Raw genomic sequence first — 57671 nt, 5'->3', positions numbered from 1 at the left:
GGCAACTCGTCCAATGCGAGCCTCTTCTACACGAAGGGGCCGATCGAGCTGCGTCTGGCGTACAACTGGCGCCAGGCCTACCTGAGCTCGATCGCCGGTGCGCAAGGACAGCCGACCACGGTCAAGGCGTATGGCCAGCTCGACTTCAGCGGCAACTATCATTTGAACAAGAATGTCTCGTTCTACCTGCAGGCGACCAACCTCAACAACGAGAAGATCTATCAGTATCAGGTGTATCTGGATCGCGAGAGCTACGCCGAAGCCGATGGCCGGACGATCTCCGCCGGCGTGCACATCGACTGGAACTGAGGCGAAGCAACCCCGGCTCGTTGCGCATGCACGGATGCGCGCAGCGAGCCGTTTCAAGCGGCTGCGTCCATCCGGGCGCGGCCGCCAGCATGATTGAGGCATGGGCATGATGGAGTTGAGCAGCGCGGCGTTGGCGGCGGGGATCTGTCCGTCGTTCGGCGGTGGCATGGCGTATCTCGACGCGTGGCGCGAGGGCGCCAGGGTTCCGCTGATGCGTCCGCTGCGTCCGCCGGCGATGTCGGCGGAGTCATTCGAGCCGAACCGGTTGGCTTGCTATCCGCTGGTGCCGTGGAGCAATCGCATTGCCGAAGGCGGCTTCGAGATGGACGGTGCGCAGGTGGTGTTATCGCCCAACCGCGACGACGATCCGTATCCGATCCACGGCACCGGCTGGCAGCGCGCCTGGCGGGTCGAGCAGCAAGGTCCGGACGAAATCGCGCTCGCGCTGGATGACGCGACACCGGGTGCCTACACCTATCAGGCACGGCAGCGCTACGCGTTGCGGGACGACACCCTGCATGTGTCGCTATCGGTACGCAATGATGGCGAGGCGGCACTGCCGTTCGGGCTCGGGCTGCATCCGTTTTTTCTGCATCACGACGGCGCGCGCCTGCGTGCTGCGGCGACGCAGGTGTGGCTCAACGATGGTCGTTCGCCGATCCCGGTCGAGCGTGCCGCGGTGCCGGCGGCCTGGGATTTTCGCGAAGGCCGCGCCTTGCCCGGCGAGGAACTCAACCACTGTTTCATCGGCTGGGACGGCCAGGCCACGATCGAGTGGCCGGGGCTGGGGTTGGCGCTCGATATCGTCGCCGACATGGATGCCTTCATCCTCTACACGCCGGTCGGCTCCGAGTTTTTCTGTTTCGAACCGGTGGACCACTGCATCGATGCCGTGCATCGTCCAGGTGGTGCGTTGGCGAACGGCATGACGCGGCTGGCGCCGGGCGAGCGACTGGCGCGGCATGTTGCGTTTCGCCTGCGCCCGTTGGTTACTGAAGTCTCGCCAATCTCCCCGTTGATTCCCTGATGCCCGCGAGGTCGACTCCATGACTGCAAGCAACTACGACTTCTCTGCGACGGGCCGGCCGCGTTTGCAGGGCAAGCGCGCGCTGATTACTGGCGCGGGCAGCGGCATCGGCAGCGCCATTGCCGAGCTGTTCGCACGCGAAGGCGCCGACCTTGTGCTGCTCGACCTCACCGCGACACCCGCCAAGGCAGTCGCCGGACAGCTGGCTGCAGCGACCGGGCGACGCATGGTTGCGGTGGGCGCGGACGTATCCTCCTCAGCGCAGGTGGACGTGGCTTTTGCCGAGGCCCTGGATGCTTTGGGCGGGCTCGACATCCTGATCAACTGCGCCGGCGTCAATGTGTTCGGCGATCCGCTGCAGACCACCGAGCAGGATTGGCGCCGCTGCCTGGACACCAACCTCACGGGCGCATGGCACTGCATTCGCGCGGCGCTACCGTCGATGCTCGCGGCGAGCTACGGCCACATCGTCAACATCGCGTCGGTGCATGGGCACAAGATCATTCCCGGCGCGTTCCCGTATCCGGTCGCCAAACACGGACTGATCGGACTGACCCGCTCGCTGGGCATCGAATACGCCGCGCGCGGCATCCGCGTGAACTCGATCTCGCCGGGCCTGATCATGACGCCGGCAGCCGAGCGCTATTTCCAGTCCTGCCCCGACCCGGAAGCGGAACGCCGCCGCCAGGCCGAGTTGCTGCCGTGCAAGCGCATCGGTCGAGCGGAGGAGGTTGCCTACGCGGCGCTGTTCCTCGCCAGCGACGAGGCGCGCTTCATCAACGCCACCGACCTGCTGATCGATGGCGGGCGTAGCCAGATCTATCACGACTGAGGGGCCTCGCTGGCCACTAGCCTGCTTTTGTGGGATCCATCCCGGTGGGCGGTGAGCGCTTGGCTAGGAGCGGTCGCCCACAGGGTGGGCTCCTACAAGGGAATTGCGCCGGTGTGGTCGCTCAATCCGCGCGACCGGTCAGCCGCGCTTCCATCGACTCAAGCGGTACGCCCGCCGTTTCCGGCACGCGTCGCAGGATGAACAGGAAGCCGCCCGCGCAGATCAGTCCGTAGATCCAGAAACTGCCTGCCGGCCCCAGGCGCGCGTTGAGCCAGGGGAAGCTGTAGGTAAGGACGAAGCAGGCAGTCCACAGCGAGAACACACCCAACGCCACCGCTTGTGCGCGGATACGGTCAGGGAAGATCTCCGCCAGCAGCACCCAGGTCACCGGCGCCAGCGTGGTGGCGTAGACGGCGATCGCTGCCAGCACCAGCACCAACACCGGCAAGCCCATCACGTGCAGCGCATAAGCGCCGCCGATCAACGCATAAATCACTGCCAGCGCGCTCGCGCCGACCAGCATCAGTCGGCGGCGCCCCCAGCTGTCGACCAGCCGCAGTGCGAGCACAGTGAACACCAGATTCACCGTGCCAGTGGCGACGATGGACTTGAGCGCGTCGTTCACGTCGAAGCCCGCCGAGGCAAAGATGTCCTGTGCGTAGTTGAAGATCACGTTGATGCCGCACCACTGCTGGAAGACCGCGAGCACCACGCCAATCACCAGGATGGGCCGCACTTCCGGCGCCCACAGCGACATGCGCCGTGCATCGCCGGCGGGATGATCGTGGTGCGAGGCGCGTATCGCGGCCAGCACGTCGCGCGCGTAGTCGGCGCCGCCAATGCGCTCGAGCACCGTCGCGGCCTGCGCGTCGCGACCGCGGCGGCTCAGCCAGCGCGGCGATTCGGGTATGGTCAGTGACAGCAGCAGGAAGAACACCGCGGGCACGCCGCCGGAAAGAAACATCCAGCGCCAGCCGTGCTGCACGTTCCACGACTGCAGGAGCGCTGCGGCATCCATGCCCGCCGGCACCGGCCGCGCGATCCACAGGTTGACCAACTGCGCGAGCAGCACGCCGATCACGATGGTGAGCTGGTTGATCGCGACCAGACGTCCGCGCACGGCGGCCGGGCTGACCTCGGCGATGTACATCGGCGACAGACCCGAAGCGAGGCCGATGCCGATGCCGCCGACGATGCGGAACACCGCGAACACCGCTGCGTCGTTCGCCGCGGCGGCGCCGAGCGCGCTGGCCACGAACAACACCGAGGCGATGATCAATGAGGGGCGACGACCGAGGCGGTCGGCCAGCATGCCTGCGCACATCGCGCCGACGATGCAGCCAATCAAGGCCGAGCTCATCAGCCAGCCCGACATGGCCGGATTGTGCACGCCGAAGTAGGCCTCGTAGAACGCCTTGGCGCCGCCGATCACCACCCAGTCATAACCGAACAGCAGACCGCCGAGCGCCGCCACCAGACAGATCAGCCAGAGGTAGGCAGTGGGCGCGGCGGCGACGTGGTCGGGCATCGCGCCCGGCATCGAGAGATCGTTGTGCATGGGAACATCGGCTCCGCGGGCTGGCGCGCGACCGGGGTGGCCGCGTCACTCGTGCGTGGTTCTTAAATTGTCATACAAGTAGGCAGGATACAAACCTATAGAGCGCTTTTCATGCTGCGGCACGTCTTGTCAGTTGTACTACAATATGTTTGCATCCTTGCCTCGGTCCGTTCGGCGCGCAGCGTCGGCGGACGTCCATGCCACTGCCCGCGCGCGACAGCGGGTCTGCTGCAGCAACTTCGAGGAACGTGCCAGGTGATGCGACATTCCAGGGGCAAGACGTGCGCCGCCGTGCTGGCGCTGGGTTTCCTGTTCGGCGCCGCCGCGCCGCTGCCACTCATGGCCGCGCCCGTCGCAGCAAAGACGGCAAGCGCCGCGCCGGCGATCCGCTATGACGCCGCTCGCAAAATGTTCCGCATCGATGCGGGACAAGTCACCTACGCGTTCGGCGTCGATTCCGATGGCATGTTGCAGACCGTCTACTGGGGCGCGCGGTTGGCGACGGACGACCCGCTCGGTCCGGCTCGCGTATCGCCGGGTCACTCTTCGTTCGATTCGCCGGGCAGCACGTCGCCGCAGGAATATGCAGGCTGGGGCGGGCGCATCACCGTCGAACCCGATCTCAAGGCGCATTTCGCCGATGGCAACCGCGACCTGGTGCTGCACTACGCCAGCCACCGCCTCGACGGCGACGCGTTGGAAGTGGAACTGCGCGATATCCGCCTCGACGTGTCGGTGTGGTTGCGCTACACGGCTGATCCGGCGACGGGCATCATCGGCCGCTCCGCCCGCATCGAGAACCACACCGCGCAGGCCATGACCGTCGATCAGGCCTCGGCGGCGAGCTGGAACCTGCCGACGGGCGACCACTACTCGCTGCGCTACCTCACCGGCAGCTGGGCGCGCGAATGGCATCTGCAGACGCGCGCGATCACGCCGGGCGCCACCGAGATCGGTAGCCGCCGCGGCACCACCGGCGATCAGAACAATCCGTGGTTCGCCATCGAACGTGGCGGCGAATGGAACGAAGCGCATGGCGAGGTGTGGTTCGGCGCGCTGGCCTGGAGTGGCTCCTGGCATATCCGCGTCGACCAGGACGTGCTGCATCAGGTGCGCGTGACGGGCGGCTTCAATCCGTTCGACTTTGCTTACCGGCTGGCGCCGGGGCAATCGCTGCAGACGCCGGTGTTCTACGCGGGCTATACGTCCGATGGCATTGGCGAGGCGTCGCGGCTGATGCATCGCTTCGAAATGAATACCGTGCTGCCCGAGCGCGCCGAAACCAAATTGCGGCCGGTGTTGTACAACTCGTGGGAAGCCACGGAATTCAAGGTCGATGAAACCGGCCAGGAGAAGTTGGCTGAGGCGGCGGCCAAGCTCGGCGTTGAGCGCTTCGTGGTCGACGATGGCTGGTTCGGCGCGCGCAACAGCGACCACGCGGGACTGGGCGACTGGACGGTCAATCGCGACAAGTTCCCGCACGGCCTCAAGCCGCTGATCGACAAGGTGCAGGGCCTGGGCATGAGCTTCGGCCTGTGGGTCGAGCCGGAGATGATCAATCCGGACAGCGATCTGTACCGCGCGCACCCGGATTGGGCGCTGCACTTCAACGACCGCCCGCGCAGCGAAGGTCGCAACCAGCTCGTGCTCAATCTCGCCCGCAAGGACGTGGCCGACTACGTGTATGGCGTGCTCGATCGCCTGCTGTCGGAGAACAAGATCCAGTTCCTCAAGTGGGACTACAACCGCAACTGGACCGAGCCGGGCTGGCCGGAAGTCGCGCCGGAGGAACAGCAGAAGGTCTACGTCGCTTTCACCAACAACCTGTACGACATCATTCGTCGATTGCGCGCGAAGCATCCGGGCGTGGAGATCGAATCGTGTTCCGGCGGCGGTGCACGCGTGGACCTGGGCATCATGGGTCTGACCGATGAGGTGTGGCCCTCGGACAACACCGATCCGTCCGACCGCCTGTCGATCCAGGATGGCTTTACCTACGCCTATGCACCCGGCGTGATGATGGCCTGGGTCACCGGGTCGCCCAACTGGGTGAACGACCGCAAGAGCTCGCTGGATTTCCGCTTCCTCTCTTCGATGCAGGGCGGCCTGGGCATCGGCGCGAACATCCTCGACTGGACGCCGGAAGAGAACGCGACCGCGCAGCACTACGTGGCCGAGTACAAGCGCATCCGCGCCACCGTGCAGCGTGGCCTGCTGTATCGCCTGTTGTCGCCGCGCGAGGAGTCGCCGCAGTCGGCCACCGAAACGGTGGCGTCCGACGGCAGCCAGGCGGTGCTGTTCGCCTTCCAGCGACAGGGCCACGAAGCGGAGCCATACCCCACGCTGCGCCTGCGCGGACTCGATCCGAAGGCACGCTACCGTTATCGCCTGATCCACGGCGAAGCCGTGGAAGGCACACCGGTCGAAGCCAGCGGCGCGTACTGGATGAATCAGGGTATCGACCTGAAAATCCGCGGCGACCTGCAGGCGGCAGGCGTGGTGTTCGAACGAGTGAAGGCATGATCGTTTGATGGCACGGGGCGCCATCGCGTGCGCCCCTGGCCTGGCCGGTTTGATCGTTGCTGGCGCACGTGGCACCCTCGCACTTCATCCCCTCGGACGGCTGGCCGTCCGAATCCCATGGAGTGCCTATGTCACGCAGCTTCCTAGCCTTCGCGCTCGCCGCATCGTTTACCACCACCGCGCTGGCCGCGGTTCCCGCTGCCGAGCAGCCCGGCCTTGCGCAGATCCGCCAGGGCGACTTGCGTGCGGACATCAGCTTTCTGGCATCGGATGCCTTGCAGGGACGCCTCTCGCTGCAGCCGGGCGATGATGCGTCGGTGCAGTGGATCGCCTCGGAATTCGCCAAGGCCGGGTTGAAGCCAGCGGCGACCGATGCGCAGGGGCAGCCGAGCTTTCTTCAGGCGGTGCCGTTGATCGAATATCGGCCTGATGGGAAAGCCACGCGCCTGGCGCTCAAGCGTGGCGGCAAGGAGACCGAGTGGAAGGATCCGGAAGTCTCTGGCGCCTTTCCCACCGATCAGGACGTGTCCGCGCCCGTGGTATTTGCAGGCTACGGCATCACCGCACCGGAACTGGGTTATGACGATTACGCCGGCCTCGACGTGAAGGGCAAGGTGGTCGTGGTGTTCGATCACGAGCCGCAGGAGACCGATCCGAAGTCGATCTTCAATGGCACCGGCAACACGCGCTACGCGACCGGCTACGTGAAGGTGTTGAATGCGCAGGAGCATGGCGCGGTAGCGGTGCTGCTGGCGCCCGAGCCTTCGCACAACCATCCGTCGCAGCTGGAAGTGCGCAAGCGCATCGGCCACCAGGCTGAGCACGCCGCGAACCCGATTCCCGCCCAGGCGTTGGCGGACAGCCCCGTGCACATCCCAAGCATGGTGATCTCCACCGAGGTGGAAGATGCGCTGCTGAGCACCAGCGGCAGCACGGCCAAGGCGTTGCAGTCAGGCATCGATGGCGACCTCAAGCCGCGCTCGCAGGCGCTGCCCGATACCACCATCAGCCTGCATCTGAAGAACAGCTCGCGCCGTGAAGCGACCACCTGGAATGCGGTGGGCCTGATCGAAGGCAGTGATCCGAAGCTGGCGCCCGAGACCATCATCATCAGCGCGCATCACGATCACGACGGCCAGGCCGGTGACAAGATCTGGCACGGCGCCGATGACAACGCGTCGGGAACCGTGGGTGTGGTGACGCTCGCACGCGCCTTCGGCGCCAACCCGACCAAGCCCAAGCGTTCGATCCTGTTTGCCGTGTTTGCCGCCGAAGAGCGTGGCTTGCTCGGCGCGTACTATCTCGCCGCCCACCCGCTGCGTCCGCTCGACACCACGCGCGCGATGATCAACTTCGACATGATCGGCCGCGACGAGAAGCCCAGCCCGCAGACGGATGGCCTGATCGAGATTCCCGCCGATACCAGCAATCGCCTCAACCTGATCGGTGCCGCATACAGCCCGGACTACCAGCACACGGTGGCCAAGGTCAATGGCGACGTGGGCCTGGTGCTGGATGATCGCTTCGACCACGAATACGCCTTGAACGTATTCTTCCGCTCCGACCAGTTCCCGTTCGTGCTGCACAACGTGCCGGCGTTCTGGTGGTTCACTGGCTTCCATCCGGACTATCACCATCCCAGCGATACGGCCGAGAAGATCGACTATCCGAAGATGGCCAAGATCCTCAAGCTGGCTTACTTGAGCACCTGGCAGTTTGCGAACGAGGCCACGCCGCCGCGTTTCGTGTCGCATCCGGGCAGCGAGAAGTCGCCCTAAGCGATCGGCACATCTGTGATCAAAGCACCCCGGCACGCCGGGGTGTTTTTGTTTAGGGGCTGAACGACACGCGTTGCTGCGCGCGAGCGATCAAGTCCTTTTCGATCGCCGGCCAACGGTCGTGCGCCGTGCCATGTTCGCCCAGTTGCGCCGCGGTGAAACCGGTGGGGGCGAGATCCTCGCCATAGATCACCATCAGTTCCTTGCGCTTCTCGGCATCGGGAAGATGCACCAGGCGCACGTACATGGCGTTAGCCGGCCGTTGATAGCCCTTGGCCGCGAGCAGGCGACGCTGATGGTCGCCATCGGAATCCTTCTCAGCCGGCTGCTCGGCATTCTGCACCCAGGTATCGAGATAGAAATCCAAGCCGTTGATGGTGATGTGGCGTGAGCCGGAGTAGTCGTGGTGCACATCCGGGCGTTCGGGTACGTAAGCCTCAAACTGCACCCAGTACAAACGCTGGATGCGCCTGTCGGGTCCGGCGTCCACGAAGACGTGCATCTCGCAATCGTCGAAGCCCAGCAGCATCCAGCGATCCGAGCCCACGTAGGTCGCGGTCGCCGGCAGATCGATGCGTATCTTCGGATCGTGCGTAGACGTGACAGTAGTGCCACTCACCGTACGCTCCGGTTCCGCTGCGAGCGCGGGCAGTGCACAGGCCAGTGCGAGCGACAGCGTTGCCATCGTTTTCCACATGACTCACCTCTTCGTTCCGTGTCGGGATCAGGCAGGACATCGTCCCGCTGCCAAGCGGTGTCGCAACAAGCGTGCCACGGCTAATGCGGCTCGCACATGGCCTGGCACGGTCATCGCCACGAAGGGGGCGCCGAAAGAGCGCTGTCCGCGGACGCTGGGCGGACGTCCGCCCCTGCGCATGATCAGCTTTTTTTCGCGCTTGCCTGCTTGGCCAGATATTCGCAATTGTTGCCGTACGTGCGCAGGTCGTTGCGCACCGGATCGAGCGACATCCAGAAGCCATAGCGCACCGCGCCGCCGCGATCGGCCAGCCATGCGGCCATCAGGTGTGCGGACAGCAACTGGTTGAGCTGCGCGAGGGCCAAGGGCTGGCTGACCACCACCGATTGGTCGACGGCCGATGCGCTGACGCGGTCGCTGCTGTTGACGGGTTGGTCGTTGATCTCGAAGTACGAACGGGAGGCGCGCGCCACCATCTGGCGGGCGCGGTCGGCGCCGATGGCGTAATACGCGGTGATGGTGAGTCCATCGGGACGACACTGCAGGGTGATGCGATGCTCGCCTTCGCGCGTCACCTGCGTGAGCGAGATCGAGGCGACATTGCCCACGGGACTGTTGACCGCCGTGGGCAACAAGCGCCCATTGTTAGAGAGACCGTTGGCCAGCATCTGATCGGCGTTGAGCCACGTCACTTCACCGCCCGGCGTGCTGCCGAATACCTGCGGATTCACGCCCATGTCCTTGAGATACGCCGCGGCATCGATGCCAGGCGCGACGGTGCCCGGCAGCGGCTGCGCGCCAAAGCGATCGCTGCCCGTGGGCGCCCAACGAAACAGTCCGCCCGCATAGGCATACGCGCAGGCGTTCACGCATTGCGACGATTTCGGCACGATCGGCTGGCGCGCCGTCTTGCGCGGCGAACCCAGGTGCGTGGTCATGTTGCCGGCACGAAACAGCCGACCCAGCGCCATGCCCGCAGCCACGTCGCCGCCGGGCGAGTTGAGATAGATATCGCTGTTCGGCGGAATCTTGCGCGACTGGATCATGGACTGCACGCGTTGCGCTGCGCCCGCATCGATCGGTCCATACAAATAAATCTGCGGCACCTTGGCCACCGAGATCGTCATGCGATCGTCGTTGACCTGCACGGCAAGCTGTTCGCTACCCGAAGTTTGCGATCCGTTGCGTGACGGAGACTCGCCATGCGCCTGCACTGCGAAAAGGCTCCCGAGCAGAGTGCTGATCAGATAGAGCGAACGGCGACGGTGCGCGCCGGCAGGGCGTTGAACTTGAACGACTGGCACGCGGCTGATCCTGCGACAGAGGCGGGCAAGTGTGTGTCAAAGTGGATGTCTCGCGAGTGAAGAGGAAGTAAGACGGCACTGGCATCGTGTTGGTATGGGGCGGACACGGCCGGACGTCCGCGCGTTTGTCCGCGGACGCTGCAGCGAGCTGGTGTGGCGCGCGCAAGTCACTGATCCGTGGCGCTTCGTGGCTTGGCATGCCGCTTGCTGAGATGACTGTGACGGCAGCTTCAGGCCGACCGTATCCGTCCGGGCGAGGGGCTCGGGGGAAAACCAAACACACCAGCCAGGAGAGCTGACTTGAATATCTTGCGTGCATCCCTGTTCGCCACGTTGTTGCTCGCGATCGGCGCGCCCGTCGATCGCGTCCGCGCCGACGATGCACCGGCCAAGCCCGCGGCCTCCGCGACCAAGGCGGATCCATCGATGATTTCGCGCGACGAAGTGCGCCGCATCCTCGACAGCAATCGCATGATCCTGACGCCGCAAGGCATCGACGAAAAGATCAAGCTGCACATCAACGGCATCGACCAGTGGATCTCGGTGCGCGGCAAGGATCGCCGCAACCCCATCTTGTTATTCCTGCACGGTGGCCCGGCCTCGCCGGCCATGCCCGAGGGCTACACCTTCCAGACGCCGTGGGAGGATTACTTCACCGTCGTGCAATGGGATCAACGCGGCTCCGGCAAGACGTATCGCGCGAACACCGAAGCGGCGATGGCGCCCGGGATGACGGTGGACGGCATGACCGACGATGCCGCGCAGGTGGCCCAATACCTGCGCGAGCACTACAACAAGAAGAAGATCTTCCTGCTCGGCCACTCATGGGGCACGGTGCTCGGCGTGCATCTCGCGCAGCTGCATCCGGATTGGTTCTACGCGTATATCTCGGTAGGACAGGTAGTGAACGGCCGTCGCAACGAAGCGATCGGCTACAACTACGCGCTGGGCCGGGCCAAGGCCGAGAACAACAGCAAGGCCATCGCGGAACTGGAATCCATCGGACCGTATCCGGGCGACACCAAGCTCACCATCGATCGCATCGGTGTGCGCGGCAAATGGGAGATGTACTACGGCGGCCTGGCCTGGGGCCGCAAGGACTTCCAGTTCGACGTGGACGCGGAAGAACTCTCACCCGATTACAACCGCCAGGACCTCGATGCGATCGACAAGGGCAGCCTGTTCTCGCTCAACCACCTGCTCGATCCGCTGCTGGACGTGAACTTCGATCAGGTCACGGACTTCAAGCTGCCGGTGATCGTGTATGCCGGTGCGCACGACTACACCACGCCGCACGAAACCGCCGAAAAATGGTTTGGCGATCTCAAGGCGCCGTCCAAGCACCTGGTGATCTTTGCCGACTCGGCGCACATGATGATGCAGGAGCAGCCCGGTCGTTTCCTGGTGCATCTGGTGAGCGATGCACTGCCGTTGGCGCAGAAGGTGGGCGATGCGGCGCCGGCGGAAGTCACGCGCGATCGCTGAGCGCTGAAAACGAAGAGGCGTCGTGCGCAGACCGCACGACGCCTCGTGATGCAAATGCCGTCTCAGGTACCCGAGTGCTTGGCGGCATCCTCAATCAACGCCGCCACCTCCTTCGGGTGCGACTGGTAGACCGAGTGGCTGGCGCCCTTCACCTCGATGGTATGGCTGCCGGCGCGCTTGGCGTACATGCGCTCCAGATCCGGATTGATGATGCGATCGGCCGTGGCCACGGCATACCAGCTCGGCTTGTCCTTCCAGGCGGGATGGCCCGCTGGTGCGGCGAAGACCGAAGCGGCGGTCAGTTCCTGTGCGTTCGCTTCGAACTGCGCCTGCTGCGGCGGCAGATCCGCTGCGAAGTCGGCGGGGTAATGGGCCGGATCAAGATAGAGGAAGCCGTCGGCCGTCTTCTTGATGTCGGTGGTTTGGCTGGTAGCGCTGGGGAACTTCTTGCCATTGCTTACTTCCGTTTCGCCCTGATCGAGCGCATGGGCCGCGATATAGACCAGGCCGACCACTTTCGCGTCGTTGCCGACATCGGTGACCAGTGCACCGCCGTAACTGTGACCGACCAGGATGGTGGGGCCGTCCTGCATGTCCACGATGCGTTTCACGGCTGTCACATCGTCGCTGAATGATGTGAGCGGATGTTCGGCGACGGAGACGTGGTAGCCATCTTTCACGAGGATGTCGTAGACGGGTTTCCAGCCGCTGCCGTTGACCCATGCGCCATGCACGAGGACGATGTTGTGCACGGGCTCGGCGGCCAGTACGGGACCGGCGGCGACGGTGCCGAGCAGCAGTGCTGCGGCCAGGATGCTGGGGCGGAAAAAGTGCTTGTTCACGGGGATAACCTCTCGACAGGGAAGTGGGGTGATGGCGTCGATGCACCATCGAAAGCGTTGCGGTCATGGCCGGGTAGGGGCGGCATGTTTCCCGGATGGACACAGCCTAGCCCAGCCGAAGGCGTTGATTTATGAAGAATCCAGCGACGATTGAGAGGTTTTTGCGATGAGACCGTTACCCACCGAACTCCTTCGCAGCTTTGTCGTCGTGGCGCAGACCGCCAGCTTCACCGCGGCGTCCGAGCAGCTGTGCCTGTCACAATCCACGGTGAGTCAGCACATTCGGCGGCTCGAGGACCTGGTTGGCGTGCCCTTGTTCGAACGCGATACGCGCAATGTGCGGGTGTCGCGTCATGGCGAATCGTTGCATCGCTATGCCGTGCGCATTCTCGATTTGATGGACGAGGCAATGACCACCGTGTGCGGCCCGCCGTTGAACGGCACGGTGCGCCTGGGTCTCCCGGAAGACTTCGCCTCATCGCGCCTGACCGGCGCGCTGGGAAGTTTCGTGCGGCGCAATCCGGAGGTGGAACTGGTGATACGCACCGGGCTTAGCGGCGATCTGTTCCGCGAGCTCGACGAGAACAAGCACGATCTGGTGTTTGCCAAGCGGCTCAGCGGCAGCCAGCGCGGTTATGTGGTGAAGAGCGAGCCCTTGCATTGGTGCACCGGCGCGTCATCGCCGGTGCGTGGCGATGAAGCCGTGCTGCCTTTGGCCGTCCATCCCGAACCCAGCATCTCGCGGACGCGCATGTTCGAGGCCTTGAAGTCGGCAGATCGTGCGTACCGCATCGCGGTGGTGAGTAGCAGCATCATGGTGATCCAGGCCGCCGTGATGGCCGGGCTGGGTGTGGCGGCATTCACCGGCTATGCGATGCCCGAGGGCATCGTGCGGCTGTCCGAGGAGCTTCCGCCGCTTGGCGTGCTCGACTACGTGATCGACCGGCAGTCATCGATTTCGCAGGCTGCGCAGGCCCTGGAACATATGCTCGCGGACGCAGCGAAGGAGCTTTGATCGCTCCCTCGCGCGCCTGGATTCAAGCGAGATGTTGGCGCAGGAACTCGTAGGTGCGTCCGTTCGCCAGCTTGGCGGCGTTGGCGTCGTAATGCGTACCGGTATGCCGGGCAAACGCGTGGCTGCAACCGGGATAGCTGTAGATCGTCACGTTGCCCTTGTTCGCAAACGCCGCCTTGATCCTGGCCTGCGCGTCCTTGGAAATGAATTCGTCTTCCTCGCCCAGGTGCATCATCAGCGGTGCCTTGATCGCCGGTGCCTCGGCCAGGTATTTCTCCGTCCCACCGCCGTAGTACTCCACGCCCGCGTCGATGCTTGATCGCGCGGCGGTGAGGTAGGTCATCAGGCCGCCGAGGCAGTAGCCCATCACGCCGACTTTGCCGTTGGCGCCTTCCAGTTTGCGTGCAGCTGCAACCACCGCCTCGACGTCGCGCTCACCGGCGTCGAAGTCGTACGCTTCATACAGCGCGAGGCCTTTTTTCCAGTCCTGTTCCGACCATTCGTTCAAGTCCAGGCCCGGCTCCTGTCGCCAGAACAGATCCGGGCAGATGGCGATGAAACCCTGTTCCGCCAGTTCGCGGCAGGACTGGCGCAAATCGTTGTTGATGCCGAAGATTTCCTGCAACACCACCACCGCTGGCGCGGGGGTGTGGTCGGGATAGTCGATATAGAGCCGAAAGCTTCCGTCGGCCGTTGAAAGAGTGTGGTACTCGCCCATGGCTTACTCCGGAAATGTCGCCCCTGTGCGAGCGGGCGACGTGGCAGACCTGCAAGATGGCGCGGCCTCAGGCGACCGCGCGCACCCTGAAGGATTTGGTGGCGCGCACGGCGACCACGATGAAGACAATCAACACCACCAGTTCGGTGGCGCCAAACAGCTTCTGCTTCAGGTCCGGCGCCAGTGCGGCCAGCGCCGGCCACTTCGCGAAAATCTGCGCGACCAGCACGAACATCAGGAAGTACTCGCTGATCACGATGCCGATGGGGAATTGCGCCGTCCAGAAGCCCGAGCGGCCAATCGAACGTCGCGCCACCACCGTCCAGGCCAGCACGAGCAACGCGATCACTCCCACCACGATGGCCGGCGTGACGCCATGAAAGGGAAAGAAGAACCCGGTGACGCTGGTAATGACTGCCGTCCAGAGGAAGCTCGTGATGGCGCCCGAGCGATAGCGGCCGACCATCAGGTCGCGAATGGCCCAGAGGCCAACGATGGTGGCGACGAGACTGATCAGCGTGTGGAATGCGGTAAGCCAACCCAGTGGTGTATTCATCAAGGCGCTCCGTAGTGGTGTCGCGGAAACTAACGTGGGCACGGCTCGCGCAGGGGCGATGCATCGCGATGCCGCCATCGGCTGTTGTGTTGCGCTTGGTTACTCGGGCGGTCCCCTGGCCACCCGCTGCCCACTATGCGCCCGTGGCCGGCCTGGCCTCAATCCGTCTGTGGGTATAACCGAAGGGGCGCGGCGCATGGGGGTGTGTTGTGAAACGCAGGTGACAGCGCCCGCCTGGCACGCCAGTTCTTGTAAACCGCCGGGCGCAAGGGGCATATTGGTCGGGCAGCAGCAGTTCGCCGTTGGGAGAAGTCATGCGGGTCCGCCTCGAAGATGTAGCACGCGCCACAGGTGTCTCGCCAAAAACGGTTTCCCGCGTACTCAACGAAGAATCCTCGGTGAAGGAATCCACCCGCCAGAAGGTGTTGGCGGCGATGGAGTCCATGAACTACCGCCCCAGCCCGGCGGCGCGTGGCCTGGCGGGCAGCCGTTCGTTCCTGGTGGCGATGCTTTATGACAACAACGACAACCCGGCCTCGACCTATCTGGCCGAGGTGCAGGATGGCGTGCTCGACGCCTGCGATGCCCACCGCTACAGCATGATGGCCTGCCCGTTGCGCATGCGCGGGCAGGATTTCATCCGTCGCGTCGATGCGCTGGTGTTCGATCACCATATCGAAGGCGTGATCATGACGCCGCCGCTCACCGACTACGCGCCATTGCTGCAGCGCCTGAAAGAGCACGGCGTGCCGCATTCGAGCATCTCGCCAGTGCACCGCGAAGCGTCCATCGGCGTATGCATGGACGAGCAGCAGGCGGCGAAGGCCCTGGTGATGCACCTGGTGGAACTGGGTCACCGGCGCATTGCGCATATCGTGGGCATCGCCAATCACGGCGCCAGTCGCTGGCGCATGGCCGGCTACAAGGAAGCGCTCGCGACCGCGGGCTTGCCGTTCGATGCGCAATACGTGGTGCAGGGCGAGTTTTCATTTGGCTCGGGCGTGCTGGCCGCGCGCGAGCTGTTTGCCTTGCCCGAGCAGCCCACGGCGATCTTTGCCGCGAACGACGATATGGCCGCCGGCGTGATGTGGGCGGCGAACGAACGCGGACTGAAAGTGCCGCGCGACCTCTCGGTCTGTGGCTTTGACGACACGCCGCTTGCTACCCAGCTGTGGCCGCCGCTGACCACGGTGCGTCAGCCCAGCCGCGACATGGGCAAGCTGGCAGCGCTGCAACTGATGGAAGTGCTGCGGGGTCGCGGTGATGGCCTGCTGGTGCAGGTGCCGTACACGCTCCAGCTGCGCGAATCGACGTCGAAGGCGCCTTAAGTACTTCGGACTCGCCTACCGCCGCTCCGGCTTTGGTCCGAGGCTAGTCTGAGTCGCGCACAGGGTGCGCTCCCACAAGGGAGTCCGCCGATTCCTTGTGGGAGCGCACCCTGTGCGCGACTGGCCTCCCTCAGCGGATCTTTCGCGCGGCAAACGTCCCGTCTTCCCGTAACAGATTGGTTTAAAAGAGAAAAGGCAGCCATGGGGCATCCTCGCGGCGCTCGACCCCGCTTGCTGCATCGCAAATTGACAGCGCTGTCATTTCTGTCAGTCTCCGGACCGACTGGCTCCGAGGGGGAGCCTTCCCCTGTCTGCTGGAGAGAGCCGTGCGGGCTTCCGTTCGTCGTTTGCGTAGTGTTCCGACCGTTCTTGCCGTGGCCCTGGCCTGCGCCACGGGTGCCGCATCCGCCGACGACGCGTCCACCGTGCACCCCGACAGTTGGCCGCGTGCCAGCTGGCCGTTCCCCAAGGATGCGGCGCTCGAACAGCGCGTGGCCACGTTGCTGGCCAAGATGACGGTGGAGGAAAAAGTTGGCCAGCTGATCCAGGCCGATATCCTCAGCGTGACGCCGGACGATGTGCGCAAGTACCACCTTGGCGCGATCCTCGCCGGCGGCAATTCCAAGCCCAATGGACAGCTCACCGCCACGGTGGCGCAATGGCAGGCCTTGTCCGAAGCGTTCTATCGCGCGTCGATGCAGCCCAACGGCAGCGCGCATGTGCCGATCCCGCTGCTGTTCGGCATCGATGCTGTGCACGGGCACAACAACGTCGTAGGTGCGACGCTGTTTCCTCAAAACTCCGCACTGGGCAACGCGCACGATCCGGAGCTGCTTCGTCAGATCGGCGAGGCTACGGCTGCCGAAGTGCGCGCCACCGGCATCAACTGGAGTTTCGCGCCGACCCTCGCCGTGCCGCAGGATGTGCGCTGGGGCCGTGCGTACGAAGGCTATTCGCAGGACCCCAAGCTGGTCGCGCAGTACGCCACGGCGATGGTGGAAGGTCTGCAGGGCAAGGTCGGCACGCCGCAGTTTCTCGATGGCACCCATGTGCTCGCCTCGGCCAAGCATTTCGTCGGCGACGGCGGCACCAGGAACGGCAAGGATCAGGGCGACGCGCAAATCAGCGAGGCCACGCTGCGCGATCTTCATGCGGCAGGCTATCCGCCCGCCATCGACGCCGGCGTGCAGACAGTGATGGCCTCGTTCTCTAGCTGGAACGGCACCAAGATGTCCGGCAACAAGGCGCTGATCACCGACGTGCTCAAGCAGCGCATGGATTTCCAGGGCCTGGTGGTGGGCGACTGGAATTCGCATGGCCAAGTGCCCGGATGCGCGAACGATGATTGCCCGGCCTCGTTCAACGCAGGCCTGGACATGCTGATGGCGCCGGACAGCTGGCGCGGCCTGGTCGAACACACGCTGGCCGAGGTGAAGTCCGGGGTGATCCCGCAGGCGCGACTGGACGACGCGGTGGCGCGGATCCTGCGCGTGAAGTTCCGCGCCGGTCTGTTCGAGGCAGGTGCGCCGTCGACGCAGCCGGTGGTACACAAAGCCGCGGAAATCGTGGGTAGTCCCGCCCATCGCGCCATCGCGCGCCGCGCCGTGCGCGAGTCGCTGGTGCTACTGAAGAACAACGATGGCGTCCTGCCGCTCGATCCGCGCAAGCACCTCCTCATCGCCGGTGATGGCGCCGACAACATTTCGCGCCAGAGCGGCGGCTGGACGCTCAACTGGCAGGGCACGGGGCTGAAGAATGAAAACTTCCCCGGTGCGCAGTCGATCGGTGCGGGCTTCGCGGAACAGGTGACAGCGGCGGGCGGCTCGGTGGAGATCGAAACGGACGGCCATTTCAAGACCAAGCCGGACGTGGCCGTGGTGATATTTGGCGAGGATCCCTATGCCGAATTCCAGGGTGATATCCCCAACCTGATGTTCCATCCCGGCGACGATCACGAGCTTGAATTGATCCGTCAGCTGCGTGCGCAACACATTCCGGTGGTGGCGGTGTTCTTGAGTGGTCGTCCGCTATGGGTGAATCGCGAAATCAACGCGGCCGATGCCTTCGTGGCGGCGTGGTTGCCGGGCAGCGAAGGCGGCGGCATCGCCGATGTGCTGCTGCGCAAGCGCGACGGCAGCATCGCCAACGACTTCCACGGCAAGCTGGCCTATACGTGGCCGAGCACGGCGGTGGTGGGGCAGGGCAAGCCGCAATTCGCACTCGGCTACGGACTTACCTATGCCGACCACGCGGCGGTGCCCAAGCTTTCCGAAGCGTCGGGTATCAGCGGCGAGCAGATTCCGATCGGCAATTATCTCGATCGCGGCAAGGCGGTGCATGGTTACAGCTTTACGCTGGTGGATACGCATGGCGCATCGATGACTGGCGATGTGTCGCCGGCAACGACGCCGGATGGCGCGCTGCACATGGCCGCGCTCGACTACAAAGCCCAGGAGGATGCGCGCCGCTTCAGCTGGAGCAGCGACAACGCCCAGCTGTCGATCCACGCGCGCACGCCGCTGGATCTCGATCGCGAAACCAATGGCGACGTGCTGCTGGTGACGACGCTGCGTGTCGATGCCATGCCGACGCAGAACGTGTGGATCGGCATGGGCCAAGGCCACGTGCCGCTTGCCAAGACCCTGGCGAAGTTGCCGCCGGGTCAGTGGATCCGCGTTGGCGTGCCGTTGAAGTGTTTCCGTGCAGCTGGCGCCGACATGCATCACATCGACCAGCCGTTTGCGTGGGGCGCCGGCAAAGGCACCGACGTGGCGATTTCACGCGTGGCGCTGGGTACGGATGTCGATCAGGTGGTCGATTGCGTCAAGTAAGGAAGGCGGGGTGAACGGCCGGTTCGCAGAGGTTTGCGGAGTCAGACCAGGCCACCTCAAGAAGGGTTCGAGGGAAGGGATGTGTCAGTGATTACGGGCCACGGATGGCTGAACGACGATTTGCTCTTGCATCAAAACCGGCGTCAAGGCGGTTCGCTTGATGGGTAAAAACGAGCTACAGCAAGGCTTTCGGGGGGATTTCCAACTTGCTGCCGCGCGTCAAGCTTCTGCCGGTGAACCGGTCTATGATCCACATGACAGCGCTGTCATTCACCTAAATGACAGCGCTGTCATCGGGGATGACATCAAACCAGTCGCCGTCGAGGGCGGTGACGAACAACAATCCGAATGAATTGAGGGGAAGCCAAATGAAGTTGCGCTATTCGGCGTTGTACATCGCCATGTCCCTGGTACTTGCGCCTGGCGCAGTGCTGGCGGCGGATCAGGATGCAGCGCCGCAGAGCGCGTCTTCGCAAAATGCCACGCCGCCGGGCGAGCGCAAGGTGAAGCAGCTCGATGCGATTTCGGTGAGCGCGACCAAGAGCGAGACGCTGCTCCAGAAAACGCCCGTTGCAGTCAGCGCCATCACGCCCGACACGCTCGACAAAGAGCGCGTCATGACCGTGCAGGATCTCACCAAGCTCGTGCCGGGCCTGCAGGGCACCAGCCAGGGCGACCACGGCGTGGTCACGCTGACCTTGCGCGGTATCGGCAACGACAGCGCCAAAACCGAATACGCCGATCCGGAAGTCGCCACCTTCGTCGACGGCGTGTACGCGCCGCGCGCCGAAGCGGCCTCCGGCCTGCTGCTGGACATGGATGGCGTGGAAGTGCTGCGCGGTCCGCAGGGCACGCTGTGGGGTCGCAACTCCACGGCCGGCGCGATCAGCTTCCAGACGGCCAAACCCGATATCGCTGCGGGCTTCTACGGCAATGCGCAGGCCGAAGTAGGCAACTACAACGAGATGGGCGCGCGCGCCGCGTTCAATCTGCCGATCAGCAGCACCTTCGCGATGCGCGTAGCCGTGGTGCATGAGCAGCACGACGGTTACGTCGACTACCAGAATCCGTCCACTGAGCTGCCCAGCGTGGCGCAGCAGCAGCAGGCGTATCTTGCCTCGCCCGCTTCAGGCGGTACGCTGGCCAACTTCAAGCCGATCGATCCCAGCCAGTACGTGCAGGGCGGCAAGAAGTACAACTCGCAGGATCAGTCCGCCGCGCGCGTGAGCGCCCTGTGGCAGCCCAGCGATTCGTTCAAGTGGAACCTCTCCTACGAGTACTTCCTCGATCGCGGCACGCCGGACATGAGCCTGATGCAGACGCCGCGCCAGGGTCAGGAATTCTGGTCCGCGCTGATCGACACCGCGCCGTACCTGGACCGCACGTCCAAGACGCTGCGCAGCCGCATGGACTGGAACATCAACGATGGCATGGAGCTGAGCTATATCGCCGGCTACAACCGCTACTCGGGCAAGAGTGATTTCGACCAGGACGTCGGCGTCAGCGTGCCCACCAGCTTCACCACCAACGGCGTGTACCAGGACGACCGCACCAACTACTCCAACTACGAAAGCTGGAGCCAGGAAGTGGACCTGAAGTCGACCGGCCCGCAGACCGTGGACTGGATCGTGGGCGCGTACTACGGCTACGAAGACAACAACATCCGCTTTGACATCCCCATCATGAACGGCACCAAGTACGGTTCCGTGAACTGGCAGGGCTCCTTCATCCAGCCCAAGGAAACGGTGGAGTCGTACGCGCTGTTCGGCCAGGCCACCTGGCACATGACCGATCATTGGCGCCTCACCGGCGGTGCGCGCTGGTCGCATGACGACAAGGAAAACAAGGGCGGCATCAACTGGGGCTGGAACTACGATCCCAACGTGCCGCAGCTGCCGATCTCGCCGGGCGTGTATCCAGATCCGTCCAACGGCTTCAGCATTTCGCAGCGGAACACGGCCAAGTACAGCAAGAGCAAGCCGACCTGGCTGGTGCGCGTGGATACCGATGTCGGCGCCAACGGCCTGCTGTACGCCAGCGTGTCCACCGGCTACAAGTCCGGCGGCACGCAGGACGCGGGCACGCTGTACAAGCCCGAGACGCTGACCAACTATGAAATCGGCAGCAAGTTCAGCTTCCTCGATGGCCGCATGACCTGGAACTCGGCCGTCTATTACGAAGACTTCAAGAACTTCCAGTTGTCCGCGCCGATCGTCTATCCCGACGGCAACCATGGCCTGGGCTTCTCCAACGTGGGCGGCAGCACCAAGGTGTTCGGCATCGAATCGGAGCTGGCGTACCAGACCAAGGACGATCGCGCCAACCTGATCTTCTCGGCCATTCCGAAGAAGGAGCTCGGCACGCTGGTCTACGCAGGCAGCAACGATTACCAGGGCCTGCCCGCCTGTCCGCCGGCGTCCAACCTGGCCAACTGCGCGAACGTCACCGGCAACGATCTGCCGCACGCACCCAACGTCTCGCTCACCGCAATCTATGAGCACGACTTCCATCTGGGCAACGGCGGCCGACTCACGCCGCGTGTCAGCGCGCAATACCAAAGTTCGCAGTGGCTGAGCTATTTCAACCTCGGCGCCGGCGACCAGCAGAAGGCGTATACGCGCGGCGACCTCTCGCTGCGCTACACCGAGCCGGGCGACAAGTGGTGGGTCAACGCGTACGTGCAGAACATCTCCGACGGAAAGATCCGCACCAGTGCCGGTCGCTTCCTGATGTCTGATGGTTCGCTGCAGTACGTATCGCAGTACCTGGCGCCGCGCACCTACGGTGTGCAGCTGGGCGTGTGGTTCTGATGAAGTTCGGGGCGGCCCCATGACAACAGCGCCGCCGATGGTTTGCCGTTCTATAGGCGATGCTCCGGGGAGCATCGCCGCCTCTCCCCCTGAATGGCGTTTTTGCCGGGCCCGCGTGGGGCGGCCCGGCAATTCTTTCTTACAATCGTCTGCGGATTCACTGCCGCAGCGCGCTGGCGATCCCGCCGGCCGGGAGATCCCATGGCTAGGCTGAAGAAAGTGTTGATCGTGGGCGGTGGCACCGCCGGCTGGCTGGCCGCGTGCTATCTCGCCAAGGCGGTGAATGCGGTCGACCCGAATGGCGTGCAGGTGCATCTGGTGGAATCGCCGGACATCGGCCTGCTCGGCGTCGGCGAGGCCACGTTTCCTTCGATTCGCGGCACGCTTGCTGCCATCGGTCTGGACGAGCGTCGCTTCCTGGTTGGCGCGACGGCAACGTACAAGCAAGGCATCCATTATCGCCACTGGGTGCGCCCGCCGGGCACGCCCGGTGCGGATCATTTCTTCCATCCCTTCAATGCACCGAGCCAGCGTCCGGGTGGTCCGGAGCTGTTGCCGTATTGGCTGCTTGGTGCCGCGCCTGAAGACATGGCGTTAGCTGATGCCGTGTCGATGCAGAGCACGCTGGTCGATCACGGCAAGGGCCCCAAGCGTTTCAAGGATCCCGATTACCAGGGACCGATGAACCACGCGTTCCATTTCGATGCGGCGTGTTTCGCGCGTGTGCTGGCCGAGCATGGCCAGGAAGCGTTGGGCGTGCAGCGCCACGTGGCCACGGTGGAACGCGCGGAACTGGATGAACACGGCGCCATCGCACGCGTGGTGACCAAGGAGCTGGGCGAACTCACGGCTGATCTCTACGTGGACTGCACCGGCCTCAAGGGCATGTTGATCGGCAACGTCATGCAGTCGCCGTTCCGCAGTCGCGCCGACGTGCTGTTCGCCGACCGCGCGGTGGCGATCCAAGTGCCTTATGCGCAGCCTGATTCGCCGATTCCGTCGTATACGATTTCCACCGCACAAGAAGCGGGCTGGATCTGGGATATCGGTCTGCAGAAGCGACGCGGCGCGGGCTATGTGTATTCCTCGCGGCACACCGACGTGGAGCGCGCTGAGGCGGTGTTCCGCAACTATCTGGGTCCGGTCGCCGACGGCCTCAAGGCCTTCCATATCAAATTCGAAACCGGCTATCGGCCGGAACACTGGCGCAAGAACTGCGTGGCGGTCGGCCTTGCCGGCGGCTTTGTGGAGCCGCTGGAATCCACCGGCATCGCGCTGATCGAGCTGGCGACTTATCTGCTTACGCATCTGTTGCCGAGCGATACCGGCACGATGGAACAGGCCGCGCGCCACTTCAACGAGATGATGGTTGCGCGCTATGACCGCATCATCGATTTCATCAAGATGCACTACTGCCTAAGCCAGCGCCGAGACTCGAAGTTCTGGATCGACAATGCCGATCCGGTGAGCATTCCCGACTCGCTGCAGGACAAGCTGGCGCAGTGGAAGCATCGGCCGCCGCATCGGCTGGACTTTGTCAGCGACCTGGAAATGTTCCTCGTCTCCAGCTGGCAATACGTGCTGTATGGCATGGAGTTCAAGACGGATCTGTCGCCGGTGCGCCATATGTATCCGCGTGTCGACGAGGCACGGCAGGAATTTCGCAACATCCAGGTGGCCGCATCACAGGCCTTGCACGATCTGCCCGATCACCGAGCGCTGGTGGAGCAGATGTGCCGGGAGTATCGCGAGCGCGCGGGTCCAGAACAGGTAGTTGCTTAGATCCCATACAAGATCTCGCACAATTTCCCATGCCTCATGGTCATTCCGGCGCAGGCCGGAATCCAGCGGCCCCAGGGCATTGCTTATCGCGAAGCATGCCCGGAACGTAGCCGACTTTCGCGACAACTCAGCCTTTCGCTACTGCATTCCGGCCTGCGCCGGAATGACAATGAGGAAACCGGGCGTTTCAACAAGATTTTGAATCGGCTTCTAGACGTACCGGTCTGCCAGCGCGTCCGTTGCACCAATCAGCACATCCACAATCGCCGGGTCGGCCGCGCTATGGCCTGCGAGCACGATATGGAAGGCTGCCTCCGGCCACGCCTTGGCCAGATCGCAGGCGCTCTTCACCGGACAGATGATGTCGTAGCGGCCATGCACGATGGTGGCGGGAATGTGGCGCACGCGATCCACATCGCGCAGCAGCTGGTCCGGCTCGAGAAACACGCGGTGGCGGAAGTAGTGCGCTTCCGCGCGTGCCACGCTCACCGCAGCATGCGCATCCTCGAAATTGCCGGGCTCGTCCGGATCGTGGACCAGCGTGGTGCTGCCGCCTTCCCAGTTGCCCCACGCGATCGCCGCTGCGATGCGCTCGGCCTCGTCACCGCTGTCCAGGCGGCGCCAGTACGCCTCCACCAGGTCATGGCGTTCGTCTTCGGGGATATGCGCGAGATAGCGTTCCCAGCGCTCGGGGAAAATCCAGCGCGCGCCGCCATCGAGTTCGTTGAACCAGCGCAGCTCTCCGGGTCGGCCGAGGAAGATGCCGCGCAGCACCAGGCCAAGCGCGCGCTCGGGATGTTTCTGCGCATAAGCGAGCGCCAGCGTTGAACCCCAGGAACCACCGAACACTACCCAACGCTCGATCCCGAAGTATTCGCGAATGGCTTCGATATCGCTGACCAGGTGCCACGTCGTGTTATCGCGCAGCTCCGCATGCGGCGTCGACTTGCCGGCGCCGCGCTGATCGAACAGCACGATGCGGTAGCGCGTCGGATCGAAGAAACGGCGGTGATATGGCGACACGCCTGCGCCCGGGCCGCCGTGCAGGAACACCACGGGCAGGCCATCGGGATTGCCGCATTCCTCGATGTGCAGTTCGTGGAGGTCGTCTACGCGCAGCCGATGGATGCGATAGGGCTCGATCTCGGGGTATAGCTCGCGCACGGGTGGTCTCCGTTGTAGTGCTCGTTCCAGCATAGTCGTCCCCGGTCTCGTGTGGGGCAGTCGCGCACAGGGTGCGCTCCCACAGTCTGTGCGAGCTAGGGCGACTTTGCAGGCGAACAATGCGAGGCGCAGGCAAACCATGCCTTGGCCTTGGGGTAATCGAGCGTCATGACGAAGTGCCCGAAGACATTGCCGCCCACGGCGCCATGGACAGGTGCGTCCGTGTACATGGACATGCCGCCTTGGTCGCCAAAGGCAACGTCTGGACGTTCGGTGAACCACACCGGGCCGACAGACCAGCCTGCGATGTCGATGCGGGGCACTTCGATGAGTCGAGCGACGTAGTGTCCAACCTTCAGGTCATCGCCGCGTTCGATGATGCGCCAGTCTGGATGTTGTCGATGCCACTGGTCGAGCAGGCTGCTCACGATATACGAGGCTGCCCCGATGCCATGCGCCGACACGTCGGCGTGCGTAGCCTTGCCCGCGTCGGTGGGATGTGCGGTGGCGCCGGTATCCAGCAGCATGTCAATCGATGTTCCGTCGATGTTGACGGTGATGCGCGCCATGCCAGTGGCCAACCCGCCTTGATCATTGCGCATGAAGTCCATGGTGATCGCATGCGCATCACGGGCCGGCTTCCAGTTCGCCGGCTCCAGCCATAGCGCGTGGCGCGGGTAATCGAAGGTCCAAACATGGCCCGGCAGATAGCCTGCGCCCAGCATCCCGTGCTCGCCATCGCCTGTGTTGTTACCGACGGACGCAGGCGCATGGCAGGGCGTGTCGTTGGTGGCAAGCAGTCCCGCGCCAGCGCGGTATGGGATGGCCGCCACGGTGTCGATCGCTTGGCCATCAAGCATGCACGTCGTTGTCTTCAACCCGAGCGCCGTCACGGCGGACCGGTAAAGTAGGTACCAGCCCGAACCGCCGCCGCCGCCCGTGTCGACCAGCAGTTTCAAGGTGCGTCCATCCGCCAGTGTGGGCGTGGCGTAGAAATGCCCACCTTCAAATACGGTGGGCATTTCACGGCGTTCTTGCGCATTGGCCGTCGTGCTGGCGATGGCCAGGATCCATCCGATCGAACCACCCAGCTTTTTCATGCCGCTTCCCTGTGACGTGAAGACGTGGCGGATCGTAACCCGGTCAGAGCTTGTAGTTGATGCCGAACATCACCGTGCGACCCCAGGTGTTGTAGTCGAGCGGACGTCCGATCGACACGCCGTTGGGCAGCGCGGAAATTTGCGCGGTCTTGTACGCCGAGTTGGTGAGGTTGTAGACCTGCAGCAGCACCGACAGGCCGTTCCATGAGCCCTTGGTGAAGTTGTAGCCGGCCTGGAAATCGGTCTGCTTGTCGGCCAGCACTTGCTGGTAGCCCAGCTGGTCGAACAGGGCGATTGCTTCGCCGGTGAAGGAGGAGCGATAGCGTTCGGAGATGCGCACCGACCAGCCGTATTTCTCATAGTAGAACGCCAGGTTCGCCACTTTGCGCGAGAGGCCGGGCAGGGTCGACGGCGCGCCCGGAATCGAGGACACCGAACTCACCGGCACGGTGCTGTTGGTCAGCGAGAAATTGGCCTGCATGCCGAAGCCGTCGAGCGGACGGGCGACCAGCCCGCCTTCGAGCGCACCGGACAACTCCAGGCCTTCCATGCGGCCGCCCGTGCCGTTTTCCGGCGTGGTGAAGGAGCCGATGTTGCTGGTCGGTACCAGGGTGGGATCGTTGTTGACGTACTTGGAGAAGTCGTAGTTGAGCACCGTCTGGTTGTAGATGTAGTTCAACAGGTTTTTGTTGAACACCGCGACGGCGACGTAGCTGGACTTGCCGAAATACTTCTCCCACGACAGGTCGGTGCCCACCGCCACATAAGGCTTGAGGTTGGGATTGCCGCCACTGCCCGTCCACAACACCTGGCCGGCCGCGGGGCCATCGGTGACCTGATAGACGCCGGCCGAGGTGGCGACCTTCTCATCGTCGATGCGTCCGCGCGTCATGGTCTTGGCGAAGCCAAAGCGCAGGTACTGCTGGTCGGCAATCTCTGCCGCCAGATTCAGGCTGGGCAATACGTTGTTGTAGGTGGTGCCGCCGCTGATGTTGCCCACCAGCGTGTTGCCGTTCGTCTGCAGCGCTGTGGACGACTGGTCCGTGTGCACGAACTGCACGCCCATATTGCCGCGCAGCGGCACGCTGCCCAGCATGGTGTCGATATTGAATTTCACGTACGCGACCGGCACTTTTTCCTCGACGCTGTAGTTGCGCGCCCAGTCGCCCTGGCCATTGCCGTCGGTGAGATAGAACTGGTTGTTCAGTGCGGCGAGCACGTTGTAGTTGAGGATCGGCCCGATGCCGCCGTAATTGATCGAGGTGGGTCCGTACAGGAAGGCCGGATTGACCGGCACCGAGTACCCCGGCTGGTAGGTGCTTCCAGTGGAGCCGTTGCCATTGAGCCACGCGAATTGGACGTCCGCCGACTTGGTCTTCTTGCGGTCGGAGTAATTCACGCCCACGTCCACGGTGCTGAAGATCCAGCCCACCGGATGGGAAACCTGCAGGCGGATCGCCTTGATCACATCGTTCTGGTGGTCGAACTCCTGGCGGCCGTTGTAGCCGTAGCCATCGGGGTCGGTGAACTGGATGCCCGACGGATCGGCCAGGTTCACGCCCGCGTTGAAGTTCGGAAAACCATAGTTGAGCGGCGTGGCGAACTGCACGCTGGTAGTGCCCTGGCCGGGAATGCCGGCGAACAGATAGGCGTCGTGCAAGTCTTTCTTGGCGCTCGAATAGGACAGGTCCGCGACGCCCTGCCAACCGCCGCCGAATTCGAACTGGTTGTTCCAGCCCATCGAGAACAGCTTGTCGTGTTCCTTGGTGTACTCGTTCTGCAGGATCGGACGGATGCCATCCATCGTGCCAGTGGTCACCACCGGATAGGGTTGCGACGGCACGATGCCCACATTGCTGTACACGGCGGGGCCGGCGTTGTCATACGGACCGCTGGCCCACTGCACGCCGTTGGTGGTCTTCTTTTCGTTGAAGGTGGAGTAGTAGGTGTCCAGCGTCGAGTGGTACCAGTCGTTCGGTGCCCATTCGAGCACGGCCATCAGGCCATTGCGCAGCTGGTTCTCCGATTGTGCGCGCAACTGCATGCCTTCCTGCGAGAGCACGCCGTCGGGCAGGCCTGGCGAATGCGGGCCGCCCCATGCGCCTTCAATGCTGCCCGGGCCGTTGTTGAGGCTCCACCACCACGCCTGGTATTGCTTCTCCTGGATCGGCGAATCGAGTTGGGCGAAGCCGATGGCCAGGCCCAGCGTGTGATCCAGGAACTGGTCGACATAGGAGAAGCTGGCGCGATGGCCAAGGTCGCCCACACCCGAACCCGGATTGTTCTTGCCGTTGGTGGTGTACTCGCCACGCAGGTTGGCCACGATGGTGCGGGTGGACAAGTCCAGCGGCTTGAGCGTGTGTAGATCTACCGTGCCCGACAGGCCCTGGCCGATCAGGCTCGCATCGGGCGTCTTGTATACGGCGGCGCCACTGATGAGTTCGGCCGGGTACTGATCGTATTCCACGCCGCGGTTTTCACCGATGGTGGCCTGCTCGCGCCCGTTCAACGTGGTGCCGGCAAAGTCGGGCGCCAGGCCGCGGATGGAGATCTGGTTCGCACGGCCGTCCACGCGTTGGGTGGCGAGGCCAGGCAGGCGCGCCAGGCTTTCGGCGATGCTTGCATCAGGCAGCTTGCCGATGTCCTCGGCGGAGATGGCCTCGATGATGTTGTCCGAATTCATCTTGGCCTTGATCGAATTCTCGATGCTGCCCGCGATGCCGGTGACGGTGATCGCATCCAGCGTGGCGGCGCGGTCTTCCGATTTGGGCAGCGCGTTCGGATCGGTCTTTGCGGGCTTCGGTGGCGGCGTCGGCTGGGTGGTCTGCGGTGTGCTTGATGAATCCTGTGCCTGTTGCGCGAAGACCGGCTGCACGCCTGCGAAGGCAAGCAGGGCAGCGGCACATGCGACGGTGAGTGGGCGCTTGGCCCCGATGGATCCTGCGACGAAAACCTGCGAGCGGCGACCGTTCATTCCCTTCCCCATGACGTGATTCGATGACTGCACCCCCCCGGCGCAGCACGCACAAACGCACTTGGACATGGCCGGCAATTTCTTGCGGCCAGACTTTGGGCGGTAGGTTTGTGCGTGGACGGGGAGCATGAGCGAGAGAATTTGCTGCTGTCATCATGCGACGCAGCAACTTCGTTCATGGTGCTGAAGGAGAAGCGCTTCCCGGTTCAGCGAGATGAGGGAACCGTCGTCTACTTGCCGGGTGACGATGTGCAGCCGGCGATGATGGGCGCGGCGTTCGGGCCGGCCGTCATGTCATACAGGTCGCCGTTATTACCCTTGGTCCACCACGTGTAGGGACCGGCCACGTATTTCACGCCGGAGCCGGCCATGGTGTCGACGAACAGCATGGCCTTGTCCTTCACCAACAGCAGCGCAAAGCTCTGGCCGCCATGGCTGTTGTAGTACGTCACCTTGAGCGACTTGCCAGCCTGGCACTGGTAGTTGCGCAGCACGGTGGCATCCACCGGGATCTCCGGCACATTCAACGTGTCGGCCAGCGCCGTCGCGGCGGCCGCTGAAGCCAAGGCGCCCAACACCAGGCGCAGGCCGTTGCGATGCATAGCGTTCATGGCTTACTTCACCTCGTCGTAGACGTATTCGTGCTGGTCGTCGCGCAAGATCAGCTTTCGACTATCCGCCGTACCGGAGACGACGAACTCGAAACCATCGGAGCCCGGTGAAATGGTCACGAACGACAGCGAACCGTCGTCGTTCTTGCGCGAGGCCACATCGCTATGCCACGCGCCGAAGTTGAAGACGAGGTTCTTGCCGCTGCGATCCACCTGGATGCTGCCCACGGCCGGGTTGCGATAGCGGTCCGCGAGTTTGGCTGCCTGGGCGGGATCGGCAGGCACGGTCAGGCGCTTGCGCTGGGCGGCGATCTCCGCTTTCAGGCGCTTCACACCGGCGTCGATATCGCCCTGCGCCAGCGGCTTGCCATCGAACAGCACTTCGAGAAGGCGGCGCTGGAACGGCCCGCGGATAAACACGCCGGCATCGGCATTGGTGAGGATCACCGCGCCCACGCCCTGCTCAGGCAGCCACAGCATGTCCGAGTGGAAACCGGCAAGATCGCCACCGTGATGCACCACCGGCACGCCCCAGGTGTGATCCACCATCAGGCCCATGCCGTAGGTGGCCGTGGTGCCGAGCGCTACATTCGGCTTGCGGCGTTCAAGCAAGGCTTCTTTCGATACGTAGCGCTTGCCGTCCGGCAGCACGCCGTTGGCCAGCTCCATCTGCACATAGCGCAACATGTCGCTCACCGCGCTCCACGCCGCACCGGCGGGACGTGCCGCACGGATGGAATCGTTGATCCCCATGCCGGCCACCGCCGTATGGCCGTCCACATCCATGCCGTGTGGGGTGGCGTGGTCGCCGAGCAGGGCGCGGTCGTAGTCGAAGGTGGTGATCTTCATGCCGAGCGGATCGAACACCTGCTTCTGCATCGCCAGGTCATAAGCCGCGCCCAGTTCCAGGTCCGGATACAGCACGTGGCCGCCGATATAACCCGCCGCTGCCGCCATCAGATTGGAATACTGGAACAGTTCGCCGAACTTGCTGGTGGGCTGCATCCCCGACAACGCCTTCAAGACCGTCTCCGGCGTGGCGTCGCGGCTATTGAGCAGCCATTCCATGTCCTGCCTCGGCATGCCGGTGCAGGCGCAGATCAGGTGGCGGATCAGCACCTGCTTCGTGGTCGCCGCATCACCCAGTCGAAACGTCGGCATCACTTGAACCACCGGTGTGTTCCAACTGAATTTCTTCTGATCGACTTCGCGCGCCAGCATCAGCGTGGTCAGCGCCTTGGTGTTGGAGGCGATCATGAACAGCGTCTCGGCGTCGATCGGCTCGGGCTTGTTGATCTCGCGTACACCCAGGCCGCCGGCGAACACCACCTTGCCGTGATCGATCAGGCCGATGGCGACGCCCGGCACGTCGTACGCCTTGCGCGCGTCGTCCACAAAGGTCTTGAGCGATGCGATGCGCGCGGCATCGAGCGGGTGCGCGGTCTTGCCGGCGAAACTCTCGCGCTGGTAGCCCTTGGGCAACAGCCGGTCGGAGATGGCGCGCAGTTGCGAGGCGCGTTTCTCACCCACCGCGTTGGCGACGTCGTAGATCAGCACGGTGTACTGGTCGCCATGACGATAGGCGATGGCGGTGACGCCGCGCTTGTCGTTGGCGGACGTCTCGTAGTTGTAGATGCGGATCTGGTCCCAGTTGTCGCGCGGGGACACATCAGTCGCCACCTGCAGCGGCCAGGTCTTGGCGGGCGCATAGGCTTTCCAGGCCTGAGCAACAGCGTCATCGGGCGTGCCGGCCTTCACATCGACCAGTACGGCCTGCGATCCGGCCTCGGGTGGACTGAGGGTCAGCTTGTTGCCGCTGGCGCGCAGCGTCCAGTCGGAGGGCAGCATGAATTGCGTGCCGGCAGAGGTCGTCTTGGGCGTATCGGCCTTTACCGCGGCCCCCGCAGCCGGTGAAGGCGCGGTGCCGGCCAGCGATGAAGCGGCCAGTGCAAACAGCCCGACAAACGCAACGCAACGCATCAACATGGAGGTACCTCGCAGCGAGGGGAACGCTCTGTTGTCACGCGCCGGAACGGCAGCCCGGCGCGACATGGTCGGTGACACGGGTGGTCCGGGGAGTCTACACAGGTTGCGAAGTGATGCCAGTGCGCGAGGCGTCCGTGCGCGACATGCTATACAGGCGCCGCGACGCGGTCGGAGCCAGACCGGACGGCTGAGCGGAAATCTTCCGCGTCCGCGACGGCAAGATCGTCGAACATTGGGACGTGATCCAGCATGCGCCCGAGAAACCGATGAACCCTCGTTCGATGTCCTGAGCGCAAGCGCATGACGCCATCGCGCTGAGTCGCCCTCAATTCAATACGGTGGCGCGCATGCCTTCGCCGCGCACGCGGCCAGGGCACCGGCCGCTCACCCGCTTGAACAGACGGCGAAACGCCGCTTCGCTGCTATAGCCCAATTGCTGGGCGATGCCCGCCACCGATTGCTGGCGATCGCGCAACAACTGCTCGGCCACGCTCACGCGCCACTGCGTAACGTATTGGATCGGCGGCTGACGCATCAGTTGAGTGAAGCGTTCGGCAAACGCGGAGCGCGACATGCAAGCCAGCGCAGCCATCGATTGCATCGTCCACGCCTTGCCCGGATGGTCGTGCACTGCCTGCAGCACGCGGGCAATACGCGGGTCGGCCAGCGAGGCAAACAGCCCATGGCGTTCTTCCGTTGTGCGCGAGTAGTCGCAGATCGCCAGCGTGAACAGCGCATCGGCCAGCTTATTTAGCAGCACGTGGCGGCCGGCGCAGTCGGCGTGCACGACCTGCGCCATGGTCGAGGCCAGCTGCCGGAAGGGTGCACTGGCGTCGGCAGCATGGATCACCATGCGGGCAGGCAAGGCGAGCTTGAGCGGATGCTGCGAGCTGCCGGTGAAGCGGAATTCGCCGCAGATCAGGCTGGTCTGTTGCATGTCGCTGCCCGCAGTCCCGCTCAGCCGGTGCGGCGCACCGTGCGGAAAGATCACCAGGTCGCCGGTTTCCAGGGTCGCCGCCTCGCCCGATTCCTCGCTTTCCACCTGGCAGCGTCCGGTGCCCACCAGATGGAACAGGCCACACTCGTAACGCGGTGCATCCGCAAACCACGAGCCGCACCGATGCAGTTCGGCGACCACCTGCACCTGCAGCATCGACCGGCTGAGCAGGGATTCCAACGCCGGTTCCACCAGTCGCGGGCGCGGGCCGGCGGGTAGCGACGGATTCGGTTCGATGTACATGGGCTTCCTTCCGGCGGGTCTCCTCAAGAACTTCGCCGCTGGCGGGTTGCCGGTTACATCGCTGGTTGGAAGGCCGGTTAGATGGTTGCTTCTCCCGGCAGGGTCAGTCGGCCGACCAGCCCCTCACCCAGCCATTGCGCCAGCAGGGCGGCCATGCGGGGCAGGGCCGCATGGCCATGACGCTGGGCGAGGCGTTCGCACAGCTGCGCAAAGGTGTCGCCATTCAGGGCCCCCAGCAGCGCCGGCAGTTCGCCCGTTTCGACCTGCCGGTAGCGTACGTCCAGCACCGGCCGCCAGACCAGCAGATGGCGTGCCCGGCGCCAACGGCGCAAGGCCGGACGAGGCTCGCCCCGGTCGGCCGCGCGCCGGAACGCATCGACATTGCAGCTACTGCGCAGCAGATGCGCATGCGACAGCGGATGCAGCCGCAGCGCTGCCCATCCTTCGGGCGCGATGCCCGCCAGTTCGGCGGCGCTGACGGTGCCATGGTCGGCGGCGTCGAACGCAGTGGAAATGGCCCAATCCAGCCGCGCCATCTCGGCCAGCTCGGGTCGGTCTCGCCATGCGGCTGTGCGTGTGAGAAAGTCGGCGAGCCCTGCGCCATGCCAGCGAATATTGAAGTGCGTGGACGGATGCGCGGCGACGTAGTCGTCCAGCAGCCGGACGAAGTGCCGCCCGGCCAGCAGGGCCAGTCCCGGAAACTCCGTCGCCAGCGCTTCGCGCAGACGCATGCGATAGCCGTGCTGGTAGATGGCGAGCCGGTTCGATTCGTCGGCCTTGTCGTCACCGCGCAGCGAACCGGGCAGGGGCGCGCTGCCCGCCAGCAGGGCGTCGGCCAACTGCAGCTGCATGGCGCGCAGATCGTTCACGCGGCTTCCTGCATCAGCGCGTCGGCCAGCGAGCGGGCATGATCGAGTTCCGCCAACAGCTCGGCGAGCGGAGGAATGTGGTCGTCGCGCTCGATCATGGTCGACACGCGACCGAAGCGGCGCACGGCTTCCACGTAGAGATCCCAAACGGCATCGACCACGGGCGCATCGTGCGTGTCGATCAGCAGCTCGCCGCCGTGCTCGTGGCCGGCCAGATGGAATTGCTGCACGCGTCCCGGCGGCAGGCCATCGAGATAGTCGAGCGCGGCAAAGCCATGATTGTGCGCGCTCACGTGTACGTTGTTGATGTCGAGCAGGATGAGGCAATCCGCACGTTCGGCCACGGCGGCGAGAAACTCCCACTCGGTCAGCTGCGACCGCGCGAAGCTGATGTAGCTCGACACGTTCTCCAGCAGGATGCGCCGTCCGAGCTTGTCCTGCACGCGGCGCACGCGATCCACCACGTGACTGAGCGCCTCCTCGGTGTATGGCAGCGGCATCAGGTCGTGCAGGTTGACGCCTTGCACGCCGGTCCAGCACAGATGATCAGAAATCCACGCGGGCTCCACCTGGCGCGCCAAGGCGGCGAGCTGGCCGAGATAAGCCATGTCGAGCGGATCCGTGCCGCCGATGGACATCGACACGCCGTGCATCACCAGCGCAAAGCGCTCGCGAAAACGCTCCAGCCAGCGCAGGGGCCGGCCTCCGGGAACCAGATAGTTTTCCGAAACGATCTCGAGCCACTGCACGTTGCCCGGTTCGTCGATCAGCGTTTCGTAGTGATCGACGCGCAGGCCGAGACCGAAGCCGAGATAAGGCAGCTGGCGGGAGGTAGGCATGGCGTTTCTCGCGGCAAAGGTGCGGGGCTTTCGCATCGTGCCGAAAGCCCCGCGATCAAGCTCAGGAGGCCTTGGCGGCTGTCTGGGCGGCGTCACATTCCTGCTGGCTCTTCTGCATGGTGAAGCCCTGGCCCTTACAGGCGTTCTGGCCCTTGCAGGCATTGCTGGCCTGCTTGCAGGCGCCGTGTCCCTTGCAGGACGACGAGTTCATGCACTTGACGCTGGCGGTATCGGCCGACTTGCCGGCGTCGGTCTTCTCGGCCGCCGAAGCGGACATCGTGGTGACGGCGAACAGGCCGGCAACCATCATCGCCATGGCGGCACCGTTGAGCTTGTTGGTCTTCATGGGAACACTCCTGTCAGGTAGACGGCCGCTTGCTGGCGGCGTGGGTGGACAACGTCGGGCCCGGACACCATGGCCAAGCACTGCCGACCTCAGCATTCTCGGCAGACGGCTAGCCGCGGGCTGTCCCCGGGCGTCTCCCTTTTGTGCCCGATCGTCCGGCGATGGAGGTGCCGCGCAGGACCGGACGTCGGGCAAGAAAGCATGGACGACCAGCCATGGCGGCCGGCGAGGGCGGTTTGCATGATGCCCGCACCCCGTATTCATGGAACCCGCCGTCATGCGCCAGCTCATCGCCGACAAGGCAACACATTTGCTCGAATGGCTACATCGCATCGAGTGGATCGGACCGCTCACGGTGCGCGTGGTGTTCGGCTACTTCTGGCTGGAAACCGGCATCGCCAAGGTGCACAACTTGGATGGCTTTACACAGCGTTTCGTCGGCTGGGGCATTCCCTTCCCGGCGTTCAGCGCTGGCTTGTCGGCGTGGACAGAGTTGCTCGGCGGCCTGCTGATCATGCTCGGCTTGTTCACCCGCCTGGTGTGCGTCCCCATGCTCATCAACATGGCGGTGGCCGTGGTGCTGGTCGTATCGGCCAACCTCACGGGCCTGGACGACTACGTGGAAGCGGACGAGATCGTCTACAGCCTGATCTTTTTCTGGCTGCTGATCAGCGGCCCGGGCAAGGCGAGCCTCGACACGCTGGTGGCGAGGGCGCTGGGCATTCGCACCGCAGCTGCCGTCACACCGCCATCGCTGGCGTCAGTGCCACTTCACCGATCCGAGCAAGTCGGCTAGCCCCACCCACAGCAGCTGCATGCCGATGCAGAACGTGACCAGCGCAAACAGGCGCATCACGATCTTGGTGCCGCCGGAGCCCAGCCATCGCTCCAGCGTGTCGGCAAAGCGCATGCAGACGTAGATGCTGGCGCATAGCACCACCAGCGCGGCGGCAACGCCGAGAAAATGGACGGCCGACAAGCCATCCTTCGGCGAGCTGGTGCCCAGCGCGATAGCCACCGAGATCGAGCCGGGGCCCACCATCAAGGGCAGCGTCAATGGGTAGAAGGTCTTGGCGGCCAATGACCCGCTACGCGAGCTGGGGTTCACCTCTTGCGCCTTCTCGTTGGCAGAGTCGTCGTCGTCGGGCTTTTGCAGCAGGTTCCAGCCCGCCACCGCGATGATCATGCCGCCCGCCACGCGCAGCACCGGAATGGAAATGCCGAAGAAGGTGAGCACATAGGCGCCCATCAACAACGACACCAGCAAGATGGCGAAGCTGTTGGTGGTGATGCGCCAGGCCAGCTCGGTGCGCTCGGCGGCCGTGGTGTTGGGCACCATGCTCAGCACGATGAAAGCCGAGCCGATCGGGTTGATGATCGGAAACAGGCCCGTGATAAGCAGCAGGGCGGTCTGGGTGAAATCTCTCAGCATGCTCGCAGCTCCCCGAGGCAGGCTTGCGGTGGGATCACGTCGTGTGGCGCACCGGGCCCGCCGGCAGCCCGCGGGGAAAACCTAGCATGTCGGTCCGCCGACCGCGCCCCTCACGCCTGCGTGTTTGCCTCGTCGTGCGTCGCGAAGCGGTGAAGAATGCCGCCCAGGCTGCGCAGATCCTGGCTGTTGTGTCGCGCCACGCGATGCAGCGCCTGCGCCGAACCCCCGCGCAAATAGCCCAGCCATGCGGCCGGCGCTTCAGAGCCGGGCAGGTCATCCTCGCGCACGACCCGCAGCAGCTGGCGCTCGGCGGTGGCCAGGCGGCAGTTCTCCCAGGCGCCACGCCAGCGGCGACGCACGGGATGCAGCAGATCGATATGCGCCAGGCCTTCGAGCGGGCACGCGCGATGGTGCAGTCGAAAGCGCGTCTTGAGCAGGGGCGAGTCGTACGACTTGCCGTTGTAGCTCACCAGCACCGCATCCGGACGCAACCACGATGCGAAGCAGTCGAGCATGGCCGCTTCGCCGGCCAGCGTGGTGATCAGCAGCTGGCGTTCGCGGAAGCGCCCTTCATGCCAGTCGCCCACGCCGATCATGAAGGCGCGCGTGCCGGTGCCGCCGGCCAGTCCGGTGGTTTCCGTGTCGAACAGCACCAGTCGTTCTGGTGCGATCACTTCGTCGACGCGCGCAAATGCGGCGTGGAAGGCAGGCGGTTCGGGCGGCCACGCGCTACTCGTTTCGCACAACTGCAAGCCGGGTGCGATGGTCTGCCCGGGCAGCGAAGAGGGCTCGACGATTGCCTTGCGTCGAGGCGTGGCTGACACGCCTTGCACGCGCTGGCGGATGCCGAGCAGCTGGGCGATGTTGTCCGGCAGCGCGGGACGCGGCTTCGCCGGGACAGCTACGGCCACCGGAGCGAGCGGCGTGACACCGGCCTGGCGACGCAAGCCGCGCAACTTGTCGGCCAGCGCGCTCATAGGGCGATGATCAGGTCGAGCACACGCGTGGCGAGCGATTTGAGTGAGCGTTCGTTCTCCTCGTCCGCGGCAAGGACCGGGCCGACGCAGGCAGGGCAACCGCCACGGCAATCGCAGCGGCGCACCAATTCGCGAGCGAGGCGCACCAGGTCTTCGCGGCGCTCGTACAGCGGTGCGCTGAGTCCCACGCCACCGGGGAAGGCATCGTAGAGATAAAGCGTGGGTACGAACGGACCGCTCATCGATGGCTCGCCCTCGCCAAAGCCCGAGCGAAGCTGCGCGCGGCCATTCGCATCGGGCGTGGCGAACCATGCGCCGTCGCCGCTGCCCACGGCTTTCTGCAGGTCGCGCGCCTCGGCCATTACGGCCACGGTTGCCACGATGTGCAAGGCATGCGCCGCCGCAAGAAACCCGTCCAGCGCCTCCTGGCGATGATCGAACGCCTGCTCCAGGGCGCGCTGGGGCAGTTGCCACCACACGGCGGTCGTATGCAACTCGAGGTCCGGCAGGTTTACCGGGCCGTAGCCGATATTTTCGTGCGTGTAGTAGCGAATCTTCTTGTAGCCCGCGACGCGTCGCGCCACATGCACTTCCCCGTGATGCGCGCTGCCGTTGCCGGCGGGCGATCCATCGAATGCTTCCAACACCTTGAGCTTGGTGTAGTCGATCGCGTCGGTGTAGTAGTCGACGTTGGTGCGCGTGACGAAGGCCTTGCGGCCGTTCCAGTCCAGCCGCTCCACCTGGTAGGGCAGCGACTGGATCATATGGATGGCGCCTTCGTACAAGGTGAGCGAGGCCGCGCTGAAGTCGACTTCCGCCACGATGGTCTGGCGACCGTCGGTACGATCCACCACCACGAAATTGCCGTCGGCCACCGAACGCAAGGACACCGCGTTCGCGGGGTAACTATCGGCGATCCATTCGAAGCGCTCGCCTTCCTGATGCAGCACGCCTTCCTCGGCGAGCACCTGCAGCCATGGCGTGGCGTCCTGCGGGCCAAACAGCTCACCATCGCGAAATGGCAGCTCGAACGCGGCGCAGCGGATGTGATCGAGCAGGATCAGCGGCTGGTCGGCTGCAATGCGCGCATGCTCCGGCGTGGCGTCCTGGAAGAATTCCGGATGACGCACCAGGTACTGGTCGAGCGGATCGCTGCTGGCGACGAGCACGCCGAGCGAAGCCTGCTGGCGTCGACCCGCGCGACCGAATCGCTGCCAAGTTGCAGCGACGCTGCCGGGATAGCCGTTGAGCACCACCACGTCGAGCGCGCCGATATCCACGCCCAGTTCCAGCGCGGACGTGCTGACGATGCCGTCCACCTGTCCCGCCCGCATCTCGCGTTCGGCCGCACGACGTTCGGTGGGCAGATAGCCGCCGCGATAGGCGCGAATGCGTGGCGCCTTGCGCGGGTCGCTGTCGAACACGTCTTTCAAGTATTTGGTGAGCACCTCCACCATCAGCCGCGACTGCGCGAACACCAGTGTCTTCAGTCCCGCCCGGATCGCCGTGCGCGCAATGCGGTTGGATTGCGAGCGCGCCGAGGCGCGCAGGCCCAGATCCGCATTGATCACCGGCGGGTTCCATAGCAGCACGTGCTTCTCGCCCACCGGTGCGCCGCTTTCGGTGATCGCAGTGACCGGCTGCTCGATCAGCGCGCTCGCATGCTCCGCCGGATTGCCGATGGTCGCCGAGCACAGGATGAACTGCGGCGTCACGCCATAGAACGCACAGATGCGCTGCAGCCGGCGCAACACATTGGCCACATGCGAGCCGAAGACGCCGCGATAGGTGTGTACCTCGTCGATCACGATGTAGCGCAGGTTCTCGAAGAACTGCGCCCACTTGGTGTGATGCGGCAGGATCGCCTGGTGCAGCATGTCCGGATTGCTCACCACGATGTCGCCATGCAGGCGGATCGCCTGCCGCGCGTCGCCCGGCGTATCGCCATCGAAGGTGAAGGCTTTGACGCCGAGGTTGCCGGCCTGGTTGAGTTCCAGCAGCTCGGCCACCTGATCCTGTGCCAGCGCCTTGGTGGGAAACAGGAACAAGGCCTTGGCGCGCTGGCGGATCGCCGCACTGATCACCGGCAAGGTGTAGCACAGCGATTTGCCCGAGGCGGTGGGCGTGGCGATCACCACATGCTCGCCTGCCGCCGTGGCGTTCCACGCCTGTGCCTGATGCGCATAAAGCTGGTGGATACCGCGCGCTCGCAGCGCATCGGCAAGGGCCGGTGGCATATCGCCGGGCAGAGGGGCGAACTGACCCTCGCGTCCTGGCAGCACGAACGAACCGGTGATGCGGTCGCCGTAGCGCTTGGCGAGCCGCCGAGCGAGCTGGTCGCCGCCGGAGACCGGGGCGGCCAGCGCACCGTCGCCGCGCACCGCGCGTTGGGCCATGGGGTTGGGCAAGGCGTTCATCGGTGCGCTCCATCCGGGGATGGCATTGCACCCGCAGGCCGTCTCAATCCCTGAGACGGCCTGGTCTGGCGCGGCTTAGAACATCCAGGTCAGGCTCATGCGGGCCGACTGGTCGTTCGCATGGCTGGCGAACTGGCCGTTGTAGCTGGCATCCACCGTGACGTTGCGCGACAAGGCGAAGCTCAGCCCGCCGTTGAAGGCTGCGGCGTTTCGCGCCACGGGTACGCCATCGACCGTATAGGCCAGGTTGCCGTTGGCAAAGCGCATCGCGCTGCTGGTCGCGGTATCGCCCCAGGCGTGCTGCCAGCCCAGACTGAAGTGCGCCCGCAAGCCGCCGCTGGCATCCAGCGCAAACACGCTGCGCAGGCCCAGCGTGGCATAGGTGGACGAATCGGTCTGCGCATTCGCGTCCAGTGCCGCGGCGCCATCGCCTTCGCTGGCGGCATCGGTGTGCAGCCGCACATAGGCCACATTGAGGAAGGGCGAGAACGTCGCAGCCGGCGTGCCGAACGCGTAGCTCGCGTCGATATAGGCCTGCCCGGTGTTGCCGTCGTATTCGCTGTTATAGCGTTCGTCGAAGCTGTCAAAGACCACCGTGCGATGACTGTCCACTGACTGCCAGCTATACGCCACAGCACCCTGCAACTGGAAGGCATCGGCATGCAAGCTGCCGTACACACCCAGATGCGTGCCGGTGGTGTGGGATGACGAACCCAAGGCGTCGACGTTGGCGCTGTTCTGGCCAAAGCCCGCCACCGCACCGATGCGCGCCTGCGAACCCAGCAACATGTCCGCACCCACCAGCAGGCCGCTGCCGTTCGCTTGCAGGCGCGAGGTATTGCCGTCGCCATCGTGGTTGCCCCAATGGCCCCAGCCCGCGGTCCAGGCGGATACGCCGTTGTCGCCGGTGGCACTGGTTCCGGTGGCGCCGTTGTTGAGTCCGAGCAGGTGATCGTTGATCGCATCGCGTACGTAGCGGCTGTCGTCCATCAATGCCGTGCGCGTGCTGGCGTAGATCTCGCCGGAGAGCTGGTCGTAGGCATGGCGCGCCGTCGCCGCGTCGGCCATCACCACGGCGTTGTACAGCGCGCTGTTCCAGCCCAGCGCTTCCACGGCCATAGCGGTGGCGCGCTCGTTCGGCGTCTGCGCGACGCCGGCGAAGCTCACATCGTTGCGCTCCAGCGACAGCGTCACGCTGTTGGCGCCATAGGCCATCGTGGGCGTGAGAAAGGCCAGATTGCTGCTGGCCGAGGCGAACTGGCCGGTGACACCCTGCGTGGCAGTGAGGATGGTGTAGTCGGTACGCGGGGCCCAGTTGCCCGTGGTGCCCAATACCACCGTGCTGCCAGCGATGCTGGCCTTGCCGTTCACCGTGAGCAGGTCTGCCTGGCCGGTGGGCGCCGCATCGATCACCAGCGCACCGTTGGCAGCCTGCGTGTAATTGCCGTTGATAGTGAGCGTGCCGATCGAGCCGCCCGGCTGCAGCATGCCGTTGTTGGTGACATTGCCCACGATGGTGCCGTGACCGCGCAAGGTGCCGCCCGCGGCCACCTGCACGTTGCCGCCGAGTGTGGCGGATGCATTGGCGGCATCGCCCACTTCCAGCGTGCCGGCCTGCACCGTGGTGGTGCCGGCAAAACTGTTCTTGCCGTCGAGCACCAGCATGCCGGTGCCGGTCTTGGTGAGCGAACCCGTGCCGCTGAGCTCGCCGTTGTAAATGCCATCGTTGGTCTGGTCGAACACCAGCGCCGCATTGTTGGTGATATTGCCCTGCAGGCTGGCAGTACTGCCCAGCAGCATGCCCCCGCTGATGGTGGTGCCACCGCTGTAGCTGTTCGCGCCGGTGAGCGTGAGCGTGCCACTGCCAGTCTTGTTGATGCCGAAGCTGCCGCCGATGTTGCCTGACTGAGTGGCAGCGTCGCTGCCTTCCACATCGAGTGTCGTCGCACCCTGCAGACTGATCGCGTTGGCGAGATTGATGCCGTTGCGATAGGTCAGCGTCGGCGCCACAGCGACCAGTGTGCCTGTGCCGATGGCGCTGCTGTTGCCCAGCACCAGGGTGCCGCCGCTGACCGTGGTGTTGCCGCTATACGTGCTGGCGCCGTTGAGCGTGGTGGTGCCGGCGCCGATCATCACGCTGGCAAAGTTCGCGATGGAACCGGCATAGCTGAAGCTGTTGCCGGCGCCGGGCGCAATGGTCAGCGTGCTGCTGCCGGTGCCGCCGTTGAGATTGCCGTTGACTACCGCCGAGCCGCCAAGGATCTGCAAGCTGCTGTTGCCGCTGCCCAGATCGACTGCAAGATTGCTGCTGTCGGCCGTGATGATGCCGTAGTTGATCACCGTAGCGTTGTTGCCGCCGGTGTACACCGCCGCCGCCGAGCCGCCGCCTTCCAGCGTACCGCCGGCAAGGTTCGTGATGGTGACGGTGAAGGCATTGGCCGCGCCGGTGACCGCGATGGCCGAATCGCTCTGGCCGCGGATCAACCCGCTATTGGTGACCGTGGTATTGCCGTAGATGCCCTGCACGGGAATCGGCGCGTCGGTGGTCGGGTCCTTGTCCAAACCGGCCAGCGTGATGCCGCGGCCGGTGCCGGTGTTGACGGTGCTGTCGGCATTGGTCGCCGAGTTGTCGCCTTCGATGGTGCCGGAGTTGACGATCGTACCGCCGCCGACGGTCACGCCTTCGCTCGTGTCGTTGTATGCGTGCAGCGACTTGATCGTGCCGGTGTTGGTGATGTTCACCAGGCCATCCACGTCGACGCCGTCGCCGTCGCCATTCACGCCGTTGCCGGTGATGGTGCCGTGGTTCACCACGGTCACCACTTCGTTGGCATTGAAGCCGTCGATATTGATGCCCGAGCCGTTATCGCCCTGGATGGTGCCGCCAAGATTATTGGTCACCGACAAGGTGTACGCGCCGCTGGTGCTCACGTCCGTATTGCCGCCGGTGATGCCGTGGCGCGCGCCCTCGATGGTGCCGGTGCCGGCCACGCTGGCCGTGCCCGTGGTGGCGTTGACGATGGTGATGCCGCTGTTGCTCTGCGCATCGATGCCATCGCTGCCGTCGGTGCTGCCTGGCGCGTTGGTCGACTTGATCAGGCCATCGTTGTAGACAAAGCCGTTGACGCCTGGACGTACAGCGTCCGCTTCATACGCCTCGATATCGCCGGTGGCGTAGTTGTACAAGGTGTTGCTGCCGGTGGTGATCGCATTGAAGTCGATCGCCTGGGCGCCGCCAGCCGACGCGTTGGACGACATCAGCTTGCCGTAGTTGTAGAAGACGACGTTGCTGCTCGCCTTGTTCATCTGGATGACGTCGTTGTCCGCCGTCTGCATCAACGCACCCACACCGTTGGTGACGGTGAGCGTGAGGTTGCCGGTGTTGTCGCGGATGGCGCGGCCGGTGGTCGTGTCAATCAGGGTGCCGTTGTTGGTGATCGTGCTGCTGCCGGTCACGGTGACGGCGACCGCCGTGTTGCCGCCGATCGACAGCGTGCCAGTCGCGTCGATGGTGCCGGTCTGCGTCGCGGCGAGCGTTTGGGCGGTGTTGGAGGTTTGTCCGGCGGTAATCTCGAACGTGGCGGCGTGGGCGGTATCGACCAGCGCGAGCAGGATTCCAGCGACGAGCAGCTTCTTCTTCATGGGGCCCCCTGTGGCGTAAGCCCGCAAGTGTTGCGATGGCATTGCGCAAGACTCATGACAGCTTGGCTACGCTGTCCGGCCCTTTCCTTAGCGTTGTCTTAGAAAGTCCTCGCGGTCCGCCGCCAACGCCTGCCATGACTGAGAAAAAATCAGGCAAGACAGTCGTTTAAGTGTTTCCTAAGGCGCATGGCCGATAATCCCGGCGTACATCGCCAGCAGGCGAAGGAGCGTCAGGTCGTGCACATTCTTCTGGTCGAGGACGACGCGCAGCTGGGGGCGGCGATCCAGCGGGCCCTGGAACGGCTGAGCTATACGGTGTCGTGGCTGCGCGACGGCCGTTCCGCGCTCAACGCCATGCGCGATCGCACCGCCGACCTGGTCTTGCTCGACCTGGGGCTGCCAGGGCGCGACGGCATCGAGGTCCTCGTGGAAGCACGCCGCGCCCATGTGGATACGCCGGTGCTGGTGATGACGGCACGCGACGGACTCTCCTCCCGTGTCGATGGCCTGGACGCCGGCGCCGACGACTACCTGACCAAGCCCTTCCATGTGGAAGAACTGGCCGCACGCATCCGCTCGCTCACCCGCCGCATGCGCGGCCTGTCGGTGAACCGCATCGAAGTAGGTGCGCTGAGCCTGGACGTGGGCACCTCGGAGGTGACCTTCCGCGGCGAGGCTGTCGACCTCACCCGCCGCGAATTCGCGCTGCTGCAGGCGCTGATGGAAAGCGCCGGACGACTGGTGCGGCGCGAGAGCCTGGAGAATTCGCTGTACGGACTGGATCACGTCGTGGGCAACAACGCACTCGAGGTACTGGTGCATTCGCTGCGCCGCAAGCTGAGCTTCGAGACGGTGCGCAACGTGCGCGGTTTCGGCTACATGATTCCGCAGGATCCCAAGTGAGCCGCAGCAGTCTGCGCGGACGCTTGCTCTGGTTAATCCTCGGCGTTCTCGCGCTGGTGCTGGTGCCCTTGGCGATCTACAGCCTTCGTCGCACCACCAACGAAGTGAACGAGCTCTCCGACGGGCGGCTCGCGCAATCGGCACGGACGCTGCAGACCTTGATCAGCCAGATCGGCCTGCCCGCCCTGCAGCGCCACAACATCGAAGAAGGCGTGGTGGTGCCGATCACGGCCCGTTCCACCCAGGAGCTGGTGCTGCATGGCCACACCTATGAGTCGGAGGTGGGCTTCCAGGTGTTCGACCGCGACCATCGCCCGCTGCTCGTGACCGGCAACCTCACCGCCTTGCCGCCGCCCGACGCCGCGCAGCCGGGTTTCAGGGATCTGCGTTACGGCAACTATGGCTGGCGTCTGTTCACCCTGCCGCCCACACCCGATGGCGTCGTGGTGCGCGCCGCCGAGCGCTATGACAGCCGCCGCGACATCCGCACCGCGCTGTGGATCGAACATGGCCTGCCGCCGCTGATCGCGCTCCCCGTACTGGCCTTGCTGGTCGGTTGGGCGGTGCGCCGCGGACTGCGCCCGCTCGATGCGCTCGCGGAAAAACTGGCCGCGCGCAAACCGGGCAGCCGCGACACGCTTGATGTCGCCGACGCGCCGCGCGAACTGGAGCCGGTGCTGGCTGCACTCAACAGCCAGTTCACCCAGCTCGAAGAAGCGCTGGAGCGCGAGCGCCGCTTCAGCGCCGACGTGGCGCACGAACTGCGCACGCCGCTGGCCTCCACCATGATCAACCTGGAGAACGCCGAAGCCAGCCGCGATACGCGCGAAGCTGACGTGGCTTTGGCCGGCGCGCGCGAAAGCCTCGCCGCCTTGGCGCGCCGGGTGGAACAGTTGCTGTCGCTGGCGCGCCTGGAAGCGAGCTCGCGCGCCGAGCAAAACGTCGATATCGACTTGCTGGCGATCGCGCGCACCGTCATTGAGGAACTGTCGCCGCTGATCGGCAACTCGGACGTGGAACTGGACGTGGCGCTGGCCGAAGCCACGCTGATCGTACGCGGCCACGAGGTGGCGCTGGCCGCGTTGCTGCGCAATCTGCTGGAAAACGCGCTGCGCCATGTGCCGCTCGGGGGCCAGGTGAAGCTCAGCATCCAGCGCGAACAGGGTCAGGCCGTGATCGACGTGATCGACAACGGCGAGGGCATTCCCCCGGAGCGGCGTGCGGCGGTATTCACCCGCTTTCACCGCGAGGCCGGCAGCCAGGGCGAGGGTTACGGGCTGGGGCTTTCCATCGTGCAGCGGGCGGCGCAATTGCACGATGCGTCGATCGAGCTGCTGGATTCGCCCTATGGCCGCGGACTGCGCGTCTGCGTACGCCTGCCGCTGAGCGAGCAGCGCGCCTGACGCCGCGAGATCTTGCCGGCGCTTACAAAGTGAACGCTAAGCCAGTTTCGCTAGGGTATGGACTCCCTACTTATGCCTGGATCGTTGGTGCCTTCTCTGTCTGCCAAGCATCACACTGGCCGGGCTTCGCCGATGCGCACGTTCGCGGCCATCGCCCTCGCCCTGTGCGCGGCGGGCTGCGCCACCTCCCGGCCCAAGCCGCTGCCGGAACAGGCCGCGTCCGCCTCCTCGCTGTCGCAACTGCGAGGTTATGACGCCGCCGCGTTGCCGCTGGACATGGCCGCGGTGGAGCGTCTGGTGCTGCTCAACAATCCCGACCTCAAGACCCAGCACGCCCGACACCAGGCGGCGCAGGCACAGCGGCTGCAAGACGGCGTGCTGCCCAATCCCACCGTCGGCGGCAGCGTGGGTTATCTGCTTTCAGGGCCGGGCGATGCGACGGCGTGGACGGCGTCGATCAGCCAGGACATCGCCTCGCTGATCACGCTGCGCCCTCGCCGTGAAGCGGCGAAAGCCAGTGCGGATGAAGTCGACGCCAGCCTGCTGTGGGAGCAATGGCAGACCGTGGGCAAGGCGCGCCTGCTGGTGATCGGCCTGGTCGAAGGCCAGCGGCAGATCGCGCTGCAGACACAGTCGCAGCAGGCGCAGGCGCAGCGCGAGACGCGCATTGCCAGCGCCGTCCGTGCTGGCAACCTGGAGCGCGTGGCGGTGGCCTCCGATCTTGCTGCCGCCGCCGATTCACGCAGCGCGCTCAACGACCTGCAGCGCCGGCAGCTGGACCAGCAACAGCAACTCAATGCACTGCTGGGCTTGCAGCCTGATGTCGTCCTGCCACTGGCAGCGAACTTGCCATCGGCCAGCGTGGACGCCGCGGCGATCCGCGCGCAATTCGATAGCATCAGTCGTCGCCGCCCCGACCTGGTGGCCCTGCAGTTGGGCTATCAAGCGCAGGAGGCGAATCTGCGCGCCGCCGTGCTGGCGCAGTTTCCGCCGCTGGCGATCGGCTACGACGCCTCGCAGGACAATAGCCGCGTGCGCAATGGCGGCCCCGCGGTGAACTTCACACTGCCGATCTTCGATCACAACCAGCACAACGTGGCGATTGCCCGCGCCACCCGCGAGCAGCTCCACCAGGAATACACCACGCGCCTGGCGACCTCGCGCGACGACGTTGAAGCGCTGCTCGCGCAATACGCACAACTCGATGCGCAGCAGCAGGCGCTCACGCCCGCCACCGACGACGCCGTGCGCGCCGCATCGCAGGCTGGCCAGGCAGCACAGGCCGGCTTGATCGATCTGCGCAACGTGACCGACCTGCGCGTGGCCGCCCTCAACCGGCAACTGGCGCAACTGGCGAACGAGCAGGCCATGCTCGAACAGCAGGCTGCATTGGAATTGCTGGTCGGTCGCGGCATGCCGATCTCTCTCGAACAGGATGTGATGGCCCCATGAGTTACCGACAGCCATGGATCGCAGTGGCACTGGCCGCCTTGGCTCTGGCCGCATGCTCCACCAGCGAAGCACCGGACGATGCAGCGGTGAGCGCCGCGGTCACCACCGTGCCGCTGAAGCAGGGCAGTCTCGCTGATACCGTGACCGCGTACGGCAGCGCCGGCCCGGCCGCCGATGCCGCGCAAGTCATCAGCGTGCAGGCCGCGGGTCGGGTGACACGCTGGAATGTCACCACCGGCGAAGCGGTCAAGCGTGGACAGTCCCTGCTTGGCTTCACGCTGGCGCCGTCGTCGGTGGTGGCGTATCAACAGGCGCTGACAGCGCAGAAGTTGGCCCAGGCGCAGCGTGCTCACACCGCGCAACTGCTGTCGCAGCAACTCGCCACCCGCGATCAGCTCGATCAGGCCGAAAAGGCTTTGCAGGACGCCCAGTCCAATCTGGATGCCCTGGTGCAGCAACAAGGACGCAGCGCGACCATCGACGTCACCGCGCCGTTCGATGGCGCCGTGGTGACGGTCGACGCGCCGCAGGGCGACAACCTGCAAGCAGGCGCAGCACTGCTCACGGTGCAGCGCGGTGACGGTATGGTCGTCACGGTTGGCGTCGAGCGCGATGCGGTGACGCGCGTGCAGGTGGGCGCCAAGGCCAATCTCACGCCGATCGATGGCGGCGCCGCCATGCTGGGCACGGTGCGCCGCGTGGCGCATGCGCTGGATCCGCACACGCATCAACTCAATGTGGAGATCGTGCCCGACGGTGCCTTGGTCAGCGGCGAAGGTTTCCGCGCCGACATCGTCGTAGGTCAGCGACAGGGTTGGCTGTTGCCGCGCGATGCGGTGCTGGGCGATGACGCGGATCGCCATGTCTTCCAGGTGGCCAACCACAAGGCCGTCAGCGTGCCGGTGAAAGTGTTGGGCGAGTCGGACAGCATCACGGTCGCCAGTGGCGCACTCGATGCGAAGCTGCCGCTGGTCACCGAAGGTGCGACGCAATTGGACGACGGCATGGCCGTGCGCGTGCCGTCGGAGCAGACCAAGCCATGAGCTTGCCGACCTTATTGGCGCGGCACGCGCGTGCCATCGTCATCGTGGCTTTCGCGCTCGCGCTGGCGGGGCTGGCCAGTTCGTTCACGCTGCCGGTGGGACTGTTTCCGCAGGTGTCGTTTCCGCGCGTCGTGATCGATCTCGATGCCGGCGACCGGCCGGCCGATCAGACAGCGCTGCTGCTGACGCGGCCGGTGGAAGAGGCGATCCGCACCGTGCCGGGCGTGGCCGGCCTGCGCTCGGAAACCACGCGCGGCTCGGCGCAGATCTCGGTCGACTTCGGCTGGGGTCGCGACATGATCGCCTCCACGTTGCAGGTGGACTCGGCGATTGCGCGCGTGTTGCCCAGTCTGCCCGCGGGCGCCAGCTATAACGTGCGCCGCATGGATCCCACGGTCTTTCCGATCATCTCGTATGCGTTGCAGTCGGACAGCATGTCGCCAGTCGCCCTGCGCGATCTGGCGCAGTACCAGATCGTGCCGCTGCTCGCCTCGGTGGAGGGGCTCGCACGCGTCGATGTACAAGGCGGCGAAACCGCCGAGATCCAGGTGGAAGCCGATCCGCGCAAGCTCGCGCAATACGGCCTGAGCCTGGACGATCTCGCCACCGCCGTAAGCGGCGCCAATCAGCTGGAGGCGGTCGGCCGCCTGCAGGATCGCAACCAGCTTTACCTGGTCGTCGCCGACCATTCGCTGCAACACATCGATGCGATCAGCAACATCATCGTGAAGAATGATCCGCACGGTTGGGTGCGGTTGTCGGATGTCGCGACGGTGCGCGATGGCTATGTGCCGCAATGGATCAAGGTTAGCGAGGACGGCAAGCCGGCCGTGCTGTTCAACGTATTCGAGCAGCCGGACGGCAATGCAGTGCAGATCGCCAGCGAAGTGCGCGCGCGGCTGGCGTCGTATCGACTGCCCAAGGGCGTGACGCTCAAGCCGTGGTACGACCAGAGCGAACTGGTGGTGGAATCCGCCCACAGTGTGCGCGATGCGGTGCTGATCGGACTGTTGCTCGCGGCCGCGGTGTTGCTGGTGTTCCTGCGCAATCTGCGGGTGACCTTGATCGCCATGCTGGTGGTGCCGGTGACGCTGGCCGTCACGGTCTTGCTGCTGCAGGTGTTCGGCATGAGCTTCAACATCATGACGCTCGGCGGCATTGCGGCTGCCGTGGGTCTGGTGATCGACGACGTGATCGTAATGGTGGAACACGTCGCGCGGCGGGCGGGCACGCTGGAAGGCGGTGGCGAAGCCGTGGTGTTGCCCGCGGCGAGGGAATTCCTGGCGCCGCTCACCGGATCAAGCCTTGCCACGCTGATCGTATTCGTACCGCTGGGCCTGCTCAGCGGCGTCACTGGCGCGTTCTCCAAGGCGCTTTCGATCACCATGGCCAGCGCCTTGGCCGTCTCGTGGCTGGTGACCGCGTTCGTGGTGCCACCGTTGTTGCGGCGCTGGATCGACTTCCGTCATTGGCATGATCCGGGTCTCGATCACGAAAGCTGGCTATCGCGTTCGCATGCACGCTCGTACGACGCGTTCGCGCGCCGCCCGGCGTGGCTGCTTGCGTTCGTTGTCCCGCTGCTGCTGATTGGCGGCGTGGCCTACACGCACGTGACCACCGGCTTCATGCCCGCTGTCGATGAAAGCGGCTTCGTGATGGACTACTACACCAAGCCCGGCACCTCCTTGCCCGAAACGGCGCGACAAGTGAGTCAGGTGGAAACGATCCTGCGCTCCATGCCCGAGGTCGCCACGTTCTCCCGCCGCCTCGGTACGGGGCTGGGCGGCGATCTGGGGCAGTCCTATCACGGCGACTTCTTCGTGCGGCTGAAACCCGATCACGCGCGTGCCACGGAGGACGTGATGAGCGACGTGCGGGAGCACGTGGAGCATGAAGTGCCCGGCGTGGAAGTGGAACTGGCGCAGCTGATGGAAGATCTCATCGGCGATCTCACTGCGGTGCCGCAGCCGATCGAGATCAAGCTGTATTCGGCCGATCCGGGCACGCTTGTGCCGCAGGCGCGGCGCGTGGCCAAGGCGCTGGCCGACATACCCGGCGTGGTGGAAATCAAGGATGGCCTGCAGCTGGCCGGCGACGCATTGAACGTGCGGATCGATCCCGATCGCGCCACGCTCGAGGGCATGACGGTGGCGACAGTGACGCAGGCGATCAACAACGCGCTGACCGGCGTCGTCGCCACGCAGTTGCCGCAGGCGACCAAGAGCGTGGGCGTGCGCATCCGCATGCCGGACTCCATGCAATGGCGGCTGCCGCAGCTGCTTGCCCTGCCGGTGCGCGCACCGGACGGACATGTGTTCCCCTTGAGCCGCGTCGCCAGCATCGCAACCGAGAACGGCCAACCGCAGATTTCCCGCGAAAACCTGCAGCAGATGACGGCGGTCACGGCGCGTATCGACGGCCGTGGCATGGGCGCGGCCGTGGCCGATGTGAAGAAGCTGCTCGCGCAGCCGGGCATGCTCGATGCGGATACGCGCTACGAACTAGGCGGCCTGTACCAACAGCAACAGATTGCCTTCCTCGGCCTGGGCAAAGTGTTCCTGATGGCGCTGGTGGCGGAATTCGTGCTGCTGCTGTTCCTGTACGGCCGTGCCGGGCTGGCCCTGGTCGTGATGGGTTGCTCGCTGTTCTCGGCCACGGCGGTGTTTATCGCGCTGTGGCTGTGCGGCGTGGATCTCAACATCACCGCGATGATGGGCATGACGATGATCATCGGCATGGGCACGGAGATGGCGATTTTTTACGTATCCGAATACGTCACGCTGTCGCGCGAGCTGCCGCCGCTGCAGGCCTTGCGCCTGGCCAGCCGCGATCGCCTGCGCCCGATCACCATGACCACGCTCGCCGCCATCCTCACCCTGTTGCCGCTCGCGCTGGCCTGGGGGCAGGGGGCAGGCATCCAGCAACCGCTCGCCATCGCGATCATTGCGGGACTCGCCTTGCAATATCCGTTGGTGCTGCTGGTGATGCCGACCCTGATCGGCCTGGTGGCGGGACATGCGCGACCGCGCTGAGTGGTCGCCCGTGCCGGCCGGCGCTCAGCTCGGCAGGCCGGCGATGCCTTCGATGGGATGATCGTGCGGCGGCTCTGCTGCCGGCACGGTCGTGGGCACGATGACCTCGGCATGCTCGCCGTAGATGACGCGGTTGCGGCCTTCGCGCTTGGCCTGGTACAGCGAGTTATCCGCGTCGATCATCAGCTGGCGCAATTCGTAGCCGCTGCGATCGGTGGAGGCGACGCCAAAACTCGAGGTGATCACGACGCTGCGCGTCTCGCCCCACAGCGGCGTGGCCGCAATCGCCTGGCGAATACGCTCGGCGCGTTCGCGCGCCTGCGACGCGCTGCAGTCGGGCAGGTAGAGCGCAAACTCTTCGCCGCCCAGACGTCCAAAAATGTCGCGTCGATGCAGGTGGTGCTGGCAGGCAGCGACGGCGCGCTTGAGCACCAGGTCGCCGATGACATGGCCGTGCGTATCGTTCACGTCCTTGAAGTGATCCAGATCCAGCAGGATCAGGCACGACGTGCGGGTGGCCTTGGCCGCCGCACGCAACGCCAGTTCGGTCTCGTCGACAAAGTGCTGGCGGCTGTGGATGCCGGTGAGGCTGTCGCGCGTCGCCAGACGCCTGAAGCGCATCTGCGAGCGCTTGATGCGCAGCAGCCATAGCGCGATCGAGGCCACCACGGTGAGCAGCAGGGCGATATACAGCCGGCTGGTCTCCATGTCCTTGTGATCGAGCTTGCGCTGCAGTTGCAGGATCTCGTTTTGCTTGTTGAGCGAATCGACCTGCACCTTGTTGGCCAGCAGCTGCTGCTTGACCGTCTGGTAAGCGATGGCGCGGGCGCTCACGTCGTTGAGGTAGCCCTTGTCCGCGTCCATGTACAACTTGTGGAGGTCCAGCGCGGCGCGCGTATTGCCCTGCATCTCCTCCACCTGGTACAGGACCTGGTAGGCCGGACCCAGCGAATCGGAGTAGGTGTCCTTGATGGCCTCGGCAACGGCCTCGCCCGCGTATTTGCGGGCCGCCGTGGCGTCGCCGAGCTGCCAGTACGCCTGCGCCAGCGTCACGTTGACGGCGTTCATCAGCACACGATAGTGATACGAGACGAACTCATCGTAATGGGCTTGCAGCAGGGCGATGGCGTCCTTGGGTCGCCCCTGATCAACGGCGTACTTGGCCTGGTCGGCGCGCAGCGAGTTGGCATACAACGCCTGTTTTGCCTTGAGGCAGGTGTCGATGCCTCTGTCGAATTCGGGGTCAGTGCCGCGCACCTTGCCTGCACGGAACAACACCTTCAGCTTGAACGCCATGCCCTGGCACGCGTGGTCGCGTAGCTCGGGATCGTCCAGGATATGTTGTGCGTAGCTGGACGCCAGATCGAACTGACCTGCGGCGGCCAGGAATTGCGCGGCCTCTCCCAGCACCTGGAAGCGGGCCTGCGCGTCTTTCGTTGCCGGGAGAAGATCAAGCAGCGTGCCCAGCTGGGTGAACGCTTCCTCGTAGTGCCGGCTGAAGCCGAGGATGTTCACCAGCGTGGCCAGCGCGCGAACCTGCAGCGTCTGATCGCCCGACTTCGTGATGATCTCGTTCAGCGCCGGCCTGGCGACGTCATAGCGGCCTTCGAACGCCGACTGCCAGGCATCGAGATAGCGCAATTGCCATTTCTGATCGGATGACAGCTCGGCCGCGCGCTGGTCAAGCTGGCTGAGCAAATGCAGGAATTGGGCGTGGTCGACGACTTTGAGCTTGTCGGCCTGCGCCAAGATCTGCGCCGGATCTTCTGCAGGCGTGGGCGCGGCCACGCTGGCCGCACCCACCTGCCATCCTGACAGCAGCACTGTCAGGATGATCGCGCGGCTGATGTGGCCGGCGCGGAACATGCTCAAGGCTTGTTGGCAGACTGGCTTTTTTCCTTGCTTGGCTTGGCCGGTTCATCCTTGCCTTCGCCGCCATCTTCTTCCTGCTCTTCTTCCTCTTCTTCGCCCTCGCGGCGCGGCACGGTCTGGAGGCAGCAAAGTGGGGCGACCTTCAGCAAGTCATAGAGGTCTCCGACGTTGCGCGCCAGGATGGCTTCACCGGCCGCCATATCGACTTTCGCATCGGCCAGGGCCAGTGCGACTTCTTCCTTGGCGGCTTCAAGCAGGCGTGCGTCGCTGCCAAGCTTTTCCAGAAACTCGATGACATCGGACATACGCTATTCCCCCTGGTGGCTGATGGTACGGCGACAACCTGTCGGTGCCCTACGCGCGAACGAGGCAACAGCGCCTTGCCGCCGACGGATTGCTCGCGAAGACGTCTCGCATGTGGTCTGCCTTGATTTTCCCCGCTTCCCTCGCGGCAGCCCACGACGTGCTTGCACACGACTCCGCGCGATTGCTGATCATAGCCCCGTTTTATGCCGGATATGTGCATGCCGCGAGCCACTCAAATGCGGCCTTCCGGCTGGAGCAGCCGGGCTGGTCGGGCGAGGCTATGGCGTTCGAAACGCTGTGTCACACGGGCGACACGGGCGGCCTGTCCGGATTGGCGGGATGGCTCGCCCGGAACGCTGCTTCCAGGGTCAACCAGACACGTTTGGATCGATTCGACGGCGATGCATCAGCCAATCCGTGGCATTTGGAAGACTGTTACTCCGCATCAGAGGCAGGCACCACGAAGGACATCACCTCGGCCAGGAAAGCGTCGGTGTGCTCGCCATGCAGTCGGTGCCCGCTGCCGAACTGGCGGGTGATGGCGTGCGGGATCTGTGCTGCCAGCAGGGGAAGTCGCGCACTGACCAGGCCGTCGTCATGGCTGGCGAGTAGCAGGCAAGGTGCGCGCACGCCGGCCAGGCGTGCCCACCATGCCGGCATCGGCGTGCGCAGTTCCGGCAGGACGGTTCGGGCGGCGCGCACGTCGAATTGGCGCAACAGCATCAGGCGCAGCAGTTTTCCTCCACCCAGCAGGGGTAGGGAGCGCGCCCATGCCGGGCCGGGCCGGGTGGCGGCCAGGGCGGCGGCATCCGCCATGTCGCGGGGAGGTACCGGGGCGGCTTCAATGATCAGCCGGCGGATGCGCTCGGGTTGGCGAGTGGCCAGTTTCAGCGCCAGATGCCCGCCCAGCGAATGGCCGATCAGGTTGATGGCGCCCAGCCCCAGCGCATCGAGCAGGGCGCTGAGGTCTTCTTCGAAATCCATCAGCGAATAGGTGGGCGTCCATTGGCTGCGGCCATGCCCGCGCAGGTCCGGCGCGATCACCCGGAAGCCCTGTCGCGCCAACGCTTCGGCGGTGTTCTCCCAGCTGCCGGACTGGCTCGCAAACGCGTGGATCAGAACGACCGGCTCGCCGCCCTCATCACCGCACGTCCGGTAGGCCAGCCGATGGCCGCGCAGCGGGAGGAAGCGATGCATCGACAGGCGGCTATCCAAGACATCCACACTCCACGGCGTGATGGTGGCAATGTCGCATGGCGACCGGTGATGCGATAGCAGGCGAGTCGTTACCGGCTCGCTTCATATTCAGCTGGCTATGATCGGGCGGTCGACGGGGTATCGGCAGCACAACATCGGTCAGACCATGGAGAGGAGCAGGGCGGTGAAACAGCGAACGATTGTCGCGATGGGGTTGTTGGCTGGCGTTTCAATCGCGCCAGCATGGGCGCAGCAGGGCACGCCGGCGCAGACGGAGACGCCTTACCGCGAACCCCTGAGTGCAGCGGCAAGAACACAGGCGCCTTCGGTGCCTACATCAGAGTCTCGCGCGTCGTTGCCGACCTTTTCGGTGCAGCCCACCACGGCCCAGCGCGTGTCGCACAACGCGATGACGTTTGCGGCGCTCAGCGCTGTCTCGGTGGCAGCGGAAAAACAGGGCAGCTTTCCGCCCCCGGCATCGGCACCTGCACAGCCTTATCGCCCCGATATGTCCGTGCCCGAGCCGGCGACCACCGAACGCCTTTGCCCGCCGCTGGGTTCGCCGAACATGCCGGCGGCGTGCAACAGCGAGGCCATCGTCACGCTGCAGCGCCACGGGCCTGGCGTCGCGGTCAAACCCTAGCCGTTTCAGTGCCGGCCCCGGGACGTGCGCTTCATGCGTTCCGGGCGACGCGTGATTGCCGGCTTTATTTGGCGGGAGACGTCCCGCTGCCCGCCTTCAGCTTGGCCAGTGCATCGAGCAGGGTCTGTCCCTTGGGCGTACCCAGGCCCGTGCACGCATCCCACCCTTTGGCCGCGTTGAACTTGCCGTTGCTGCCTTGGGTAATGTCATGGAACGCGGCAAGTCCGATGCTGTAGAACGCCTCGTGCGGATCGCCGATGTTCTGTCCCAGCTGCTGGTTGAAGCGCGCGATTAGCGCCGCCCACAGCGGCGCAACCGCACTGGTGCCGCCGATCACCTCGTTCTGTCCGTCCACGCGCACCTGATAACCCGTGTTGGGATCAGCATCGCCCGCAACGTCCGGACTGCCGCGCCCAGCGAAGCCGTTGGCGGCCTTGGGGACTTTCATCGACTTCTGCCACGTCGGCAACGCAAAGCTCGCGCTGACGCCGCCACCGGTGGCGCCTTCGTTGGTGGCCAGTTCGTTCCACACCGTTTCGCTGGTAATCGTCGTGCCGCTGGCCACCAGCTTGGTGCCGCCACAGGCGAGCGCATGGGGACTGGATGCCGGGAAGTCGACATGCGGCTTGCCATCGCTCTGGCCATCCGTAAAGCCGCTGTCGCCGCAGGCGACCGCAACGGTAACGCCCAGCGCCGCTGCGTCTTGCAGTGCGCTCTCCATGGCGTTGAGCGATGAGGCGGACCAGCTGTCTTCGGGGCCGCCCCAGCTGATCGAGATCACCGACGGCTGATGGGTGGCGTCGTGCGCGGCCTGGGAGATGGCTTCGTAGAAACCCTGGTCGGTATTCGGCGCGAAGTACACGTCGATGCTGGCACCGGGCGCGAGCGCGCCGATCACTTCCACGTCGAGCATGACCTCGCCATCCGCATCGCCACCGGGCTGGCTACTGCCGCCCTGCACGGACACGACGTTGACGGTTGGCGGCTTGATGCCCAGCGACTGCATGTACTGGGTGAAGTCGCTCTGCGTGAAGCCGCCGCCGAGTTCGATCACCGCCACGCTCTGGCCCGTGCCGTCGAGCTTCGCGGGAAACTGGTACAGCGTGGCCAATTCCACTGGCGTATAGGTTTGCGCGGGCTTGGCAGCGGGACGACGGAAATGCGGGCGCGCGATGGGCCGCTTGTCGAGACCGAGTACCGCGATGACGCGGGAGGAAATATCGCCGGGCAGCGACGGCGGCAGATGGCAGCCCATCACGTCCGGGCCGCCATCAGGCATCTGATAGCGGCCCAGCTGTACACCGAACGCCTGTTGCAGCGCCTGCGGCGTGCCGCGCAGATGCATCACGCGACGATGCAGCTCGCAACTGGTTTCAGTGAGTCCGTGGCCGCGCGCGAAATTGCGAATCGACTCTGCGTCGGCCGGATCGGCGCCCCATTGCGCGCCGAAATCCTCGCGTCGCACGGCGGCCGTATGCGGCCACGCGGCGGGCGCCGGGTGGTCGCCGCGGCGTCGCATCACCACCGTAATATCGATGGGATCCGTACCTTCATGCGGTCCCAGGTAACGGGCTTCATTGGCAAGCGGCCAGTGATGACGCGGGGCGGCGGGCGTGCTCATGATCTGACTCCTGCGGGGCGGCGGGCAGAGAGACTGCACTCTCAATTGTTGCAGCGGGGTGTTTTGCGCGGCGGCGCGTTCATGCAGGGTGCGGTTTGGTCGTCTCGACCGCGTCAACCTGCCTTTCCCGGCGAACGCTCAAACAGGCGCTAAAATGGGCCGATGTCCTGCCCGAGAGTTCACCCATGAGCTATCCCGCTGTCCGCATGCGGCGCATGCGTCGCGATGCCTTCTCGCGTGCGCTGATGCGCGAGAACACCTTGCTTGCCACCGACCTGATCATGGTGGCTTTCATCATTGAAGGCGAAGGGCAGCGTGAGCCGGTGCCGTCCATGCCGGGCGTGGAGCGGTTGTCCATCGACGAACTGCTCAAGCTTGCCGGCGAATGCGTGCGCCTGGGGATACCGGCGCTGGCGCTGTTCCCGTCGCCCGGTGCCGAGGTGAAGACCGAAGACGCGCACGAAGCATGGAACCCGGACAGCCTGATGCAGCGCGCTACGCGTGCGCTCAAGTCCCAGTATCCGCAGCTCGGCTTAATCGGCGACGTGGCGCTCGATCCCTACACCACGCACGGCCAGGACGGCCTGATCGACGAGCAGGGCTACGTGATGAACGAGCCCACCATCGAAGCGCTGATCAAGATGTCGCTGGCGCAGGCCGCGGCCGGCATGGATTTCGTGGCGCCCTCGGACATGATGGATGGCCGCATCGGTGCGATTCGCGATGCGCTGGAAGCAGCCGGCCACATCCACACGCGCATTCTCGCCTATTCGGCCAAGTACGCCTCGGCGTTCTACGGCCCGTTCCGCGATGCGGTGGGTTCGGCGGCCAATCTGGGCAAGGGCGACAAGCACACCTACCAGATGGACGTGGGCAACAGCGATGAAGCGCTGCGCGAGATCGAGCTCGATATCCACGAGGGCGCCGATGCGGTGATGGTGAAGCCGGGCATGCCTTACCTCGATGTGCTGCGCCGGGTGAAGGATGCGTTTGGCATGCCGACGTTCGTGTATCAGGTGAGCGGCGAGTACGCGATGCTGAAGGCGGCTTCACAAAATGGCTGGCTGGATGAGAAGGCGGTGGTGTTGGAGTCGTTGACGGCGTTCAAGAGGGCGGGGGCGGATGCGATCCTGACTTATTTTGCGGTGGATGCGGCGAGGTGGTTGAAGGGGGAGTGAGTGTTTTTTCTCTCGTCATTCCTGCGAAA

General features: G+C 64.8%; 43 protein-coding genes (1 of these 43 cut by a window edge). 20 read left to right on the top strand and 23 right to left on the bottom strand.

Annotation, left to right across the window (positions count from 1 at the left end):
- The 3 genes from AC1DMY_RS11730 to AC1DMY_RS11720 form a co-directional block, all read left to right on the top strand.
- Positions 1-309: the 3' end of a TonB-dependent receptor gene (locus AC1DMY_RS11730; RefSeq protein ID WP_477165145.1), read on the top strand. The gene continues 2514 nt to the left of window position 1, outside the view; 309 of the gene's 2823 nt are visible here — the last part of the coding sequence; its start codon lies off the left edge, out of view; its stop codon occupies positions 307-309.
- Between the two features lie 106 nt (positions 310-415).
- On the top strand, positions 416-1336 hold the full coding sequence (locus AC1DMY_RS11725; RefSeq protein ID WP_477165144.1) for an aldose 1-epimerase: 921 nt from the start codon (positions 416-418) through the stop codon (positions 1334-1336).
- 19 nt (positions 1337-1355) lie between these two features.
- Positions 1356-2168: an SDR family oxidoreductase gene (locus AC1DMY_RS11720; RefSeq protein ID WP_477165143.1), complete on the top strand. Its 813-nt coding sequence runs from the start codon at positions 1356-1358 to the stop codon at positions 2166-2168.
- Positions 2169-2289: 121 nt separating this feature from the next.
- Here AC1DMY_RS11720 and AC1DMY_RS11715 read toward each other — a convergent pair whose 3' ends face one another.
- Positions 2290-3726 (bottom strand): sugar porter family MFS transporter, encoded by a 1437-nt coding sequence (locus tag AC1DMY_RS11715; RefSeq protein WP_477165142.1) that lies wholly within the window; start codon positions 3724-3726, stop codon positions 2290-2292.
- A 258-nt stretch (positions 3727-3984) separates the two neighbouring features.
- Between AC1DMY_RS11715 and AC1DMY_RS11710 the strand changes: the two genes are divergently transcribed.
- Together AC1DMY_RS11710 and AC1DMY_RS11705 are read left to right on the top strand one after the other, a co-directional pair.
- A complete protein-coding gene (locus AC1DMY_RS11710; protein ID WP_477165141.1) occupies positions 3985-6249 on the top strand; it encodes an alpha-galactosidase in 2265 nt (754 codons plus the stop codon).
- Between the two features lie 128 nt (positions 6250-6377).
- Complete coding sequence (locus AC1DMY_RS11705) at positions 6378-8027, top strand: M28 family peptidase (RefSeq protein WP_477165140.1); 1650 nt, start codon at positions 6378-6380, stop codon at positions 8025-8027.
- A gap of 52 nt (positions 8028-8079) precedes the next feature.
- Here AC1DMY_RS11705 and AC1DMY_RS11700 read toward each other — a convergent pair whose 3' ends face one another.
- Positions 8080-8724 (bottom strand): hypothetical protein, encoded by a 645-nt coding sequence (locus tag AC1DMY_RS11700; protein WP_477165139.1) that lies wholly within the window; start codon positions 8722-8724, stop codon positions 8080-8082.
- Positions 8725-8906: 182 nt separating this feature from the next.
- Positions 8907-10028: a hypothetical protein gene (locus AC1DMY_RS11695; protein ID WP_477165138.1), complete on the bottom strand. Its 1122-nt coding sequence runs from the start codon at positions 10026-10028 to the stop codon at positions 8907-8909.
- Between the two features lie 300 nt (positions 10029-10328).
- Here AC1DMY_RS11695 and AC1DMY_RS11690 point away from each other — a divergent pair, with 300 nt between their 5' ends.
- Positions 10329-11513: an alpha/beta fold hydrolase gene (locus tag AC1DMY_RS11690; protein ID WP_477165137.1), complete on the top strand. Its 1185-nt coding sequence runs from the start codon at positions 10329-10331 to the stop codon at positions 11511-11513.
- Positions 11514-11575: 62 nt separating this feature from the next.
- On the opposite strand, the gene AC1DMY_RS11685 is transcribed toward AC1DMY_RS11690, so the two are convergent.
- Complete coding sequence (locus tag AC1DMY_RS11685; protein WP_477165136.1) at positions 11576-12355, bottom strand: alpha/beta hydrolase; 780 nt, start codon at positions 12353-12355, stop codon at positions 11576-11578.
- Positions 12356-12521: 166 nt separating this feature from the next.
- Here AC1DMY_RS11685 and AC1DMY_RS11680 point away from each other — a divergent pair, with 166 nt between their 5' ends.
- The gene (locus AC1DMY_RS11680) at positions 12522-13370 is read left to right on the top strand and encodes a LysR family transcriptional regulator (RefSeq protein WP_477165135.1); all 849 of its coding nucleotides are present in this window, start codon (positions 12522-12524) and stop codon (positions 13368-13370) included.
- Between the two features lie 22 nt (positions 13371-13392).
- Here the strand turns inward: AC1DMY_RS11680 and AC1DMY_RS11675 are convergent, their stop codons facing one another.
- Both AC1DMY_RS11675 and AC1DMY_RS11670 read right to left on the bottom strand, forming a co-directional pair.
- Positions 13393-14088 carry a dienelactone hydrolase family protein gene (locus AC1DMY_RS11675; protein WP_477165134.1) on the bottom strand — a complete coding sequence of 232 codons (696 nt, stop codon included), beginning with the start codon at positions 14086-14088 and terminating at the stop codon, positions 13393-13395.
- Between the two features lie 67 nt (positions 14089-14155).
- Positions 14156-14644: a hypothetical protein gene (locus tag AC1DMY_RS11670; RefSeq protein ID WP_477165133.1), complete on the bottom strand. Its 489-nt coding sequence runs from the start codon at positions 14642-14644 to the stop codon at positions 14156-14158.
- A 314-nt stretch (positions 14645-14958) separates the two neighbouring features.
- Between AC1DMY_RS11670 and AC1DMY_RS11665 the strand changes: the two genes are divergently transcribed.
- The 5 genes from AC1DMY_RS11665 to AC1DMY_RS11645 all read left to right on the top strand — a co-directional run bounded on the left by AC1DMY_RS11665 (position 14959) and on the right by AC1DMY_RS11645 (position 23395).
- Complete coding sequence (locus AC1DMY_RS11665) at positions 14959-15972, top strand: LacI family DNA-binding transcriptional regulator (RefSeq protein WP_477165132.1); 1014 nt, start codon at positions 14959-14961, stop codon at positions 15970-15972.
- Positions 15973-16298: 326 nt separating this feature from the next.
- Positions 16299-18803: a glycoside hydrolase family 3 protein gene (locus tag AC1DMY_RS11660; protein ID WP_477165131.1), complete on the top strand. Its 2505-nt coding sequence runs from the start codon at positions 16299-16301 to the stop codon at positions 18801-18803.
- Between the two features lie 160 nt (positions 18804-18963).
- Positions 18964-19155 carry a hypothetical protein gene (locus tag AC1DMY_RS11655; RefSeq protein ID WP_477165130.1) on the top strand — a complete coding sequence of 64 codons (192 nt, stop codon included), beginning with the start codon at positions 18964-18966 and terminating at the stop codon, positions 19153-19155.
- A gap of 16 nt (positions 19156-19171) precedes the next feature.
- Positions 19172-21613: a TonB-dependent receptor gene (locus AC1DMY_RS11650; protein ID WP_477165129.1), complete on the top strand. Its 2442-nt coding sequence runs from the start codon at positions 19172-19174 to the stop codon at positions 21611-21613.
- A gap of 201 nt (positions 21614-21814) precedes the next feature.
- Positions 21815-23395 (top strand): tryptophan halogenase family protein, encoded by a 1581-nt coding sequence (locus AC1DMY_RS11645; protein WP_477165128.1) that lies wholly within the window; start codon positions 21815-21817, stop codon positions 23393-23395.
- Between the two features lie 210 nt (positions 23396-23605).
- On the opposite strand, the gene pip is transcribed toward AC1DMY_RS11645, so the two are convergent.
- The 9 genes from pip to bufA2 all read right to left on the bottom strand — a co-directional run bounded on the left by pip (position 23606) and on the right by bufA2 (position 34524).
- Positions 23606-24559 carry a prolyl aminopeptidase gene (gene pip / locus AC1DMY_RS11640; protein ID WP_477165127.1) on the bottom strand — a complete coding sequence of 318 codons (954 nt, stop codon included), beginning with the start codon at positions 24557-24559 and terminating at the stop codon, positions 23606-23608.
- Between the two features lie 95 nt (positions 24560-24654).
- Positions 24655-25659 (bottom strand): hypothetical protein, encoded by a 1005-nt coding sequence (locus AC1DMY_RS11635; protein ID WP_477165126.1) that lies wholly within the window; start codon positions 25657-25659, stop codon positions 24655-24657.
- Positions 25660-25702: 43 nt separating this feature from the next.
- Positions 25703-28633, bottom strand: coding sequence for a TonB-dependent receptor (locus AC1DMY_RS11630; RefSeq protein ID WP_477165125.1), 2931 nt, complete (start codon positions 28631-28633; stop codon positions 25703-25705).
- A 230-nt stretch (positions 28634-28863) separates the two neighbouring features.
- On the bottom strand, positions 28864-29244 hold the full coding sequence (locus AC1DMY_RS11625; RefSeq protein WP_477165124.1) for an MliC family protein: 381 nt from the start codon (positions 29242-29244) through the stop codon (positions 28864-28866).
- A gap of 3 nt (positions 29245-29247) precedes the next feature.
- Positions 29248-31230, bottom strand: coding sequence for a serine hydrolase domain-containing protein (locus AC1DMY_RS11620; protein WP_477165123.1), 1983 nt, complete (start codon positions 31228-31230; stop codon positions 29248-29250).
- 325 nt (positions 31231-31555) lie between these two features.
- The gene (locus AC1DMY_RS11615; protein WP_477165122.1) at positions 31556-32470 is read right to left on the bottom strand and encodes a helix-turn-helix transcriptional regulator; all 915 of its coding nucleotides are present in this window, start codon (positions 32468-32470) and stop codon (positions 31556-31558) included.
- A 77-nt stretch (positions 32471-32547) separates the two neighbouring features.
- Entirely contained in the window at positions 32548-33339 is a 792-nt protein-coding gene (locus tag AC1DMY_RS11610) for an HvfC/BufC family peptide modification chaperone (RefSeq protein WP_477165121.1), read from the bottom strand.
- Positions 33336-34178, bottom strand: a complete 843-nt coding sequence (gene bufB, locus AC1DMY_RS11605; protein WP_477165120.1) for an MNIO family bufferin maturase — start codon at positions 34176-34178, stop codon at positions 33336-33338. The genes AC1DMY_RS11610 and bufB overlap by 4 nt, the downstream gene beginning before the upstream one ends.
- A gap of 61 nt (positions 34179-34239) precedes the next feature.
- Complete coding sequence (gene bufA2, locus AC1DMY_RS11600) at positions 34240-34524, bottom strand: BufA2 family periplasmic bufferin-type metallophore (RefSeq protein ID WP_477165119.1); 285 nt, start codon at positions 34522-34524, stop codon at positions 34240-34242.
- A gap of 277 nt (positions 34525-34801) precedes the next feature.
- Here bufA2 and AC1DMY_RS11595 point away from each other — a divergent pair, with 277 nt between their 5' ends.
- Positions 34802-35320 (top strand): DoxX family protein, encoded by a 519-nt coding sequence (locus tag AC1DMY_RS11595; protein ID WP_477165118.1) that lies wholly within the window; start codon positions 34802-34804, stop codon positions 35318-35320.
- Here the strand turns inward: AC1DMY_RS11595 and AC1DMY_RS11590 are convergent.
- From AC1DMY_RS11590 to AC1DMY_RS11575, 4 genes are all read right to left on the bottom strand, one after another.
- On the bottom strand, positions 35285-35956 hold the full coding sequence (locus AC1DMY_RS11590; protein ID WP_477165117.1) for a MarC family protein: 672 nt from the start codon (positions 35954-35956) through the stop codon (positions 35285-35287). The genes AC1DMY_RS11595 and AC1DMY_RS11590 overlap by 36 nt on opposite strands.
- A gap of 110 nt (positions 35957-36066) precedes the next feature.
- Positions 36067-36933 (bottom strand): ribonuclease H-like domain-containing protein, encoded by an 867-nt coding sequence (locus AC1DMY_RS11585; protein ID WP_477165116.1) that lies wholly within the window; start codon positions 36931-36933, stop codon positions 36067-36069.
- Positions 36930-39350 carry a DEAD/DEAH box helicase gene (locus AC1DMY_RS11580; protein WP_477165115.1) on the bottom strand — a complete coding sequence of 807 codons (2421 nt, stop codon included), beginning with the start codon at positions 39348-39350 and terminating at the stop codon, positions 36930-36932. The genes AC1DMY_RS11585 and AC1DMY_RS11580 overlap by 4 nt, the downstream gene beginning before the upstream one ends.
- Positions 39351-39425: 75 nt before the next feature.
- Positions 39426-42992 (bottom strand): autotransporter domain-containing protein, encoded by a 3567-nt coding sequence (locus AC1DMY_RS11575; RefSeq protein WP_477165114.1) that lies wholly within the window; start codon positions 42990-42992, stop codon positions 39426-39428.
- Positions 42993-43229: 237 nt separating this feature from the next.
- Here AC1DMY_RS11575 and AC1DMY_RS11570 point away from each other — a divergent pair, with 237 nt between their 5' ends.
- The 5 genes from AC1DMY_RS11570 to AC1DMY_RS11550 all read left to right on the top strand — a co-directional run bounded on the left by AC1DMY_RS11570 (position 43230) and on the right by AC1DMY_RS11550 (position 50825).
- Complete coding sequence (locus AC1DMY_RS11570) at positions 43230-43895, top strand: response regulator (protein WP_477165290.1); 666 nt, start codon at positions 43230-43232, stop codon at positions 43893-43895.
- Complete coding sequence (locus tag AC1DMY_RS11565) at positions 43892-45298, top strand: ATP-binding protein (RefSeq protein ID WP_477165113.1); 1407 nt, start codon at positions 43892-43894, stop codon at positions 45296-45298. Before AC1DMY_RS11570 ends, AC1DMY_RS11565 begins: the two co-directional genes overlap by 4 nt.
- A 132-nt stretch (positions 45299-45430) precedes the next feature.
- Positions 45431-46750, top strand: a complete 1320-nt coding sequence (locus AC1DMY_RS11560; RefSeq protein ID WP_477165112.1) for a TolC family protein — start codon at positions 45431-45433, stop codon at positions 46748-46750.
- Positions 46747-47793, top strand: a complete 1047-nt coding sequence (locus AC1DMY_RS11555) for an efflux RND transporter periplasmic adaptor subunit (protein ID WP_477165111.1) — start codon at positions 46747-46749, stop codon at positions 47791-47793. The genes AC1DMY_RS11560 and AC1DMY_RS11555 overlap by 4 nt, the downstream gene beginning before the upstream one ends.
- Positions 47790-50825: an efflux RND transporter permease subunit gene (locus AC1DMY_RS11550; RefSeq protein ID WP_477165110.1), complete on the top strand. Its 3036-nt coding sequence runs from the start codon at positions 47790-47792 to the stop codon at positions 50823-50825. Before AC1DMY_RS11555 ends, AC1DMY_RS11550 begins: the two co-directional genes overlap by 4 nt.
- A 24-nt stretch (positions 50826-50849) precedes the next feature.
- Here AC1DMY_RS11550 and AC1DMY_RS11545 read toward each other — a convergent pair whose 3' ends face one another.
- The 3 genes from AC1DMY_RS11545 to AC1DMY_RS11535 all read right to left on the bottom strand — a co-directional run bounded on the left by AC1DMY_RS11545 (position 50850) and on the right by AC1DMY_RS11535 (position 54218).
- The gene (locus tag AC1DMY_RS11545; protein ID WP_477165289.1) at positions 50850-52691 is read right to left on the bottom strand and encodes a tetratricopeptide repeat-containing diguanylate cyclase; all 1842 of its coding nucleotides are present in this window, start codon (positions 52689-52691) and stop codon (positions 50850-50852) included.
- Positions 52692-52693: 2 nt separating this feature from the next.
- Entirely contained in the window at positions 52694-53002 is a 309-nt protein-coding gene (locus AC1DMY_RS11540; RefSeq protein WP_477165109.1) for a hypothetical protein, read from the bottom strand.
- Between the two features lie 436 nt (positions 53003-53438).
- Positions 53439-54218 carry an alpha/beta fold hydrolase gene (locus AC1DMY_RS11535; protein WP_477165108.1) on the bottom strand — a complete coding sequence of 260 codons (780 nt, stop codon included), beginning with the start codon at positions 54216-54218 and terminating at the stop codon, positions 53439-53441.
- Between the two features lie 166 nt (positions 54219-54384).
- Here AC1DMY_RS11535 and AC1DMY_RS11530 point away from each other — a divergent pair, with 166 nt between their 5' ends.
- The gene (locus AC1DMY_RS11530; protein WP_477165107.1) at positions 54385-54843 is read left to right on the top strand and encodes a hypothetical protein; all 459 of its coding nucleotides are present in this window, start codon (positions 54385-54387) and stop codon (positions 54841-54843) included.
- Between the two features lie 64 nt (positions 54844-54907).
- Here the strand turns inward: AC1DMY_RS11530 and AC1DMY_RS11525 are convergent, their stop codons facing one another.
- Positions 54908-56464, bottom strand: coding sequence for a S53 family peptidase (locus tag AC1DMY_RS11525; protein ID WP_477165106.1), 1557 nt, complete (start codon positions 56462-56464; stop codon positions 54908-54910).
- A 185-nt stretch (positions 56465-56649) separates the two neighbouring features.
- Here AC1DMY_RS11525 and hemB point away from each other — a divergent pair, with 185 nt between their 5' ends.
- Complete coding sequence (gene hemB / locus AC1DMY_RS11520) at positions 56650-57642, top strand: porphobilinogen synthase (RefSeq protein WP_477165105.1); 993 nt, start codon at positions 56650-56652, stop codon at positions 57640-57642.
- Positions 57643-57671: the final 29 nt, after the last annotated feature.

The sequence above is a fragment of the Dyella sp. 01L423 genome (genome assembly GCF_056399945.1).
The sequence above is the reverse complement of the archived record's forward strand: the minus strand, read 5'-3'. Positions and strand labels throughout refer to the sequence as shown.

What these genes read in the sequence shown, in the direction of transcription:
- AC1DMY_RS11665 (WP_477165132.1), top strand. Translation starts at nt 14,959, where the DNA reads ATGCGGGTCCGCCTCGAAGATGTAGCACGCGCCACAGGTGTCTCGCCA.
- AC1DMY_RS11625 (WP_477165124.1), bottom strand. Translation starts at nt 29,244, where the DNA reads ATGAACGCTATGCATCGCAACGGCCTGCGCCTGGTGTTGGGCGCCTTG.
- AC1DMY_RS11555 (WP_477165111.1), top strand. Translation starts at nt 46,747, where the DNA reads ATGAGTTACCGACAGCCATGGATCGCAGTGGCACTGGCCGCCTTGGCT.
- AC1DMY_RS11700 (WP_477165139.1), bottom strand. Translation starts at nt 8,724, where the DNA reads ATGTGGAAAACGATGGCAACGCTGTCGCTCGCACTGGCCTGTGCACTG.
- AC1DMY_RS11590 (WP_477165117.1), bottom strand. Translation starts at nt 35,956, where the DNA reads ATGCTGAGAGATTTCACCCAGACCGCCCTGCTGCTTATCACGGGCCTG.
- AC1DMY_RS11545 (WP_477165289.1), bottom strand. Translation starts at nt 52,691, where the DNA reads ATGTTCCGCGCCGGCCACATCAGCCGCGCGATCATCCTGACAGTGCTG.
- AC1DMY_RS11720 (WP_477165143.1), top strand. Translation starts at nt 1,356, where the DNA reads ATGACTGCAAGCAACTACGACTTCTCTGCGACGGGCCGGCCGCGTTTG.
- AC1DMY_RS11540 (WP_477165109.1), bottom strand. Translation starts at nt 53,002, where the DNA reads ATGTCCGATGTCATCGAGTTTCTGGAAAAGCTTGGCAGCGACGCACGC.
- AC1DMY_RS11710 (WP_477165141.1), top strand. Translation starts at nt 3,985, where the DNA reads ATGCGACATTCCAGGGGCAAGACGTGCGCCGCCGTGCTGGCGCTGGGT.
- AC1DMY_RS11575 (WP_477165114.1), bottom strand. Translation starts at nt 42,992, where the DNA reads ATGAAGAAGAAGCTGCTCGTCGCTGGAATCCTGCTCGCGCTGGTCGAT.
- AC1DMY_RS11615 (WP_477165122.1), bottom strand. Translation starts at nt 32,470, where the DNA reads ATGTACATCGAACCGAATCCGTCGCTACCCGCCGGCCCGCGCCCGCGA.
- AC1DMY_RS11645 (WP_477165128.1), top strand. Translation starts at nt 21,815, where the DNA reads ATGGCTAGGCTGAAGAAAGTGTTGATCGTGGGCGGTGGCACCGCCGGC.
- AC1DMY_RS11650 (WP_477165129.1), top strand. Translation starts at nt 19,172, where the DNA reads ATGAAGTTGCGCTATTCGGCGTTGTACATCGCCATGTCCCTGGTACTT.
- AC1DMY_RS11585 (WP_477165116.1), bottom strand. Translation starts at nt 36,933, where the DNA reads ATGAGCGCGCTGGCCGACAAGTTGCGCGGCTTGCGTCGCCAGGCCGGT.
- AC1DMY_RS11620 (WP_477165123.1), bottom strand. Translation starts at nt 31,230, where the DNA reads ATGTTGATGCGTTGCGTTGCGTTTGTCGGGCTGTTTGCACTGGCCGCT.
- AC1DMY_RS11670 (WP_477165133.1), bottom strand. Translation starts at nt 14,644, where the DNA reads ATGAATACACCACTGGGTTGGCTTACCGCATTCCACACGCTGATCAGT.
- bufA2 (WP_477165119.1), bottom strand. Translation starts at nt 34,524, where the DNA reads ATGAAGACCAACAAGCTCAACGGTGCCGCCATGGCGATGATGGTTGCC.
- AC1DMY_RS11715 (WP_477165142.1), bottom strand. Translation starts at nt 3,726, where the DNA reads ATGCACAACGATCTCTCGATGCCGGGCGCGATGCCCGACCACGTCGCC.
- AC1DMY_RS11560 (WP_477165112.1), top strand. Translation starts at nt 45,431, where the DNA reads ATGCGCACGTTCGCGGCCATCGCCCTCGCCCTGTGCGCGGCGGGCTGC.
- AC1DMY_RS11675 (WP_477165134.1), bottom strand. Translation starts at nt 14,088, where the DNA reads ATGGGCGAGTACCACACTCTTTCAACGGCCGACGGAAGCTTTCGGCTC.
- AC1DMY_RS11705 (WP_477165140.1), top strand. Translation starts at nt 6,378, where the DNA reads ATGTCACGCAGCTTCCTAGCCTTCGCGCTCGCCGCATCGTTTACCACC.
- AC1DMY_RS11525 (WP_477165106.1), bottom strand. Translation starts at nt 56,464, where the DNA reads ATGAGCACGCCCGCCGCCCCGCGTCATCACTGGCCGCTTGCCAATGAA.
- hemB (WP_477165105.1), top strand. Translation starts at nt 56,650, where the DNA reads ATGAGCTATCCCGCTGTCCGCATGCGGCGCATGCGTCGCGATGCCTTC.
- AC1DMY_RS11630 (WP_477165125.1), bottom strand. Translation starts at nt 28,633, where the DNA reads ATGAACGGTCGCCGCTCGCAGGTTTTCGTCGCAGGATCCATCGGGGCC.
- AC1DMY_RS11595 (WP_477165118.1), top strand. Translation starts at nt 34,802, where the DNA reads ATGCGCCAGCTCATCGCCGACAAGGCAACACATTTGCTCGAATGGCTA.
- AC1DMY_RS11550 (WP_477165110.1), top strand. Translation starts at nt 47,790, where the DNA reads ATGAGCTTGCCGACCTTATTGGCGCGGCACGCGCGTGCCATCGTCATC.
- AC1DMY_RS11580 (WP_477165115.1), bottom strand. Translation starts at nt 39,350, where the DNA reads ATGAACGCCTTGCCCAACCCCATGGCCCAACGCGCGGTGCGCGGCGAC.
- AC1DMY_RS11725 (WP_477165144.1), top strand. Translation starts at nt 416, where the DNA reads ATGATGGAGTTGAGCAGCGCGGCGTTGGCGGCGGGGATCTGTCCGTCG.
- bufB (WP_477165120.1), bottom strand. Translation starts at nt 34,178, where the DNA reads ATGCCTACCTCCCGCCAGCTGCCTTATCTCGGCTTCGGTCTCGGCCTG.
- AC1DMY_RS11635 (WP_477165126.1), bottom strand. Translation starts at nt 25,659, where the DNA reads ATGAAAAAGCTGGGTGGTTCGATCGGATGGATCCTGGCCATCGCCAGC.
- AC1DMY_RS11655 (WP_477165130.1), top strand. Translation starts at nt 18,964, where the DNA reads ATGGGTAAAAACGAGCTACAGCAAGGCTTTCGGGGGGATTTCCAACTT.
- AC1DMY_RS11680 (WP_477165135.1), top strand. Translation starts at nt 12,522, where the DNA reads ATGAGACCGTTACCCACCGAACTCCTTCGCAGCTTTGTCGTCGTGGCG.